This is a genomic window from Stenotrophomonas maltophilia, from assembly GCF_001676385.1.
Taxonomy (GTDB): Bacteria; Pseudomonadota; Gammaproteobacteria; order Xanthomonadales; family Xanthomonadaceae; genus Stenotrophomonas; species Stenotrophomonas maltophilia_J.
The window spans coordinates 57672-115342 of record NZ_LYVJ01000012.1 but is presented as its reverse complement, the minus strand read 5'-3'; the positions used below and the strand labels follow the sequence as shown (position 1 = coordinate 115342).

At 67.7% G+C, this 57671-nt stretch carries 48 protein-coding genes, 1 tRNA gene and 3 pseudogenes (2 of these 52 cut by a window edge); 25 read left to right on the top strand and 27 right to left on the bottom strand.

The window, feature by feature from the left end; translation table 11 throughout:
- Positions 1-2452 carry the 3' portion of an autotransporter family protein gene (locus tag A9K58_RS15760; protein ID WP_065200241.1) on the top strand. Its footprint begins 302 nt before the window's first position, so 2452 of the gene's 2754 nt are visible here — the last part of the coding sequence; its start codon lies beyond the left edge, outside the window; it ends in the stop codon at positions 2450-2452.
- Positions 2453-2494: 42 nt separating this feature from the next.
- On the opposite strand, the gene rnfB is transcribed toward A9K58_RS15760, so the two are convergent.
- The 9 genes from rnfB to A9K58_RS15715 form a co-directional block, all read right to left on the bottom strand.
- Complete coding sequence (gene rnfB, locus A9K58_RS15755) at positions 2495-2908, bottom strand: Rnf electron transport complex subunit RnfB (RefSeq protein ID WP_065200240.1); 414 nt, start codon at positions 2906-2908, stop codon at positions 2495-2497.
- Between the two features lie 25 nt (positions 2909-2933).
- Positions 2934-3524 (bottom strand): HAD family hydrolase, encoded by a 591-nt coding sequence (locus A9K58_RS15750; protein WP_065200239.1) that lies wholly within the window; start codon positions 3522-3524, stop codon positions 2934-2936.
- A 65-nt stretch (positions 3525-3589) separates the two neighbouring features.
- A complete protein-coding gene (gene metG, locus A9K58_RS15745) occupies positions 3590-5656 on the bottom strand; it encodes a methionine--tRNA ligase (RefSeq protein ID WP_065200238.1) in 2067 nt (688 codons plus the stop codon).
- 99 nt (positions 5657-5755) lie between these two features.
- Positions 5756-6199, bottom strand: a complete 444-nt coding sequence (locus tag A9K58_RS15740; protein WP_065200237.1) for a DUF2147 domain-containing protein — start codon at positions 6197-6199, stop codon at positions 5756-5758.
- Positions 6200-6633: 434 nt separating this feature from the next.
- A complete protein-coding gene (gene gloA2, locus A9K58_RS15735; RefSeq protein WP_065200236.1) occupies positions 6634-7038 on the bottom strand; it encodes an SMU1112c/YaeR family gloxylase I-like metalloprotein in 405 nt (134 codons plus the stop codon).
- Positions 7035-8105 (bottom strand): serine hydrolase domain-containing protein, encoded by a 1071-nt coding sequence (locus A9K58_RS15730; protein WP_065200235.1) that lies wholly within the window; start codon positions 8103-8105, stop codon positions 7035-7037. Before A9K58_RS15730 ends, gloA2 begins: the two co-directional genes overlap by 4 nt.
- Positions 8106-8122: 17 nt before the next feature.
- Complete coding sequence (locus tag A9K58_RS15725) at positions 8123-10063, bottom strand: DUF885 domain-containing protein (RefSeq protein WP_065200234.1); 1941 nt, start codon at positions 10061-10063, stop codon at positions 8123-8125.
- Positions 10064-10157: 94 nt separating this feature from the next.
- The gene (locus A9K58_RS15720) at positions 10158-10943 is read right to left on the bottom strand and encodes a queuosine precursor transporter (protein ID WP_065200233.1); all 786 of its coding nucleotides are present in this window, start codon (positions 10941-10943) and stop codon (positions 10158-10160) included.
- The gene (locus A9K58_RS15715) at positions 10940-11623 is read right to left on the bottom strand and encodes a DUF502 domain-containing protein (protein WP_065200232.1); all 684 of its coding nucleotides are present in this window, start codon (positions 11621-11623) and stop codon (positions 10940-10942) included. Before A9K58_RS15715 ends, A9K58_RS15720 begins: the two co-directional genes overlap by 4 nt.
- A 76-nt stretch (positions 11624-11699) precedes the next feature.
- On the opposite strand from A9K58_RS15715, the gene A9K58_RS15710 reads away from it, so the two are divergent.
- The 3 genes from A9K58_RS15710 to A9K58_RS19555 are packed head-to-tail and all read left to right on the top strand — an operon-like array spanning position 11700 to position 13812.
- A complete protein-coding gene (locus A9K58_RS15710) occupies positions 11700-13016 on the top strand; it encodes a hypothetical protein (RefSeq protein WP_065200231.1) in 1317 nt (438 codons plus the stop codon).
- Between the two features lie 38 nt (positions 13017-13054).
- Positions 13055-13306: a hypothetical protein gene (locus A9K58_RS19560; RefSeq protein ID WP_065200230.1), complete on the top strand. Its 252-nt coding sequence runs from the start codon at positions 13055-13057 to the stop codon at positions 13304-13306.
- A complete protein-coding gene (locus A9K58_RS19555; RefSeq protein WP_065200229.1) occupies positions 13306-13812 on the top strand; it encodes a hypothetical protein in 507 nt (168 codons plus the stop codon). Before A9K58_RS19560 ends, A9K58_RS19555 begins: the two co-directional genes overlap by 1 nt.
- Here the strand turns inward: A9K58_RS19555 and A9K58_RS19215 are convergent.
- The 5 genes and pseudogenes from A9K58_RS19215 to A9K58_RS15680 form a co-directional block, all read right to left on the bottom strand.
- Positions 13702-14133 (bottom strand): annotated as a pseudogene (locus A9K58_RS19215) (DUF4442 domain-containing protein); the annotation flags it as partial. The gene A9K58_RS19555 and the pseudogene A9K58_RS19215 overlap by 111 nt on opposite strands.
- 73 nt (positions 14134-14206) lie before the next feature.
- A complete protein-coding gene (locus A9K58_RS15695) occupies positions 14207-15832 on the bottom strand; it encodes a CHASE2 domain-containing protein (protein ID WP_065200228.1) in 1626 nt (541 codons plus the stop codon).
- On the bottom strand, positions 15829-17484 hold the full coding sequence (locus A9K58_RS15690; RefSeq protein ID WP_065200227.1) for a FecR family protein: 1656 nt from the start codon (positions 17482-17484) through the stop codon (positions 15829-15831). The genes A9K58_RS15695 and A9K58_RS15690 overlap by 4 nt, the downstream gene beginning before the upstream one ends.
- A 152-nt stretch (positions 17485-17636) precedes the next feature.
- Positions 17637-18493: pseudogene (gene trxA / locus A9K58_RS15685) on the bottom strand (thioredoxin).
- A gap of 144 nt (positions 18494-18637) precedes the next feature.
- On the bottom strand, positions 18638-18922 hold the full coding sequence (locus A9K58_RS15680; RefSeq protein ID WP_065200226.1) for a hypothetical protein: 285 nt from the start codon (positions 18920-18922) through the stop codon (positions 18638-18640).
- A gap of 158 nt (positions 18923-19080) precedes the next feature.
- Between A9K58_RS15680 and A9K58_RS15675 the strand changes: the two genes are divergently transcribed.
- The 8 genes and pseudogenes from A9K58_RS15675 to A9K58_RS15640 all read left to right on the top strand — a co-directional run bounded on the left by A9K58_RS15675 (position 19081) and on the right by A9K58_RS15640 (position 25965).
- Positions 19081-19680 carry a DUF998 domain-containing protein gene (locus tag A9K58_RS15675; RefSeq protein ID WP_065200225.1) on the top strand — a complete coding sequence of 200 codons (600 nt, stop codon included), beginning with the start codon at positions 19081-19083 and terminating at the stop codon, positions 19678-19680.
- 105 nt (positions 19681-19785) lie between these two features.
- Positions 19786-22427, top strand: a pseudogene (gene leuS / locus A9K58_RS15670) (leucine--tRNA ligase).
- 133 nt (positions 22428-22560) lie between these two features.
- Positions 22561-23145, top strand: a complete 585-nt coding sequence (locus A9K58_RS15665) for an LPS-assembly lipoprotein LptE (protein WP_065200224.1) — start codon at positions 22561-22563, stop codon at positions 23143-23145.
- A 12-nt stretch (positions 23146-23157) separates the two neighbouring features.
- Positions 23158-24195 (top strand): DNA polymerase III subunit delta, encoded by a 1038-nt coding sequence (gene holA, locus A9K58_RS15660; RefSeq protein WP_065200223.1) that lies wholly within the window; start codon positions 23158-23160, stop codon positions 24193-24195.
- Between the two features lie 3 nt (positions 24196-24198).
- Entirely contained in the window at positions 24199-24864 is a 666-nt protein-coding gene (nadD, locus tag A9K58_RS15655) for a nicotinate-nucleotide adenylyltransferase (protein WP_065200222.1), read from the top strand.
- Positions 24865-24920: 56 nt separating this feature from the next.
- On the top strand, positions 24921-25331 hold the full coding sequence (gene rsfS, locus A9K58_RS15650) for a ribosome silencing factor (protein WP_065200221.1): 411 nt from the start codon (positions 24921-24923) through the stop codon (positions 25329-25331).
- 64 nt (positions 25332-25395) lie between these two features.
- Positions 25396-25866: a 23S rRNA (pseudouridine(1915)-N(3))-methyltransferase RlmH gene (rlmH, locus tag A9K58_RS15645; protein WP_014647944.1), complete on the top strand. Its 471-nt coding sequence runs from the start codon at positions 25396-25398 to the stop codon at positions 25864-25866.
- A 22-nt stretch (positions 25867-25888) separates the two neighbouring features.
- Positions 25889-25965 (top strand) — tRNA-Asn (locus tag A9K58_RS15640).
- A gap of 103 nt (positions 25966-26068) precedes the next feature.
- Here A9K58_RS15640 and A9K58_RS15635 read toward each other — a convergent pair.
- The 4 genes from A9K58_RS15635 to A9K58_RS15620 form a co-directional block, all read right to left on the bottom strand.
- Complete coding sequence (locus tag A9K58_RS15635) at positions 26069-27490, bottom strand: basic amino acid/polyamine antiporter (RefSeq protein ID WP_065200220.1); 1422 nt, start codon at positions 27488-27490, stop codon at positions 26069-26071.
- A gap of 148 nt (positions 27491-27638) precedes the next feature.
- Positions 27639-30446, bottom strand: a complete 2808-nt coding sequence (locus tag A9K58_RS15630) for a TonB-dependent receptor (RefSeq protein WP_065200219.1) — start codon at positions 30444-30446, stop codon at positions 27639-27641.
- 205 nt (positions 30447-30651) lie between these two features.
- On the bottom strand, positions 30652-31302 hold the full coding sequence (locus A9K58_RS15625; protein WP_065200218.1) for an energy transducer TonB: 651 nt from the start codon (positions 31300-31302) through the stop codon (positions 30652-30654).
- A gap of 215 nt (positions 31303-31517) precedes the next feature.
- On the bottom strand, positions 31518-32252 hold the full coding sequence (locus A9K58_RS15620; protein ID WP_065200217.1) for an SIMPL domain-containing protein: 735 nt from the start codon (positions 32250-32252) through the stop codon (positions 31518-31520).
- A 132-nt stretch (positions 32253-32384) separates the two neighbouring features.
- On the opposite strand from A9K58_RS15620, the gene A9K58_RS15615 reads away from it, so the two are divergent.
- The 4 genes from A9K58_RS15615 to tldD are packed head-to-tail and all read left to right on the top strand — an operon-like array spanning position 32385 to position 39857.
- Positions 32385-32993, top strand: a complete 609-nt coding sequence (locus tag A9K58_RS15615; RefSeq protein WP_065200216.1) for a Maf family nucleotide pyrophosphatase — start codon at positions 32385-32387, stop codon at positions 32991-32993.
- A complete protein-coding gene (rng, locus tag A9K58_RS15610) occupies positions 32986-34473 on the top strand; it encodes a ribonuclease G (protein ID WP_065200215.1) in 1488 nt (495 codons plus the stop codon). The genes A9K58_RS15615 and rng overlap by 8 nt, the downstream gene beginning before the upstream one ends.
- A 30-nt stretch (positions 34474-34503) precedes the next feature.
- Positions 34504-38352 (top strand): YhdP family protein, encoded by a 3849-nt coding sequence (locus A9K58_RS15605; RefSeq protein WP_065200214.1) that lies wholly within the window; start codon positions 34504-34506, stop codon positions 38350-38352.
- Between the two features lie 59 nt (positions 38353-38411).
- On the top strand, positions 38412-39857 hold the full coding sequence (gene tldD, locus A9K58_RS15600; protein WP_065200213.1) for a metalloprotease TldD: 1446 nt from the start codon (positions 38412-38414) through the stop codon (positions 39855-39857).
- Between the two features lie 41 nt (positions 39858-39898).
- Here tldD and yjgA read toward each other — a convergent pair whose 3' ends face one another.
- Entirely contained in the window at positions 39899-40486 is a 588-nt protein-coding gene (yjgA, locus tag A9K58_RS15595) for a ribosome biogenesis factor YjgA (protein WP_065200212.1), read from the bottom strand.
- A 67-nt stretch (positions 40487-40553) separates the two neighbouring features.
- On the opposite strand from yjgA, the gene pmbA reads away from it, so the two are divergent.
- Both pmbA and A9K58_RS15585 read left to right on the top strand, forming a co-directional pair.
- Positions 40554-41921 carry a metalloprotease PmbA gene (gene pmbA / locus A9K58_RS15590; protein ID WP_065200211.1) on the top strand — a complete coding sequence of 456 codons (1368 nt, stop codon included), beginning with the start codon at positions 40554-40556 and terminating at the stop codon, positions 41919-41921.
- 87 nt (positions 41922-42008) lie between these two features.
- Positions 42009-42380 (top strand): DUF4870 domain-containing protein, encoded by a 372-nt coding sequence (locus A9K58_RS15585; RefSeq protein WP_065200210.1) that lies wholly within the window; start codon positions 42009-42011, stop codon positions 42378-42380.
- A 118-nt stretch (positions 42381-42498) separates the two neighbouring features.
- Here the strand turns inward: A9K58_RS15585 and A9K58_RS15580 are convergent, their stop codons facing one another.
- The 5 genes from A9K58_RS15580 to A9K58_RS15560 form a co-directional block, all read right to left on the bottom strand.
- On the bottom strand, positions 42499-43377 hold the full coding sequence (locus A9K58_RS15580; RefSeq protein ID WP_065200209.1) for a polyprenyl synthetase family protein: 879 nt from the start codon (positions 43375-43377) through the stop codon (positions 42499-42501).
- Positions 43367-43627 (bottom strand): exodeoxyribonuclease VII small subunit, encoded by a 261-nt coding sequence (locus A9K58_RS15575; protein WP_065200208.1) that lies wholly within the window; start codon positions 43625-43627, stop codon positions 43367-43369. The genes A9K58_RS15580 and A9K58_RS15575 overlap by 11 nt, the downstream gene beginning before the upstream one ends.
- Before the next feature lie 36 nt (positions 43628-43663).
- On the bottom strand, positions 43664-44950 hold the full coding sequence (gene tilS / locus A9K58_RS15570) for a tRNA lysidine(34) synthetase TilS (RefSeq protein WP_065200207.1): 1287 nt from the start codon (positions 44948-44950) through the stop codon (positions 43664-43666).
- Positions 44951-45723: 773 nt separating this feature from the next.
- Positions 45724-46269, bottom strand: a complete 546-nt coding sequence (locus A9K58_RS15565; protein WP_065200206.1) for a WG repeat-containing protein — start codon at positions 46267-46269, stop codon at positions 45724-45726.
- Positions 46266-47969 carry an alkaline phosphatase gene (locus A9K58_RS15560; protein WP_065200205.1) on the bottom strand — a complete coding sequence of 568 codons (1704 nt, stop codon included), beginning with the start codon at positions 47967-47969 and terminating at the stop codon, positions 46266-46268. The genes A9K58_RS15565 and A9K58_RS15560 overlap by 4 nt, the downstream gene beginning before the upstream one ends.
- A 153-nt stretch (positions 47970-48122) precedes the next feature.
- Here A9K58_RS15560 and A9K58_RS15555 point away from each other — a divergent pair, with 153 nt between their 5' ends.
- Positions 48123-49457, top strand: coding sequence for a dicarboxylate/amino acid:cation symporter (locus A9K58_RS15555; RefSeq protein WP_065200204.1), 1335 nt, complete (start codon positions 48123-48125; stop codon positions 49455-49457).
- Positions 49458-49682: 225 nt separating this feature from the next.
- On the opposite strand, the gene A9K58_RS15550 is transcribed toward A9K58_RS15555, so the two are convergent.
- Complete coding sequence (locus A9K58_RS15550) at positions 49683-50456, bottom strand: C40 family peptidase (protein WP_065200203.1); 774 nt, start codon at positions 50454-50456, stop codon at positions 49683-49685.
- A 131-nt stretch (positions 50457-50587) separates the two neighbouring features.
- The gene (locus A9K58_RS15545; protein ID WP_065200273.1) at positions 50588-51127 is read right to left on the bottom strand and encodes a C40 family peptidase; all 540 of its coding nucleotides are present in this window, start codon (positions 51125-51127) and stop codon (positions 50588-50590) included.
- A 111-nt stretch (positions 51128-51238) separates the two neighbouring features.
- Between A9K58_RS15545 and A9K58_RS15540 the strand changes: the two genes are divergently transcribed.
- The 6 genes from A9K58_RS15540 to A9K58_RS15515 all read left to right on the top strand — a co-directional run bounded on the left by A9K58_RS15540 (position 51239) and on the right by A9K58_RS15515 (position 56752).
- Positions 51239-51721: an FKBP-type peptidyl-prolyl cis-trans isomerase gene (locus A9K58_RS15540; RefSeq protein WP_065200202.1), complete on the top strand. Its 483-nt coding sequence runs from the start codon at positions 51239-51241 to the stop codon at positions 51719-51721.
- Positions 51722-51820: 99 nt separating this feature from the next.
- Entirely contained in the window at positions 51821-53065 is a 1245-nt protein-coding gene (locus A9K58_RS15535) for a DUF418 domain-containing protein (RefSeq protein WP_065200201.1), read from the top strand.
- 144 nt (positions 53066-53209) lie between these two features.
- Positions 53210-54568: a glutathione-disulfide reductase gene (gene gorA, locus A9K58_RS15530; protein WP_065200200.1), complete on the top strand. Its 1359-nt coding sequence runs from the start codon at positions 53210-53212 to the stop codon at positions 54566-54568.
- 160 nt (positions 54569-54728) lie between these two features.
- On the top strand, positions 54729-55649 hold the full coding sequence (locus A9K58_RS15525) for a DMT family transporter (protein WP_065200199.1): 921 nt from the start codon (positions 54729-54731) through the stop codon (positions 55647-55649).
- The gene (locus A9K58_RS15520; RefSeq protein ID WP_407070834.1) at positions 55556-55984 is read left to right on the top strand and encodes an MGMT family protein; all 429 of its coding nucleotides are present in this window, start codon (positions 55556-55558) and stop codon (positions 55982-55984) included. The genes A9K58_RS15525 and A9K58_RS15520 overlap by 94 nt, the downstream gene beginning before the upstream one ends.
- 93 nt (positions 55985-56077) lie before the next feature.
- The gene (locus tag A9K58_RS15515; protein ID WP_005410509.1) at positions 56078-56752 is read left to right on the top strand and encodes a rhomboid family intramembrane serine protease; all 675 of its coding nucleotides are present in this window, start codon (positions 56078-56080) and stop codon (positions 56750-56752) included.
- A gap of 50 nt (positions 56753-56802) precedes the next feature.
- Here A9K58_RS15515 and A9K58_RS15510 read toward each other — a convergent pair whose 3' ends face one another.
- A protein-coding gene (locus tag A9K58_RS15510; RefSeq protein ID WP_065200198.1) for a phytoene desaturase family protein crosses the window boundary here: on the bottom strand, positions 56803-57671 show its 3' portion. The gene runs 715 nt beyond the window's last position; the window shows 869 of its 1584 coding nt (coding positions 716-1584); the start codon falls outside the window, past its right edge; the stop codon is at positions 56803-56805.

Here is a 57671-nt window from a genome sequence, read left to right as displayed (position 1 = left end):
ATCCACCTGGACCAGCCTCGGTGGGGTGTACATCGGCGGGCAGGCGGGCAGCAGCGGAACGCTGAGGATCCTGGACGGAGGCCTGGCCCATGGCGAGTCCGCCGTGATCGGTACAGACGCCGGCAGCGTGGGCGACGTGCTGGTGTCCGGGGCCGGCTCCACCTGGAATCTCGCTGTGACGAATGCATTGCAGATCGGTGCCCTTGGCAAGGGCGCGCTGCGCATCGAGGAGGGGGGCGCCGTCCACGGCGGCCAGGCACTGATCGGGCAGGGTGCCGGCAGCGAGGGCAGCGTGACGGTATCGGGACCGGCCTCCGTCTGGGATCCGTACAACAACATCTACGTCGGCTACGAGGGCGTGGGCGACCTGAGTGTCCTGGAAGGCGCGAGCGTCGGTACCGTGGGATCGTCAGCGCCAGGCGCCGCCGCCACGGTCTACATCGGCAACCAGGCCGGTGGCGTCGGCAGGGTGACCGTTTCCAGCACGACGGCCGATGTGTCCACGCTGGCCGCAAGCGACCGCATCGAAATCGGCTCGGCAGGCACCGGAACCCTGGACGTTGCCAAGGGCGGACTGGCAATCGCCGGCAGCGATACCTGGGTCACCGTCGACAGCACGGCCACCGGCACGCTGAACCTCCTTGGCGATGCCAGCGGCCGCGGCGTGCTGGAGACCGGCTCGGTCATCAAGGGCGCCGGCGATGCCACGTTCAACCTGGATGGCGGCGTGTTGCGTGCCAGTCGTGACAAGGCCAACTTCCTGAACGGGTTTCTCGAGCAGGCGATCGGAAGCGAGGGTGCTTCATTCGATACCAACGGCCATGAAGTGGGGGTGATGTCCGCGTTCTCGGGAACGTCCCGACTCGACAAGCTCGGCGCCGGTACGCTGACGCTGTCGGGTGACAGCACCGCTTTCACGGGAACCACCAATGTCCAGGCCGGCACCCTGCAGGTGGATGGCATTCTCGGCGGGCCCATGAACGTGCTGGAGGGCGCGCGGCTGACCGGTACGGGGCGCGTCGGCTCGACGATCAACCAGGGAACCATCGCCCCCGGGCCGCGCACTGGATTTGGCACCCTGACGGTTGCGGGCAACTATGCGGCGCAGGGCGGCAACCTGGAGATCCGCACCCTGCTGGGCGGTGATGATTCGCCAACCGACAGGTTGATTGTCATCGGCGACACCTCCGGTGCCACGCCGGTTACGGTAAGGAACATGGGCGGTGCGGGCGGGTTGACCCAACGCGGCATCCAGGTCGTGCAGGTGAATGGTGTTTCGGCGGGTCAGTTCAATCTGGCCAACGGCGACTACGTCATCGAAGGGCGCCCCGCCCTGGTGGCAGGTGCCTATGGTTATGTCCTGCAGCAGGATCCGAAAGACGGCGGCTGGTACCTGCGATCATCGCTGACGAACCCTGCTGTCCCGCCAACCGAGCCAGGTTCGCCAGCAGGCGGGGGAGGGACACCGCCGGTTGAAGGAGGGGCGCCCGAGACCGAGCCCCCGTTGCTTTATCAGCCCGGCGTGCCGGTCTATGAGGCCTACGCCAACACGCTGCTCAACCTGGGGCGATTGCCGACCCTGCGCCAACGCGTGGGCAATCGCCTCTACGACCCCGCGGATACCGGCCGCAACGGAGCCTGGAGTCGCATCGAGAGCAGCTCGAGCCGGCTGGAGCCTTCCTCGTCAACCACAAGCGCCCGCCAGGACATCGATGGCTGGAAGGTGCAATTCGGTGCCGACGGTCTTCTCGCCGGCCAGGATGAGGGGAACCGCCTGGTGGGTGGCATCGCACTGAACTATGGCAAAGCCGATACGGACGTGTATTCGGTGCATGGCGACGGCAAGATCGAGACCACGAGCTATGGGCTGATGCCGACGTTGACCTGGTACGGCAGGAACGGCCTGTATATCGACGCCCAGGCCCAGGCGACCTGGTACGAGAGCAATCTGGATTCCCGCCTGGCGGGCAGGTTGAAGCGCGGCCGCCATGCAAGCAGCTATGGGCTGGGCATCGAAGCAGGCAAGGCGTTTGCACTGAACCCGCGACTGGCCCTGGTCCCACAGTCACAGGTCACGTATGTATCGACCCGCTTTGCGGGGTTCAACGACCTGTTCGGCGTGCACGTCGACAGCGACAGGGGCGACAGCCTGCTGGCCCGTGTCGGTGTTGGGCTGGACTACAGGCGCGATGGGCAGGCGGGCCGCGTGAACGGGGAGTCCAGCGTCTACGGTGTCGTCAACGTCAAGCATGAATTCCTGGACGGAACCCGGGTGCGGGTCGCCGATGTGCCGGCGTCCAGCCGCATGGAGCGGACCTGGGGCAACGTGGCCGCGGGAATCCACCATGGTTGGGCCGAGCGTTATGCGATCTACGGCCAGGTCGACGTGGATGCGGATTTCGCTGGCAGCTATATCGTCACCGCGACCGCGGGTTTCAGAATGGCGTTCTAGGACCGCGCAGCATTGTTCCGTCGCCCCGTGCCGTGCGGGTGGCTAGGCCGGCACCAGCTCGATGCAGTCGACCGGGCAGGGCGGGATGCAGAGCTCGCAGCCGGTGCACAGGTCGGCAATCACCGTGTGCATGTACTTGGCGCCGCCGACGATGGCGTCCACCGGGCAGACCTGGATGCATTTGGTGCAGCCGATGCAGTCGGCTTCCACGATCAACGCCACCTGCGGCGGCTTGTGCGCGCCGCGCGAGCGGTCGAACGGCGTCGCCGGCACGCCCAGTACCTGCGCCAGGGCACGCGCGCCCGCGTCGCCGCCCGGGGGGCAGCGGTCCACACCGGCCTCGCCGCGCGCCATCGCCTGCGCGTACGGGCGGCAGCCGTCGTAGCCGCATTGCCCGCATTGGGTCTGCGGCAGCAGGCGGTCGAGGCGTTCGGTCAGGGGCGGAATCAGGCTCATGCGTGGCGAAGGCTGCGCGTTGGTGTTACTTCAGGGGTTTGCCACGGAACCAGCGTTCGTGGGCCAGCGCCAGCATTGGCCGATCCTCGGCGCTGTCGCCGTAGGCATGGATGCGCACGTAATCCGAAAGGTCGAACCGGCGGCGGATGTGCTCGGCCTTGCGCGGGCCGCAGTCGCCGTCGGCATAGCGACCGGTCAGGCGGCCGTCGCGGCTTTCCAGCCGGTTGCAGATCAGCTGCAGGCCCAACTGTTCGCACCAGGGCTTCAGGTACAGGTCCAGCGAACCGGACACGATCACCACGGTGTGCTGTTGTGCCTTGTGCCAACGGATCTGCTCCAGCATCTCCGGGCGTACCACGTCGGGCAGGACCTCGCGCGCGAAGCCGGTGGCCAGGGTGGCGATGTCGTCGCTGTAGCGGTCGCTGAAGGTCAGGCGGGTGACGCGGGCGCGGATGCGTTCGGCCGAGATCAGCTTCAGCCTGTACGCAGCCAGCCATGGCCCAACCTTCCACCATGCCTGCGCCAGCTGTTCGGCGGTCGCTACGCGGCGCAGGAAGCGGCCATAGGTATCGCAGGTGGTCACGGTGTGGTCGAAGTCGAACAGTGCCAGTTCCATTCCGTTGCCTCTGCTTGCTTTGTCCCTGGCCGATGCCGGTGGCGGGCGCCGCCCGCTGCGCGGCCTCAGCGGACCGGCATGCCCGGCTGCGCGCCGCTGTCGGCGTCCAGCAGCGCCAGTGCGCCACCGTCGAAACCGGCCGACAGGATCATGCCTTCGCTCAGGCCGAAGCGCATCTTGCGCGGGGCCAGGTTGGCGATGAACACCACGCTGCGGCCGACCAGCTTCTCCGGCTCGCCGTAGCTGCCGCGGATGCCGGAGAAGATCTGGCGCCTGCCCAGGTCGCCAGCGTCCAGTTCGAAGCGCAGCAGCTTGTCCGAGCCTTCGACGAACTCGCACACCAGCACCTTGCCGATGCGCAGGTCAAGCTTGGCGAAGTCGTCGATGCCGATGTAGGCCGGCGCCTCGGCGCTGGCCGCAGCCGGTGCAGCTGGCTTGGCGGCTTCGGTCTTGGCAGCGGGGGCGGCAGCGGCGGCCGGCTGCAGGGTGTCCTTGGAGGCGTCGATCATGGCGTCAATCTTCTTCGGGTCGATACGGGTGAACAGCGGGGTGTAGTCGGTAATGCGGTGGCCCAGCAGCGGCCGCACCAGCTCGGTCCAGTCGTTCACCGGCGCGGCCAGGAATGCTTCCGCCTGTGCGGCGGTGGCCGGCAGTACCGGCTTCAGTGCGGTGACCAGCACGCGGAACAGGTTCAGGCCCTGGCTGCACACCGCCTGCAGCTGTGCGTCGGCGCCTTCCTGCTTGGCGATGACCCACGGCTTGACGTCGTCGATGTAGCGGTTGGCTTCGTCGGCCAGCGCCATCGTCAAGCGGATCGCTGCGGCCGGGTCGTTTCGCTCGTACGCTTCACGGATCGGCGCCAGGCCCTCGACGAAGCGCTGGTACTGCGCGGCATCGGGCAGCTGCGCCGCCAGCTGGCCGTCGAAGCGCTTGCTGATGAAGCCGGCGCAGCGGCTGGCCAGGTTGACGAACTTGCCGACCAGGTCGGCATTGACGCGGGCGATGAAGTCACCCAGGTTCAGGTCGAGATCGTCCACGCCACCGCTGGACTTGGCAGCGTAGTAGTAGCGCAGCGCTTCCGGTTCCAGGCCGGCGTCGAGGAAGGTACGGGCCATCACGAAGGTGCCGCGCGACTTGCTCATCTTGGCGCCATCCACCGTCAGGTAGCCATTGACGTGCAGGCGGGTCGGCGCGCGGTGCCCGGTACCGTGCAGCACCGCAGGCCAGAACAGGCCGTGGAAGTTGACGATGTCCTTGCCGATGAAGTGGTGCAGCTCGGTGGCGGTGCCGGCGCGCAGATGGGCTTGGAAGTCCTCGCCGAGCGTGCCGCACAGGGTCTGGAAGCTGGACAGGTAGCCGATCGGGGCGTCCAGCCAGACGTAGAAGTACTTGCCCGGCTGGCCGGGAATCTGGAATCCGAAGTACGGCGCGTCACGCGAGATGTCCCACGCGCGCAGGCCACCTTCGGCATCCAGCCATTCCATCAGTTTGGCCTTGACTCCGGGCAGGGCGACATCGCCAGCCAGCCAATCGCGCAGGAACCCCTCGAAGCGGCCGACCTCGAAGAAGAAGTGTTCCGAATCGCGGATCTCGGGCGTGGCACCGGAGATCACCGACTTCGGTTCCTTCAGGTCGGTCGGGTTGTAGGTGGCGCCGCACACTTCGCAGTTGTCGCCGTACTGGTCGGGGCTGCCGCAGTTCGGGCAGATGCCCTTGATGTAGCGGTCCGGCAGGAACATGCCCTTGGCCGGGTCGTAGAACTGTGCCACCGAGCGGCGGCTGATATGGCCGCCCGCTTCCAGCTTCAGGTAGAACTGCTCGGTCAGCGCCTTGTTGGCCGCCGAATTGGTCGAGTCGTAGTGATCGAACGCGACGCCGAAGGCGGCGAAGTCACGCTCGTGACTGGCCTGGATGTTGGCGATGAAGGTTTCCGGGGTGACCCCGGCCTTTTCCGCGGCCAGCATGATCGGCGTGCCGTGGGTGTCGTCGGCGCAGACGAACCAGGCCTTGCCGCCGCTCATTCGCCGCGCGCGCACCCAGATGTCGGCCTGGATGTAGCCGACCAGGTGGCCCAGGTGCAGCGGGCCGTTGGCGTAGGGCAGGGCGGTGGTGACGAGCGCGGTACGGGTCATGGTCGCGGGGTGGATCCAAGGGGAACCGAAGATTATCGCATGCCCGCAACGGCGTGACCCGGCCGGGGCCGGGTCACGGGGGTCAAGCCGCCGGGTCGCTTATTCGCGTTGCCAGGTCTGCGCGCGGCAGATGAAGGCGATGCAGCCGGACACGTCCAGCCGGGTGCCGCCGGGCTGCAGTTCGATCTTCGACTTGTAGGTCTTGCCGTTGGCCGGGTCGAGGATGGTGCCGCCGGACCACTTGCGTGCGCCATCGGGCTTCAGGTTCCAGAGGATGGTCATGCCCTTCACCGGCTTGTTCCGGTTGGCGCCTTCGCAGCCGTCGCAGACCGGATTCGGGCCCTTGTCCGAATGCAGGATGTCGACGACCTTGCCGGTGAGCGTGCCATCGGCGGCCTGGGTGATCTCGACGATCGACTTCACCCGGCCGGTCTTGTCGTCGATGGTCTTCCAGCGACCGGCGGCGCTGTCGGCGGCCTGCGCCGAGAGCGCGGCCAGGCACAGCGGCAGTGCCAGCAGCACGGTCTTGAAGGTCTTGCGCATGGTCCCCTCCCAGGGTTCATTCCGGCACAGCGCCGGGACAGGTCGACTGTATACCCATTCGGCGGGGTATGGGGAAGGGGGGCTTTGCAGGGCTGCGCCCTGCACCCGCAGAGGCAACCGCAACCGCAACCGCAACGGCGGGACTCCCGAGGATGGCGGGGCGGTGTGGGTGGGCAGGACACGCCGTAAACCCCCCTCCGGGGTCCGGCCCAGCCGCTGGCGGCTGTGCGTTCGGGCGCTTGCGAAGCAGTGCTTCGCAAGCAAAGCGCCCTCACCCCTGGGGGCTCGATGGCGCCATCCATGGCGCCAACGGTCCTACCCACCCACACCGCCCCACCTCTGACAGACTTCTGCGGCTGTTGGTAGGTGTTGACCTTGGTCGACACAGCAGATCCACGCCATGCGTGGATAAGACGGACGGTGGGAATGCGGGATCAACCGACTTCGTACAGCTCCAGCGGCAGGTCGTCCGGGTCGGCGAAGAAGGTAAAGCGGGCGCCGGTGTATTCGTCCACGCGGATCGGCTCGCAGGCCACGCCGTGCGCGGCCAGGCGCTGGATGAACGGCTCCAGCGTGGCGACCCGGAACGCGAGGTGGCGCAGGCCCTGCGCTTCGGGACGGCTGGGGCGCGGTGGTGGCGCGGGGAAGGAGAACAGCTCCAGCTGGCCTCCGTCGGGCAGGGCCAGGTCCAGCTTCCACGAGTCGCGCGCGGCACGATGGTTCTCGGCCAGCACCCGCAGTCCCAGGATGCGCACGTAGAAATCCTTCGAGCGCGCATAGTCGCTGCAGATCAGTGCGGCGTGGTGGAGGCCCAGCAGGGCGTCTGAATCGGGCGTCATTGCAGGGTGTCCAGCCAGCGCTGGGCGATCTTCAGCGCCAGCGGATAAGGTTCGGGATCGTTGCGGTTGGTCAGCACGATCACGGTCAGGTGTTTTTCCGGATAGCGCACGATCACGTTGCGGAAGCCGATGCTCTCGCCGCTGTGCCACTGGGCCTGGCCATTCAGGCGCCAACCGAAACCGTAGTGCGGTACGTCCGGCTCCGGGGTTGCCGTGGCCGGGCTGAACATCGCGCTGCGCGAGGCCGCCGACAGCAGGCGGTCGTCGTACAGCGCTGCATCCCAGCGGGCGAGGTCGTCCAGCGAGGAATAGATGCCGCCGTCGCCGAGCACGGCGCTGGTGGTGCTCTGGTCGGTGCGCTGCCAGTGGCCGCCGAGCCAGCTGTAGCCATAGGCGCGTGCCGCCACGTGGTCGATGCCGTCCTGGTGGGCCACAGTGTGGGCCATGCCCAGCGGGCGGAAGATGCGCTGCCGCAGGAAGGTGGCGAAACCCTGGCCGGAGGCGCGGCCCACAATCAATGCCAGCAGCGCATAGCCACTGTTGCTGTAGCGGTAGCGCGTGCCGGGCGCGAAGTCCAGGCGGTCTTCGCGTGACAGCAGGGTCAGCACATCGGCGTCATGGACCTGGCGACTGTCGGAGGGGTCCATCAGGTCTTCGTAGTCGAGCAGGCCGCTGGTGTGCGACAGCAACTGGCGGAGGGTGATGGCCGCCGCAGCCGGCGGCAGCTCCGGCAGCCACTGCCGGGCCGGCTGGTCGAGGCCAAGCCGGCCGTCCTCCACCAGGAGCAGTACCGCCGCGGCGGTGAACTGCTTGCTGACCGAGGCCAAGCGGAAATTGCTGGCCGGGGTGACGGCCGTGCCGTCTTCCATCACCGCCAAGCCATAGCCACGGCGGAATACCGGTTGCCCGTCGTGCAGCACCAGCACCGCGGCGCCGGGCACCTGGCCGTCGTAGGCCTGCATCAGCCCGTCGACGCCTGCATCCGGTGGGGTCAATACCGGTGCGGCCGGGCTAGCCAACGGCAGCAGGCCGAGTATCGCGGCGAACATGGCGACGGCGGGGCGCATGGCGGCTCCGGGTGGGATCAGGGTGAAGGCGCAGGCGTGGCGTCGCCTGGCTGCGCCATCCAGCGTTCCATCTTGCGATCCAGCACATCCAGTGGCATCGAGCCGTCCTTCAGCAGTTCGGCGTGGAAGCGGCGCAGGTCGAAGGCGGCGCCCTGGCGGGCCTTGGCCTTGTCGCGCAGGGTGACGATGGCGGTCAGGCCGGCCACGTTGGAGAGCGCCTGGCCGGGCTGGGCCATGATCCGCTCGACTTCGGCATTGGCATCTTCGCTGCCCATGTCCACGGTCTTCTGCAGGTAGGCCACGGCCTGTTGCTTGCTCCAGCCCTGCGCGTTCACGCCGGTATCGGCGACTACGCGCGCGGCGCGCAGCAGGCGCGAATACAGGTAGCCGATGCGGTCATAGGGATCGGTGTAGATGCCAAGTTCCTCGCCCAGTGTTTCGGCGTACAGGCCCCAGCCTTCGACGAAGGCGAGATCGCCACCGAGGCGGCGGAAGCGCGGCAGTTTCGCCAGCTCCTGCTGCAGGCCCAGCTGCACGTGGTGGCCGGGAACGGCCTCATGCAGGAACTGCACCGGCACGTTCCAGCGCTTGCGTGCGGGAAGGTCGCGGGTGTTCACGTACAGCACCGCGGGTTGCCCGGGCAGCGCGGGCTGGTAGGCGGCGGCAGCAGCGGTCAGTGCCCGCTCCGGTTCCACCGCGCGCAGGTCCAGCGGCGCCTTCGGCAAGGTGTCCAGTACCTGGGGCAGGCGAGCATTGACCTGCTGCTGAACCTGGCGGTAGCGGTTGAGCAGTGCCGTGGCATCGCCGTACTGGAACTGGCGGTCGTTGCGCATGCTGCGAAGCAGCTTCGATTGCGAGCCGCGCAGCTTGTTGTCCTTCATCACCGCAGCGATCTGCGCCTGCAGCTGCTCCACGCGCTGTTCGCCCAGTGCATGCAGCTGCGCAGCGGACTGGTCGCTGGCGGTAGCCTGCGTGATCAGGTTGGCGTACCAGGCCTGTCCATCGGGCAGAGCGCCCAGGCCGCTGCTGGCCCGCGTGGCCGGCAGGTATTCGGTGGCGATGAAGCCACGCAGGGCGCGGTAGGCCGGCATGATGCGCAGTTCGATCATGCGCTTGTACTCGGCACTGATGCGCGCCTTGTCCTCGGCCGCGATGGTGTTCGGCATGGTGCGGATCGGCGACCAGAAGATGCTCTCCTCGGCGCTCGGCTTGATCACCGCGTCCAGCTGCGGCAGCACTTTCTCCATCAGGTCGCGCGGCTGCACCACGCCGGCCTTCATCCCCTGGCGCATGTTGTCGATGGCCTGGTCGAACAGTTCGGGAATGCCCAGCGAACGCCGCGACCACGCATCGTAGTCCTGCACGCTGTTGAACGGCTGCGCGCCTGCACCGGAGCCGAGAATGGCGATGATGCTGCCGATGTTGTAGTACTGGCTGATCGGCATCATCCAGCTCGGATAACGCTCGGCGGCCAGGGAGGCACGCGCATCGCGCACGAAGATCTCGTAGCTGAGCAGGTCCTGGCCCTGCAGGCCATCGCTGCCGATCTTCTCCACCTTGCCCAGCCACTCGGTGGTGAAATCATGGGACTGCTGGCGCCAGGCCGCCGACAGGATGTTCGGCAACTGGTCGTTGTAGCGGGGCTCGCCCTGGAAGGTCGCCTGCAGCGGATTGAGCCGCATCGAGGCGTCCCAGTATTCGTCGTACAGGCGTTCCAGCTGGACCTGCTTGGGCACGGCGCGGGCGGGGGCGGTTGGACGTGGCGCGGCGCGCCGCGCCGAACTGCCACGGGCCGGGGCCGTGGAGCGGGCAGGCCTGGCCTTGGGCTTGGCGGCCTGCCGGGTCTGCGCGGCGGCGGGGCGGCTGGCCTTCTTCTTTGCTGCTTCGGCCGGTGGAACGGCGCTGAACAGGAAAAGCGCGGCAACGGCGACGGCCAGGGCGCGGAGGGAATGCGGCATCAGGAGCTTCCGTGGAACACAGATCGTGGAGCTTGCACGATCCGGTCACGTACGGCCAGCGGGGATACGCAGTCAGCTTCCCGCTGCTGGGTCTTCAGTCAGCCGCAGCGGTGGCCCGCAATGCGGCTGCGCGTCCGGCGCCCAGGTAGCGGGTGATTGCGCGCCGCATCAGGTACAGCAGGGGAATCAACGCAATGGCAAAGCCCATCTTGTAGGCATAGTTGACGCTGCTGACGGCCAGGAACAACGAGGTCGGCCAATGCTGAGGACCCAGCACGAAGGCGATCCAGATCACCACGAAGCTGTCCACCAGCTGCGAGACCGCGGTCGAGCCGGTCGCGCGCAGCCAGACATGGCGTTCGCCGGTCGCCCGGCGGATGCGGTGGAAGACCGCCACGTCGATCAGCTGGCCCAGCAGGAATGCCACCAGTGAACCGGCGATGGTCCACATGCCCTGGCCGAACACGGCCGCGAATGCGGCCTGGTAATCAGGTACACCGTGGCCACTCATCGATGTGACCCACCAGCTGGCCGGTGCCAGCGAGATCGCCGCGAACGCGAACAGGAAGCCGTAGCCGATCAACACCACCGCCAGCCACGAGATGAAGCGCACGCCGCGCTTGCCGAAGAACTCGTTGATGGTATCGGTCATGATGAACACCACCGGCCACAACAGGGTGCCGGCGGTGAAGCTCAACGATCCGGTCTGGCCGAACAGGTTCCAGTTCAGCGGATCGATGCCGAGCGTATCTTCCAGCGCGAAGATCTTAACCCCGATCAGCTCGGCCAGCACCGCATTGCCGCAGAAGAACGCGGCCAGCACGATGAACAGCAGGACCGCGCGGTCCTGCAAGGGGCGCTCGATCGGTGCCGGAGTCATTCGGCGCGTTCGCCGGCGCGGGTGAACGGTACGCTGGACGGCGCTACGGCACCGCCGGAAATGATGAAGCTCATGGCCTGGTCGACGGTCCAGTCGGTCGGGGTCAGCAGTTCCACCGGCACGATTTCCAGGTACCCGGAGGTCGGATTCGGCGTGGTCGGCACGTACACCGCGGCCAGCTCACGGTCGCTGCCCTGTTCCTTGATGACCCGCGTGACCAGGCCGATCGATTTCATGTCGCGGTGCGGAAAATCGATCAGCACCACGCGCTGGGTGCTGCCCGGTTCGGTCTGCAGCATGTCCAGCAGCTTCTTCGCGCTGTCGTAGATGATGCTGGCCAGGGGGATGCGCTTGATGACCGCGCCCACCCAACGCAGCAGGCGCTGCCCGAGCACGCGGCGGCTGGCCACGCCCACTGCCAGGATGACCAGCAGGGTGGCCAGCAGGGCAATGGTGTTCTGGATCCACTCGGCGCGCACCCAGCCGAGGTAGTGCGGGAAGCTGGTCGCGATCTGCTCTGAAAGAGGCACCACCAGCGGGCTGGAAATGCCTGACAGCAGCACGAACACGAACTTGACCACGACCCAGGTCAGCCAGATCGGCAGCAGGGTCAGCAGGCCGGTCAGGAACAGGCGCTGCAGGGAGGGGCGGGGGACCAGGGCGGGGGCTTCGAGCGACATGCGCGCATTGTAGCGGTCACTGCCGGTCGATTACGCTGGCGGATCGACTGCGGCAACGAGCCATGGAAGGGAAGCTGTGTTGAAGATTCTGCGCGGACTGGGCTGGACACTGGCGGGCCTGCTGGTGTTGGCCATCGTGGTGTGGTGTGCCTCGCGCCTATGGCCCGTGCCGGACTCGCGACTGCAGGCCCAGCAGCGATTGGAAGCACGCCTGCCGGTGACCGGCCACAATGGATATGCACTGTTGTGGACGCTGCCGTTCGATGACCTCGATGCCCGGCAGCGCGATCAGGCGCTGGCCCGGGATGTACAGCGCTGGGAGGCGGACCCGCGCGGCAATGGCGGCGCCCGTCCGCAACTGGCAGAGGACCACGTCGAGCTGCAATTACGGCCTTCAGCCAGTTGCGGGCCGGCCGCCAGCGGCTGCCTCGCCCAGGTCCGCGCGGACCCGCAACGCTTCGTGGAGGCCCACGCCGGGCACCAGCAGTTGCATGGGCGGGTGGATCAGCTCGCCGAAGCGGACTACTTCGCGTCGCCGTTCCAGCCGAAGGGCAAGGGCATTCTGGTCCCGTTGCCGGCCTATGGCCTGGTGATGGACGCTACCAGTGCGCGCGCGCTGGCCTACGTGCAGGGCGATATCGACGGTGCCCTGCGTGGCGCCTGCCGGGGCCTGCAGCTGGGCCGGCGGCTGGTGCCCGGCGGCAGCTATCTGGTCGAGAGCATCGTCGGTGCCAGCCTTGTGCAGGCCCATGCCCAGTTGCTGGCCGACATGCTGGTCGAATTGCCTGCCGACCATCCCCTGCCAGCGGAATGCGAACCGGCCATGGAACCGTTGAGGGCCGAGGAACAGAGCCTGTGCCGTGCCATGCAGGGCGAGTACGCGATGAGCCGGGCGGCGATCGAGTCCTCGGCGCAGGAATCTGGTGGCGTCCTGATGCTGGATCGGAACAGCACCTTGGCGCGCGTAGCCGGCAATCTTGGCTGGGCCTGCGGCGCAGCCGCCATGGCCGCGCTGGAGGCCGATCGGCCGCTGCCGGTAGAGGCGCCGCCGCGGCGGGATTTCGGTTGCCTGTCCAATGTGATGGGGTGCGTACTGACCGAGATGGCCGCGCCCGCCTATCCCGCGTATTCGTCACGGTCCCAGGACGCGGCGGCGATGCTGCGCCTGCTCGGTGCGCAGCGCTGGTTGCGGCAGCAGGCGGAAGACCCGGTTGAGGCGCTGCAGCGGTTGCCGGCGCAGTTCCGCTCGCCGGTGCGGTCGCCGCAGCTGTCCGCCGATCGGCGCCGCCTGCAGGTGCCGCGTCGTTCGCCGCCGCGTGGCAACGCTGAGAGCCCGTGGTTGTCCGTACCGCTGGTGGCTGGCGCCGGCGCAACCGCCGCTGCCCGCGACTGAGCCGTGGCTGCCAGCGCACGCTGTCCTTGTCGTGCTCGATGCTGTCTTCGCTGCGCACGCTTACCGATTCGGTCTTCCCGGAGTTGCGCATCACGGAATTCTGGTCGCAGCCGATCAGCGCAAAGGCATTTTCCTGCCAGCGGAAGGTGAAGGCGGTCGTGCCCATTGACCAGCTTGCCGCGCTGGCGAATGAAAACAGCACGACCTTCAGGGTGCTCCGCTGGATGCTGGCGCTGCCGTCTTCGAGTGGGTCGCTCATCACCGGATTGTCCTGGCGCGGGATCAACTGATGATTCTGCACTGCCCGCACATAGCCGGGCTGGCGCGACCACGCCACGGCGAGAATGCGCGGGTTGCTGTCGCACGGCGAGGGGCCGAAACCATCGTGCTCGATGACGTTGCGTGGCTCCTGCTGGCGCAGCACCAGGACCAGGTCCGCGCAGCCGTCCCGGTCGAGATCGCCTTCGGCGCTCGATTCAAGCGTCCAGCCCTGCGCAACGAAACCGGCGGCATTGGCTGCCTGTGCCGGCAGCGTCGGATACTGCACCGGCGGCAGGTCCAGGGCGCGGGCGGCCAAGGGCAGGGTGGTCGGAGTGCGACAGGAGCATACGAGCGCATGGGAGCCTCCATTGCGAAGAGGCAGAGGATGGCGCCCGCGCGCCGGATCAGCGTGCGTGTGGTTCAACCGCAGGTAGACCTGCTTGCGCACCTGGGCGACAACCTCGCCACTTTCGTCGACCACATCGTTGCTGAACCAGTGCAGCACCTTCTCACCGCTGGCTGCCTCGGCGCGTAGTTCATCCAGCAACGCCTCGTCGATGCGGAACGAGGTGCGCACGGTGCCGCGGCCGGGCTTGAGGAATTCGATCGCACCGGCCCGGTCCCAGACGTAGTAGTCGCGGCCCAGGGTGTGCAGCAGGCCGAGCATCCAGAACGGGTCGGTCATCGCGAACAGGCTGCCGCCGAAGTGGGTACCGACGTAGTTGCGGTTCCAGGGGCGCAGCCGCAGTTCGACGTCGATTTGCCGATAGTCGGGGGTAATGCGGGTGACGTGGATGCCGGTGAACAGGAAAGGCGGCCAGAGATTGATGCCGGAACGGAACAGGCGGGCGTTCATGGGGGCCGGGGACGTGGGGCAGGGCGTCCAGTCTAACCATTCGCATGCGTATGTTGAACGCCGCAGGGGGCCGTCAGCCTTCCGTGTCGATCACGTACCCATCGCGGCCATTGGCCTTGGCCCGGTACAGGGCGCTGTCGGCACCTTCGACGAAATGATGCGGATGCAGTTCACCGTCAGGTACACGCGTGAACACGCCAATGGTGAGCGTGACGCCGGCATCGCTGCCATCGCCCGGTGGCGGCAGCGCCCGCACGCAGGCGATCAGGTCCTCGATCACCCGCCGTGCGCCCTCGGCTGGCGTATCCGGCAGCACCAGCGCGAACTCGTCGCCACCGTAGCGCGCGGCCATGTCACGGGGGCGCCGCGCATGCGCACCGATCTGCTGGGCTACATCGCGCAGGACCCGATCGCCGACCTGATGGCCGTGACGGTCATTGTGGTGCTTGAAGTGGTCGACATCGATCAGCGCCAGGCTCAGCGGCTTGCCGCTGCGCCGCGCGGCATCGCACTCCTGTTGCAATGACTGTTCGAACCGCAGGCGGTTGCCGAGGCCGGTCAGGGCATCACGGTTGGCCTGCCGGTGCCAGGCCGAGATGCGCCAGATCGCCCAGGCCAGCAATACCAGCAGAATACCGAGCACGGCAGTGGCCGGCGCCCACCACAGGTCGCTGGTGCGAAGCAGTGCCCAGCTCAGTACTGGCGCCGCCGGCAACGAGCCAAGCGCCACCAGCCACGGCAGGCGCAGGCCCAGCAGGATCACGCACAGCGCAACAAGGACGCCGCTGATGGCGTGCTGCCACAGGCGTGGCAATACCTCGATCTGCTTGTGCTGCAGGAGCATCGAGGCGATGTTGGCCTGGTACTCGCTGCCGCTCATCCAGAATTCGCGGGTGGTCGGGGTCAGCAGCCTCGGTGCGATGCCGCTGGCGGTCATTCCGACCACGATACGGCGGCCACGCAGCATTGCGGTGTCCACGTGGCCATCGAGGACGTCGGCATAGGAGACCTGGGGCAGGCGTTCCGGCGGGCCGGCGTAGCGCACCCGCACATAGTCGTCGCGCCGCCATTGATAGGGGGAACTGAGCGCGGGGGCCGGGTCCGGCAGGCCGCGCACGGTCCGCGCTGGCAGGTCTGCCAGGGCAAGGCCGAGCGCCGGCCAATGCGCCTGGCCGATGCCCGCGTACAGGTACACACCGCGCGCGACGCCATCACCATCCACTTCCACGTCGGTATGGCCGATCGCGGCGGAACTGGCAGCGATCTGCGGGATCGGCAGCATTTCCTCGGCCATGCGATCGCCGGCGGCGGGCGCGGCCAGCACCGGCAGGATCACCCGGCCGTTGCGGCGGATTGCTGCGGCGAGTGCGTCATCCTGGCGGCTGTCGCGGCGGTCCGGCTCGGACAGCATCAGATCCAGTGCGACGCGTTCGGCGCCTGCATCGGTCAGGCGGTCCAGCAATCGTGCATGCACCGAACGCGGCCAGGGCCATTGACCAATGCGCTGCAGGCTGCCTTCGTCGATGGCCACGATCAGCACGCTGGGGTCGGGACGGTAGTCCCAGGCGCCGACCATCGCGTCGTAGGCCGCCTCGTCCTGGCGCCACAGCCACTGGCTCTGGCTGACAAGAAGGGTCAGCACGCCAGCCAGCAGCGCCAGCAGGATCCGCGTCGACCAGGACAGCGGCGAGCGCTTCACAGCAGCAGCCACAGCAACAGTGCGCCGCCGCCGGCGCCATAGCAGAGGCGGCAGGGGAGCGCGATCTGCTGGGCTGGCGAGAACTCGCCGGCGTGGCCGTCATCATCGATGTACTGCACGCGCACGTGCAGGGTGCCACGCCAGGGACGCTTGAAGCTGACCTGTGGCTCGGTCACGGTGCGATCGACCAGCGGGGCCTTGAAGTCGCCGCGACGGTCGACCTGCACCCGGTAACGCTGGCCCGCGCTGCCGGCCTGCCAGCGCAGGGTCAGCTCGCCACGTGCGGCTTCGGGCGGCTGCAGGGCAGGATCGATCGGCTCGTTGCTCAGCTGCAGCGCCAGCGCCTGGCCGTAACGACCCTGGCGGCCGTTGCCATCGCGCGAAGCGACCCGCCAGAAGTACTGGCCCGGCGGCAAGGGTTGCGACAGGCGCAGGTCGGTGTTCGTGCTGGACTGCTCCCGCAGCGGGTGCAGGAACGCCGGTTCGGCCGCAATCTGCAGGACGCTGCTGTGCGCCCCGGGCGCCTGGCTCCATCGGAAACGCGGACGGTCGCTGTTGATCGTCTGTCCATGCACCGGTGCAATCGTCAGGGGCGGCGCGGGCTGGTCGCTCAGCTCGAAGTCCGCACTGGCATCGAGCCCTTCCACGCCCTGCGCATCGACCGCGCGCAGCAGGACCCGCAACTGGCCCGGTGGAAGGTCGCCGATCGCCAGCCGGGTGTCGGCGGTGTTGGCGGCGAACAGCAGGATCTCCGGCGTGGCCGCCTGCACCACTTCCACGCGGTAGTGAGTGGCGCCTGCGACCGGTTCCCAGGCCAGCAGTGCGGGCAGTGGCGCCAGTCGCAGCTCGTCGCTGCGCAGCTGTGGGGCAGGCAGCAGGGCGGAGGCCGCGTCCGGTGCCGCGTCGGCGCTGCTGCTGCGGCTGGCCTGTCCGGGGCGGACCATGCGCTGGCCGTGGGTGTTGCCGACCTCGACCTTGCCCTGCAGGACTTCGGTGGCCCCGGCATGACCGGTGTCGCCGGCACTGACCCGGAACACGGTACCGCGCACGCTGCTGGTCGCGGTCGGTGCATCGATGATGTAGCGCGACGCCGGGCCCCGGGCGGGCGTGACGCGGTTGCTGGCGCGGCCCTGCTGCAGGCGCAGGCGGGTGTCGACCATGCCCGTGTGGCCGTAGCGGCTGAGCTGGTCCAGGCGCAGGCGGGAGTACTCGCGCAGCTGCAGGCGCGAGGCATCGGCGAATTCCAGCGTGACGCTGGACTCGCCTGCGGTCGCCACGGTGTCACCGATGCGCAGCTGTTCGCCGGCACGCAGCGTGCGGGTGGCGCTGCCGTCGGCTCCCGACAGTTCGACCTTGCCCCGCACCGACAGCACGCGTGCCGGCGCAGGTTCGACGCGCAGCCAGCTGATCGGGAAGCGCAGCAGCCGCCCGGGGGGCAGCTGGTAGGGGTTGTCGATGCGGTTGTGCTGCTGCAGCTGCTGCCAGCGCACCGAAGGCTTCAGGTACAGGCCGCCGAGGTCCCACAGGGTGTCGCCGGGCCGTACCCGGTAATTCCAGTCCTGGGCGCCGGCCAGGGCCGGCAGTGACAGCAGGATGCAGAGCAGGGCGGCCCTGGAATGCGTGGCGAAGGACAAGAGACGGACGAAGGTCACAGTTTGCAATCCCGGCTATGCGGGGGCGCAGCTGCAAGACCCCATGGCCCCGACCTCATCCCCCCGAACGGATCGTGGTGACCGAGCAGCCACCATCGCGCGCATTATTGCCCGCGTTCAGTGCAGGGATTCTGAACGAAGCCGGTTCCCGTTCAGAACAGCAGCGACGCCATCCTGCGGCGGTACTGGCCGACCAGGTCCTCGTCGGAGATCACATTGAAGGCGTCGATCAGGGCCTTGCGCGGCAGGCCTTCCTCGAATCCACGGTCGATCCGCAGCATTTCAAGGAACTGCGCCAACGCCGCTTCGTCCTGGCCGCCGAGCAGCAGTTGCACGCCGCGCAGGTGGCGGGCCTTGAGATCCTTGCCATCGGCAGCGATGCGTGCGTCCAGCACCTCGGCCGCGGGTGCATCCTTCAGCGCGGCAGCGAAGGCCAGGCGGGCGCGGGCGCGCACGGCGCGGTCGTCCGTCGCCAGGTTTGCCGGGAGGCCGTCGATCAGCGTACCAGCCTCTTCCACGCCGCCGATCTGCAGCAGGGCCAGGGCCAGGTCGAGCTTGAGTTCATCCTTGTCCGGCTCGGCGGCGATCTGCGCACGCAGCACGTCAACCTGCGCCTGCGGGTCCAGCGGGGCGTCATCTTCGGCAATGGCATCGCCGACATCGGCGGGCACGACGCCGTGCTGGGCGAGGAACTCACGCAGCTGGCCCTCCGGAATGGCGCCGGGGAAACCGTCCACCAACTGCCCGCCCTTGACCAGGAACACGGTCGGCACGGAACGGATCTGGAACGCCGCGGGATCTGCTGTTCCTTGTCGACATCGACCTTGGCCAGCTCGAAGGCGCCGTTGTACTCGGCGGCGAGCTTTTCCAGCATCGGGCCCAGGGTCTTGCACGGCCCGCACCAGGTCGCCCAGAAGTCGACCAGCACCGGCGTCTGCAGCGACTTCTGCAGGACTTCGGCCTCGAAGGTCGCAGTGGTGGCGTCGAATACGTAGGTGGTCTCGGTCATGGGGAGGCATCGCTTGGCATCTGGAGACCGATTCTATGGTGACGATCGATGCCGGTCTCAACCCTCGGCTGCGCCCGGCCCGGGGGCAGCCCCGAATGCGGAGAAGGCCGGCACGTGGGCCGACCCTCCCCTGATCCCGCCTTCTTACTTCACTTCTCTGCAGCGGACATGATGCACGATCCAGCGGCCGGACTTCAGTGGCAGCACCGTCGCACTGATGCGGGCCTGATACAGCTCAGCTGCGATGTCGACGTCAGGCGCTTTGATCGGGGAGCCCCCGCCGAGGTTGGTGGACATCGGCGACGGCTTGGCGCTGGGTGCGCCGATCCAGGCCGAGCAGCGGAATTCGCCCGCCTGGGCGGAAACCGCGATTCCCAATGACAGGGCAGCGGCCAGGAGGGTTTGGCAGACAATGCTGTTGCGCATCATGATGGATCCAGAAGCAAATGCGCGGCGGGTTGCCACCGATCACACTGTGATCGCGCGCGTGCGGCCGAGAAATCGGACGACTCCGAAAGATCGGCACCTTGGCGTTGCGCGTGGTGAGGGGAGACAATCCTCTCCCTTCAGGCAATACGGAACCCTTGATGACCCTGCGCCAGGTTGATCGTGGATTGGGCCCGGTGGCGGCCGTGCTGTTGATCCTGGCAGTGCTGGGCTTCGGCGCCGGCCTGGATGGATATGCACAGGTACGACACCCGGTAGCGTTGCTGGGCGCGCAGGGCGTACCGCATGCGCTGGCGTTCAACCTGCTGGGCTTCGTGCTGCCGGGACTGCTGGCCGCGGTAATGGCGGAGTGCCTGCGCCGGCGCCTGCCGGTGCAGGCGGCCTGGGCGCCGCGGGTCGGGACCCAGATGCTGCTGCTGGCCGGATTGGCCTTCGCCGCCATGGGACTGCTGCCGCTGGACGTGGAGGATCTGCACGGACCGGCCAGCCAGCTGCATGCCAGTGCCTGGATGATCTGGGTCCTGGGCTTTGTCGCCGGCACCCTGTTGCTGGGCATTCCACAGCTGCGCCACGCACAGGGGCGCGGATCGGGTCTGCTGGCCGTGGGGTGCGGCGTCCTAGCCGCGCTGGCGGCCTTTGCCCTGCAGGGTGTGCTGCCGGCACCGCTGGCACAGCGGGTGGCCTTCATCTGCTGGGCCGCTTGGCTGGCCCTGGCCATGCCATCGTCTCATGCGAGATGAGACGGCCTCCGGCCGCAGCGCGCACCTGGGCCGGGCGGGCGGGATTGGAGACGTTTGCCGCACTGCGGTACGCTGTACCGCTTTGCCGCCGCATCCGCGTGTTCCATGACCAGCGCTGAAACCAACGCCTACGACCCGCAGCAGGTTGAATCCGCCGCCCAGCAGTACTGGGACGCTACCCGGGCCTTCGAAGTCGACGAGACCTCGGACAAGCCGAAGTATTACTGCCTGTCGATGCTTCCGTACCCGTCCGGTGCGCTGCACATGGGCCACGTGCGCAACTACACCATCGGCGACGTGATCAGCCGCTACAAGCGCATGACCGGCCACAACGTGCTGCAGCCGATGGGCTGGGATGCCTTCGGCCTGCCAGCGGAAAACGCGGCGATCAAGAACAGGACCGCGCCTGCCGCGTGGACCTACAAGAACATCGACCACATGCGCAGCCAGCTGAAATCGCTGGGCTATGCCATTGACTGGTCGCGCGAGTTCGCCACCTGCCGTCCGGAGTACTACGTCCACGAGCAGCGCATGTTCACCCGCCTGATGCGCAAGGGCCTGGCCTACCGCCGCAACGCGGTGGTGAACTGGGACCCGGTCGACCAGACGGTGCTGGCCAACGAGCAGGTCATCGATGGCCGCGGCTGGCGCTCCGGCGCACTGGTGGAAAAGCGCGAGATCCCGCAGTGGTTCCTGCGCATCACCGACTACGCGCAGGAACTGCTGGACGGCCTTGACGAGCTGGACGGCTGGCCGGAATCGGTCAAGACCATGCAGCGCAACTGGATCGGCCGTTCCGAAGGCCTGGAAATCCAGTTCGACGTGCGTGACGTCGATGGCAGCGTGCTGGACCCGCTGCGGGTGTTCACCACCCGCCCGGATACCGTGATGGGCGTGACCTTCGTGTCGATCGCCGCCGAGCATCCGCTGGCGCTGCATGCGGCGAAGAGCAACCCGGCGCTGGCGGCGATGCTGGCCGACCTGAAACAGGGCGGTGTGTCCGAGGCTGAACTGGAAACCCAGGAAAAGCGCGGCATGGACACTGGCCTGCGCGCGCTGCACCCGGTCACCGGCGAGCAGGTGCCGGTGTGGGTGGCCAATTTCGTGCTGATGGGATACGGCACCGGTGCGGTGATGGCGGTACCGGGCCACGACCAGCGCGACAACGAGGTGGCCAACAAGTATGGCCTGCCGATCAAGCAGGTCATCGCCTTGAAGGACCCGCGCAATGAAGAAGAGCGCAACTGGGATGGCAGCCGCTGGCAGGACTGGTACAGCGACAAGAGCCGTGCTTTCGAACTGGTGAATTCGGCCGAGTTCGATGGCCTGGATTTCCAGGGCGCGTTCGAGGCTCTGGCCGAGCGTTTCGAGCGCAAGGCCCAGGGCCAGCGCCGCGTCAACTACCGCCTGCGCGACTGGGGCGTGAGCCGCCAGCGCTACTGGGGCTGCCCGATCCCGGTGATCTACTGCGCCAGGTGCGGCGCGGTGCCGGTGCCGGAAGAGCAGCTGCCGGTGGTACTGCCGGAGGACGTGGCGTTCTCGGGTACGGGTTCGCCGATCAAGACCGATCCGGAATGGCGCAAGACCACCTCCCGGAATGTGGCGGTGCGGCTGAGCGCGAAACCGACACCTTCGATACCTTCATGGAGTCGAGCTGGTACTACGCCCGCTACACCTCGCCGGGTGCCCGCGATGCGGTCGACAAGCGCGGCAATTACTGGCTGCCGGTGGACCAGTACATCGGCGGCATCGAGCACGCGATCCTGCACCTGATGTATTTCCGCTTCTACCACAAGCTGCTGCGCGACGCGCGGATGGTGGACAGCAACGAACCGGCGCGCAACCTGCTGTGCCAGGGCATGGTGATTGCCGAGACCTATTACCGCCCGAACCCGGATGGCTCGAAGGACTGGATCAACCCGGCCGATGTGGAAGTGCAGCGCGACGAACGCGGCCGCATCGTCGGTGCCACCCTGATCGCCGATGGGCAGCCGGTGGTGGTCGGTGGCACCGAGAAGATGTCCAAGTCGAAGAACAACGGCGTGGACCCGCAGGCCATGGTGGCCAAGTACGGTGCCGATACGGTGCGCCTGTTCTCGATGTTTGCCGCGCCGCCGGAACAGTCGCTGGAGTGGAACGAGGCCGGCGTGGACGGCATGGCGCGTTTCCTGCGCCGCCTGTGGGCCCAGGTGCAGAAGCACGCAGCCGACGGTGCCGCTCCGGCGCTGGATGTGGCGGCACTGGATGCCAACCAGAAAGCGCTGCGCCGCAAGACTCACGAGACGATCGGCAAGGTCGGCGATGACTATGGCCGCCGCCACAGCTTCAACACCGCCATCGCCGCGGTGATGGAACTGATGAACGCGCTGGCCCGGTTCGAGGATGACAGCGCGCAGGGACGTGCAGTGCGCCAGGAAGCATTGCAGGCCATCGTGCTGCTGTTGAACCCGATCACGCCGCATGCCAGCCACGCCCTGTGGCAGGTGCTGGGCCATGGGGAGACGCTGCTGGAAGACCAGCCGTTCCCGCAGGCCGATGCCAGCGCCCTGGTGCGCGACGCACTGACCCTGGCCGTGCAGGTCAACGGCAAGCTGCGCGGCACCATCGAGGTAGCGGCCGATGCGGCACGCGAGCAGATCGAGGCACTGGCTCTGGCCGAGCCCAATGCGGCCAGGTTCCTGGAGGGCCTGGCGGTGCGCAAGATCATCATCGTCCCGGGCAAGATCGTGAACATCGTCGCTGCCTGAGGTACTCCGCACCGGCCGCCGGCGGGTGGCCGGTGCCTTCCCCGTGCGGGGCGGCACCCGATGGCCCTGCATTCACGCGGCGTCGGGCACGCTGTGTGTTGCCGTGATCGCCCGGCTCCGCCAGACTGTCTCCATGACCCGAATCCTGCTTGCCCTCGTTCTTGCCCTCGGCCTTGCCGGCTGCGGTTTCCATCTGCGCAACAAGCTGATGCTGCCGACCGACACCGCCCCGGTGAAGGTGGTCTCCACCGCGCCGTACAGCGAACTGGTCAAGCTGCTCAACCGCAGCCTGTTGGCCTCCGGTGCAAGGCTGGCCGATGAGGACAGCGACGCGCCCAGCGCCCAGCTGCAGGTGCTGTCCGAGCGCTGGGGCGACCTGCCCATCGCCATCGACTCGCAGGGCCGTGCGCAGGAATACAGCCTGCGTTACGCGGTGATCTTCATCTTCCGCCGCGAGGATGGCAGCGAGCTGGTCCCGCAGCAGGTGATCGAGCTGTCGCGCGACTACGTCTCGCCGCCGACCGACGCGACCGGTACCACCACCGAGCGCGAAATCCTGGCCGATGAACTGCGGCGGGAAATGTCCGCCTCGATCATCCGCCGCATCGACAGCGTGGTCCGTGCCGAGCTCGAGAAGGGCGGCAGCCTGTCCGCACCGAAGGCCGTGCCGGTCCAAGACGCGGTACCGGCCAGGCCGGCCGCCGCCACCAAGCCCTGAGCCGCAGCGACGATGGAACTGCGCCCGGAGCAGCTGGCCAGCCAGGGGGCTGATACCGCGCTGGCGCCGGTCTACCTGATTGCCGGTCCGGAAACCCTGCGTGTGCTGGAAGCGGCCGATGCAGTACGCGCGCGGGCCCGGGCCGCAGGCATCGGCGAGCGCGAAGTATTCGACGCCGATGGGCGTGATTTCGACTGGAACCAGCTCGACGCCAGCTTCAACGCACCCAGCCTGTTCAGCGCCCGTCGCCTGGTCGAGGTACGCCTGCCCAGCGGCAAGCCGGGCAAGGATGGCGCCGAGGTGATCAGCCAGTTCTGCGCCAATCCAGCGCCGGACGTGGTGCTGATGATCACCGCCAACGAATGGAGCAAGGCCCACCAGGGCAAATGGGCCGAGGCGGTCAACCGCGCTGGCGTGCTGTCGGTGGCCTGGGCCATCAAGCCGCATGAGCTGCCGGACTGGATCGAGCGCCGCCTGCGCGGCAGGGGCCTGCGTGCCGATCCCGCTGCCGTGCAGCGGTTGGCGGAGCGGGTGGAGGGCAATCTGCTGGCCGCTGCCCAGGAAATCGACAAGCTGGCGCTGCTGGCCGATGGCCAGCCTCTGGATGTGGAACGGATGGAGTCGCTGGTGGCCGACGCCGCCCGCTACGATGTATTCCGCCTGGTGGAGGCCGTGTTCTCCGGCCAGCCGCCGGCAGTGCTGCGCATGCTGGCCGGCCTGCGCGGCGAAGGCGAGGCCGTGGCCGCGCTGATGCCGGTCGTGATCCGCGAACTGCTGGCCGGTGCCGGCCTGGCCCGGGTGCAGGCGCGCGGTGGCAACCTGTCTGCCGAAATGAAATCGCGCGGTATCTGGGAATCGAGGCAGGCGCCCTACAAGCGCGCGCTGCAGCGGCATCCGGAAGGCAAGCGCTGGGAGCGTTTCGTCGCTGAGGCGGGACTGGTCGACCGCATCGCCAAGGGGCGCGCCGACGGTGATGCCTGGCTGGCGCTGGAGCGCCTGCTGGTGGCAGTGGCCGAACCACGTGCCGTGCGCCTGCTGGCGCGGTCCTGAGCGATGAGCCTGCGGATCTATTACGGGGGCACCTTCGACCCCGTGCACCTGGGGCATCTGGCGATCGCACGCGCCGCCCGTGACGAACTGCAGGTGGCGGTGCGCATGCTGCCGGCTGCCGACCCGCCGCATCGCGCGGTGCCCGGCGCAACCGCCGAGCAACGCTGCGCGATGCTGTCGCTGGCCATTGGCGACGAACCCGGCCTGCTGCTGGATCGCCGTGAGCTCGACCGTGCTGCGCGCTTCCCCGGGCGGCCGTCCTACACCGTCGATACCCTGCGCGAGCTGCGCGGCGAGCTGGGCCCAAGCCGGCCGCTGGCATGGCTTGTGGGGGCTGACAGCCTGCTTGGCCTGCCGGGCTGGCACGAATGGGAGGCCCTGTTCGGCCTGGCCCACTTCGTGGTGGCCGAGCGGCCGGGGAGCCCGCTGCAGGCGACGGTGGGCGGCGAGCTCGGCCGAGCACTGGAAGGCCGCTGGGCAGACAGCGAGCAGGCCTTGTTCGCCAGCCCGGCGGGGCGCATCCTCCGCCTGCACCATCCGCTGCGCGAGGAATCGGCCAGTGCCGTGCGCGCCCAGATCGCAGCCGCCGGTCCGTGGCGGGCGCTGCTGCCGCCGGCCGTGGCCGACTATGTGGCCGCGCAGGGCCTGTATCGCCCGGCCACGCCGTGAATGCCGCCGGCACGCCATCCCGTATAATCGCCCCACGTTTATCGAGTCGATCCACTTTGAGCAACCAGACCCAGCCCCAGACCATCAAGGTCGATCTGCCCAGCCCGCCGCCGTCCGTGCCGGAACTGCTGGCCAGCGTCCGCCAAGCTACCGAAGACCTGAAGGCCAAGGACCCGGTCGAGATCGATGTGCGCGGCAAGTCCAGCGTTGCCGATTACCTGGTCATCGTCTCGGGTACCTCGACCCGCCACGTCAAGTCGATTGCCGATGAAGTCGTGCGATTCGCCAAGAAGATCGACGTGATGCCGCTGGGCGTGGAAGGCGAGCGCGAAGCCGAATGGGTGCTGGTCGACCTGGGCGACGTGATCGTTCACGTGATGCTGCCGCGTGTGCGTGAGTTCTACGCCCTCGAACGCCTGTGGACCGTCGGTGACCAGCCGCCGTCCAGTGACGACGAAGTGGCCTGAGCCGCACACGGCTGCATCCCCTCGACGGCGCCGATGGCGCCGTCGACGTTTTGGAGGACCCCTGATGAAAGCCCGCCTGATCGCCACCGGTGAACGCGCGCCCAGCTGGGTCGCGCAGGGCTTTGCCGAATACCAGAAGCGATTGTCGCACTGGCTGCCCTTTGAACTTGTGGAAATCGAGCCCGGCCTGCGTGGCAAGGGCCGCGATCCACGCCGCGCCACCGAAGAAGAAGGCAAGCGGGTAATTGCTGCGCTGCCGAAGAATGCCTACGTGGTGGCACTGGATGTCCCAGGCCGCCAACTCAGTTCCGAACAGCTGGCACAACGCCTGGAGCACTGGCGCGGGCAGGGCAGGGACCTGGCCTTCCTGATTGGCGGCCCGGAGGGGCATTCGCCGGAAGTATCGGCGCTGGCCGATGAGAAATGGTCGATCGGTCCGCTGACACTGCCCCACATGCTGGTGCGGCTGGTGGTGGCCGAACAGCTGTACCGGGCGGCCGCGATGATTGCCAATCACCCCTACCACCGTGCGTGAAGAGTGGTTATACTAGTCGTCTGCCCGAATAGCTCAGCCGGTTAGAGCACTTGACTGTTAATCAGGGGGTCGTTGGTTCGAGTCCAACTTCGGGCGCCACTTTGAGAAACCTGCATCGCAAGATGCAGGTTTTTTTTTGCGCCGCTTCTGTAGAGCCGAGCGCACGCTCGGCTTGGCACTGTCAGCCGAGCATGGCTCGGCCCTACAGGGCCAGTGCCCCGCGCCAGAACGCCACCAGCGTGGCGATCGCCACGATCAGGATCGCGCCGAACAGCAGTCGCTCCCAGCGCGTGAATACCTGCTCGCCGTGCTGGCGCCGCGTCAATGCAAACAGCACCACACCGGGTACGTACAGCAGTACTGACAGCAACAGGTTGTCGAGACCACCGGCATACACCAGCCACAACGCGTAGACGCTGGCCAACAGGGCAACGACGAAATCGCGCCAGCGCGCGCTGGGTTCTCCGGCGTAGGCCTGTCCGCGCCAGGCCAGCTGCACGCCGAATGCCGTGGACAGGAAGTAGGGCACCAGGCTCATCGACGCGGCCAGCAGCACAAGCCCGGTGTAACTGCCCGAACTGAACAGCACCAGCAGCAGGAACAGCTGGATCAACCCATTGCTCAGCCAGAGCGCATTGGCCGGCACGCCACGCGTGTTTTCGCGGCCGAGGAACGCAGGCATGGCGCCGTCGCCGGCAGCGGCATACAGCACTTCGGCACACAGCAGCACCCACGCCAGCAGAGCCCCCAGCACGGAGATGATCGAACCGACGATGATCACCGTCGCACCCCATTCGCCGACAATCGCGCGCAGCACGTACGCCATCGACGGATTGGAGAGTCCGGCCAGTTCGGCCTGCGGCAGCACGCCCATCGACAGCAGGCTGACCAGCACCAGCAGCAACCAGACGCCGGCGAAACCGATTACCGTGGCGCGGCCGACATCGGCGCGGCGCGCGGCGCGCCGGGAGTAGATGCTGGCGCCTTCGATGCCGATGAATACCCAGACGGTCACCAGCATCATGCCGCGCAGCTGCTGGCCGAGATCGCCCAGCGCAGGCGTGCCGAAGAACTCCGCGCGGAACACCTCCGTGCGGAAGGCGCCAGTAGCCAGGATCAGGAACAGCGCGATCGGCAGCAGCTTGGCCACCGTCACCAGGCCGTTGACGAGGGCGGCGGTGCGCAGGCCCCGCAGTACCAGAAGATGCACGGTCCACAGCAGCGCGGAGGAGGCCACGACGGCCGCAGGCGTGTTGCCTTCGCCGAAGACCGGCAGGAAGTGACCGAGGCCACTGAAAATCAGTACGAAGAAGCTGGCATTGCCGAGCACCGAGGCGACCCAGTAACCCCAGGCCGCAGAGAAACCGATGTAGTTGCCGAAGCCCTCGCGCGCGTACGCGTAGATGCCGGTATCAAGATCCGGCCGGCGGTTGGCCAGCGCCTGGAACACGAAGGCCAGCATCAGCATGCCAGCACCGCTCAGCGCCCAGCCGATCAGGGCGGCGGCCGGGCCGGCGCTGCGCGCGACGTTCTGCGGCAGCGAAAAGATGCCGGCGCCGACCATCGAGCCGACCACCAGTGCGGTCAACGCGGGCAGGCCCAGCCGTTGCGATGTCGCGGCCATGCAGATCCCCTGCGGCGCGGATGCCGCAAGCACAAGGTAGCGGCGTGCCCGTGAACGCGTACGCAAGAGCCCGCACGCAAGAACCTGCGCGCGCAAACGACGAAGGCCCGGGAGTTGCCCGGGCCTTCGACGTGATGCTGCAGCAGGATTACTTGAACGTGTACTTGGCGCCGACGGTGAAGTAGCGGCCAATCGCACCACTGAAGTGCAGCGGGTTGTAATTGACTGCACCGTAGGTGCTGGGGTCGAGCGGAGCGATGCGGTCGAACACGTTCTGCACCGAAGCGTTCAGTTCGAAGGCCTCGGTGATGTTCCAGCGACCGGACAGATCGAACGTGGTGAACGAGGAGATCTTCTCCACCGGCGTACCGTCTTCATAGAAGGCCAGGTAGTCACCGCCGCGACGGTCCTTGTTCTCCAGCTTGCTGATGTAGTTGGCCACGCCGCTGATGCTCCACGGGCCCTGCTTCCAGGTGGTGCCGAAGTTGATGCGGTCCTTCGGCGTGCCGATGCAGTTGGTCACATCGCAGTTGCCGTGGGTGCCAACATAGTCAACAGTCTCGTCGCCTTCGGTGCGCTCGAACTTGAGCACGTGGCTCCATTGCAGGTCCATCTCCAACTGGCCCGGACCGATGTCGAAGGTCTGGCGGATGTCGGTGTCGATGCCGCGGACGCGCGAGGAATTGGCATTCACGTAGGCCGTGTTGACCGCCAGGATACTGCCGGTGTTGGGCACGCCGCCGATGTTGTTCGAGTCGCGCAGGACGTTGCCGGCCAAGATCGCTGCGGTGGTGCTGCCCTGCGCGATTTCGTTGGTGCGCTTGATTTCCCACGCATCCACGGTCAGCGACGTGGTCGAGGTCGGCTGCAGGACGATACCTACCGAGTAGCTCTTGGATTCCTCCGGCTTCAGGTCCTTGTTCGGGCGGGTGATGATGGCGACCGAGCGCGCAGTGCACTCATCGGCATCGAGAGCGCAACGCACCGGGTCGCGGGCATTGGAGAAGGCGGCCAGGCCACCATCACCGTTCTCGGCCGGGTTCGGCGCGCGGAAACCTTCGGCGTAACTGGCGCGCAGTGCGATCCAGTCGGCCGGGGTCCACTTCACGCCCAGTTTCGGCGTAGCCTTGCCCTCGCCACTTTCGTACTTGTCGTAGCGCAGCGCGCCAGACAGTTCCAGCTGTTCCAGCACGGGTGCCGACAGCTCGACGTATCCGGCGTAGACGTTCTGCGTGCCGTCATAGGCCGAATAGCCAAGGCCGATGATGTCACCCTGGTCGGTGTAGGTCTGCGGAGACAGGCTGTTGCTGGTCTTGCGCCATTCGGTACCCATTGCCAGGCCCAGCGGGCCACCCTTCAGATCGGCCAGGCTGCGCGAGACGGTGAAGTCGAACATGTCCAGGCTGGACTTGGCGCGTGCGCTGATGGTCGGCGAGATGTAGTCGTACAACGCCTGCGAATTGAGATCGGCATTGTCGCCGATGCGCCACACGCCACCGGCACAGTTCGGATTGCCCAGCGCGCACCGCACAGCGCTGTAGCGAAGGAAACCGGTGCGCTTGTTGACCAGATCGGTGCCGGAATGCAGATAGGCCGTGTCGTAGTTCCAATCACCCCAATTGCCCTTGACCCCTACCAGGAAGCGGTTGAACTCGTTGGTGTTGTTGGTTACGCGCGGGCCGACGTCCCACGCCGAATAGCGCAGGCGCGAGGCCTGGCCCGGAATGGGGTTGTCCGGATGGTCCGGGCCCAGCACGGTGGCGCCGCTGCCGCTGCTCGCATTGACCGGGCCTCCGGGATAGCCCCAGCCACCGGAGACGCCGGAGGGCGTATTGCTGAAGGTGGTTTCCTTCTTCGAGTACCCGATCTCGGTGTACACCTCGCCGCCTTCACCGAAGGCGAAGCTGGCACGGCCAAACACGTTGATGTACTTCTCTTCCGGACTCAGGTCGCGGTACTTCTGCGCCGGATCCCACAGGCAGCCCTGCTGCTGGGCGGTGGCATCGCTCTGGCCTGGGATGCTCGTCAGGTTGGCACAGCCAGGCAGGGCGACCAGGAACGCCGGATGGTCATCATCCACATTGCGATCGTCGAACACCGAGCCATTGGGGCCGACGCCACCGCCGGTGCCGCCGGAAAGGAAGGCGCCGCCGAGGAACTGCGCATCAGCGGCATCGTAGCCCCAGCGGCGGATATCGCCGGTGCCGATCCACTTGCGGTTCTTGCGGTCGCTGATCTTGATCGCATCGGTCTTGCCGACGTCCAGGCTGAAGAACGCATTCCAGCCATCGCTGGCCAGGTCGCCGGTACCGGCGGTCAGGGTCGCCTTCTTCGCGTCGCCATCGCCGTCGCCGGAAATGCCGTAGGAGCCCCGCAGGATGGCGCCCTGGAAATCGCTGCGCAGGATGATGTTGACCACGCCGGCGATGGCGTCGGAGCCGTAGATCGCCGAGGCGCCGTCCTTCAGCACTTCCACGCGCTCGACGGCATCGAGCGGAATGGTGCTGAGGTCGGTGAAGACCTTCTGGCCGTCATCGGCCAGACCGTAGGTGGCCATGCGGCGGCCGTTCAACAGCACCAGCGTCGAGCCGGCACCCAGGCCACGCAGCGAGATGCCGGCGCCGCCTCCGGCGAAGCCGTTGCCGAAGGTTTTGGGAATGGAGCCTGCACCATCGGCGGTCAGGGTCTGCAGGTACTCGGCGACCGTGGTCTTGCCGGTGCGGTCGATTTCCTGGCGCGTCACCACCTGTACCGGCGAGGGCGTCTCGGTGTTGGTGCGCGGAATGTTCGAACCGGTGACGGTAATGCGGTCGAGATTGGTGGCCTGCTCCTGTGCGAGGGCGGAGGAGGAAGCCACGGCGCCAACCAGCAGCAGGCCGCTGCCGGCAAGGATATGGGTGATGGATGATGCCAGGAAGGTACGGCGGCTGGCGGGCCGTTGGATCAGGTGTTTCACAGCTTCTCTCCTAACTGGAAAACCGTAGCGTTGAGGGCTGTCTCCGGGAGGTTCCGGGACGGGTCAATCTAGGTTTCCGATGGGTGACGAAGCTGTGAAATTTTGCTTAATCGGGATTCCCGGCGCCCGGCCAGGCCCGAACCGGGTCCGTCGCCGTGCGTTCCCCCCGGCCCGGCCGGAGCCGGGCCGGGGGCGTCGCGTGGTGCTAGTCCGGCAGCGAGAACTGCACCGGCACCATGCCGATGGCCGGGACGGCCACGCCGCCGCGCTGGGCCGGTTCGAAGCGCCAGTGTCTCAGCACCTGCTGGCGCGCGGCCTGGTCCAGGCTGCGTGAGCCGCTGCTGCGCTCGATACTGACCGCGACCGGCTGGCCCAGGCTGTCCACCTCCACCCGCAGCAGGACTGTGCCCTGCTCACGGCTGCGCAGGGCCTGGACCGGATAGCCCGGCGGCGGTGCGCTGCGGTACTGCAGCTGGGCGCCGGCCAGCGGGGTGGAAGCGTCGATGCTGGGCGCGGGTTGCGGCGGGGCCGGTTCGGCGGCCGGCAGCGCGATGCCCTGGGTCTCTTCCACGGTCGCGGTAGGGGCGGGCAGCGGCGGCGCGACCGGCTGCCTCTGTGGCTTCGGTACGACCCGGGCGACCTCCCTGGGCGGTTCCAGTACCGGGGGCGGCGGCGTTGGCGGGATCTTGTCGATCAGCCTGACCGTGGTTTTGTCACGCGGGGCCTGCACCGCCTGGTAGGTCGCAGGGATGAGCAGCAACAGGAAGGCCAGCAGGTGCAGGGCGATCGCCGCACTCCAGGCGGCTACGCGGGCGGGGTCGAAATGCGGGGATGCAACGGGATACGTACGAACCATGATCCACCTCCATGCCAGTGACGAAGTCCTCAACGCACCAGGGCCCGTGGCGGGGTTGCCGCACGCGGCTGGCAGCCCATCAGTAGCGCGCCCTGTCGGCAACTGGCTAGAGGCATGGGCCTGGCCGTTGGGCTGGCCTTCATCTGGTGCGCCGGCAGGCATGAAAAAGGCGGGGCCCCAGAAGGCCCCGCCCGTGCCGGCCGCGACGGATGGCGTCAGCGACCCAGCTCGAATACCACGTCCAGGTTGACCGAGACCGTCGATTCGCCCGGAGCAACCGTCGTCGACTTGCCCATCGCCGCGTCGGCGGCCATCGCACGCATCATCGGCGCCGGGCGGAAGCCGCCGCCGGCGTTTTCGGAAATGCTGACGATGCGGCGAACCTGCAGGCCCAGCGACTTTGCATAGGTCTGGGCGCGGGCCTGGGCCTTCTTCAGCGCCGCCAGTCGGGCCTCGTCATAGACCGGCTCGGGCTGGTCGATCTCGAACTGCGGGCCATTGATCTGGTTGGCCCCCTGTGCGGCCAGCGCATCAAGCACCTTGCCGAGCCTGGCAATGTCGCGGACCTTCAGGCTGACCGTGTTGCTGGCCTGGTAGCCGGTGATCTTCGGCGCCTCGTTGTCGGCATAGCGGTACTGCGGATTGAGGCTGATGCCGCTGGTCTGCACGTCGCGCTCGGCGATGCCGGCGGCCTTGATCGCGGCCAGCACCTTGTCCATCTGCTGGGCATTCTGGCGCATGGCGCTGTTGCCATCGGCGGCCTGGGTGACGACGCCGGCCGACAGCGTGGCCACGTCCGGCACGCGGGTGGCTTCCGCATTGGCCGAGATGTTCAGCAGGGTGCCTTCGGCGGGGGCGGTGATCGACGGCGGCGGGGCGGCATGGGCGGTCATCGAGGTTCCAAGGGCGAGGGACAGGGCGAGCAGCAGCGGGGTGGCGGTCAGGCGCATGGGATCTCCTTGTTGTTGTGCCGGTGAGGGTGGTGTCGCAGCGATGAACGCGCTGTGAGTCTGCTCGGGGTTGCACGCGTTCCGGGACGGGTTGCCAGCGATTCAGGTGGCAGCCTCAGTTATGCTGTGCTGATGCTCTATCTTGCATCCCGTTCCCCCCGGCGCAACCAGCTGCTGGCCCGACTCGGGCACTCCTTCCAGGCACTGGACCTGGAGGTGCCCGAACAGCGTGCGCCCTCTGAAAGTGCCGAACAGTATGTCTGCCGGGTCGCTGCCGACAAGGCCCGTGCCGGCCTCTTCCGGGTGCTGCCCGCCGATCCGCGGGCGTGGGTGCTCGGCTCGGACACCGAAGTGGTGCTGGACGGCGAGGTGTTCGGCAAGCCGGTCGATGCCGCCGATGCGCGGGCCATGCTGGCGCGGCTGGCGGGGCGGACCCACCAGGTGATGACCGCGGTGGTAGTGGCCGGCGCGGATGGGCTGTACAGCGAACTGGTCATTTCCGAAGTGACCTTCGCGCCGATCGATGCCGCCGACATCGCCGCCTACGTCGCCACCGGCGAACCGCTGGACAAGGCGGGTGCCTATGCCATCCAGGGCGGGGCCGAGCGCTGGATCGAGCACCTTTCCGGCAGCTATTCCGGGGTAATGGGGCTGCCACTGCTGCACACCGATCGTCTGCTGGCACGTTGCGGCGTGCCGGCGCCGACTGCCAATGCCGCCAGGGAGGCTGCCGATGTCTGAGGAAATCCTGGTCAACGTGACCCCGCGCGAAACCCGGGTCGCGGTGATCGAAAACGGCATGCTGCAGGAACTGCACATCGAGCGCGGCTGGCGCCGGGGAGTGGTCGGCAACATCTACAAGGGCAAGGTGCAGCGGGTCATGCCCGGCATGCAGGCCGCCTTCGTCGAGGTCGGGCTGGAGCGCGCCGCCTTCCTGCACGCCAACGACGTGGTGCGGCCGGCGCCGGTGGCCAGCGCCGATACCGAGAACACCACCCTGCCGCCACCGGCCAGCGTGCCGATCGTGGAACTGCTGCGCGACGGCCAGGACATCGTGGTGCAGGTGGTGAAGGACCCGATCGGCACCAAGGGCGCGCGCCTGACCACGCAGATCAGCATTCCCTCGCGCTACATGGTGCTGTTGCCGCAGTCGAAAGTGGTGGGCGTGTCGGCACGCATCGAGGACGAAGCGGAGCGCGCGCGCCTGAAGGCACTGGTGACCGAACTGTCGGCACAGCACGGTGGTTACGGCTATATCGTGCGTACCAATGCGGAGGGCCAGCCGGCCGAGGCCATCGCCGAAGACATCGCCTACCTGTCGCGGGTCTGGAACGTGGTCGAGCGCCGCGGGCGCGAGGCCCCCTCGTGCAGCATCATCTACGAGGACCTGAGCCTGCCGCTGCGTTCGGTGCGCGATCTGATCCGCAAGGACGTGGACAAGGTGAAGGTGGACTCGAAGGAGACCTTCGCCCAGCTGCAGGCCTTCGTCGCCAAGTACATGCCGGTGCTGGCCGAGAAGCTGGAACTGTATTCCGGCGACCGCCCGATCTTCGACATGTTCGGCGTGGAGGACGAAATCGGTCGTGCGCTGGATAAGCAGGTGCCGCTGAAATCCGGCGGCTACCTGGTGATCGACCAGACCGAGGCGATGACCACCATCGACGTCAACACCGGTTCGTTCCTCGGCCAGCGCAACCTGGAGGAGACGGTGTTCCGCACCAACCTGGAGGCTGCGCAGGCGGTGGCGAGGCAGCTGCGGCTGCGCAACCTGGGGGGCATCATCATCATCGACTTCATCGACATGGATGATGCCGAGCATCGCCGCCAGGTGCTGCGCACGCTGGAGAAGGCGCTGGCGCGCGACCACGCCAAGACCACCGTGTACGACTTCTCCCCGCTGGGACTGGTGGAGATGACCCGCAAGCGCACCGTGGAAAGCCTGGAGCGCCAGCTGTCGGAAACCTGCCCGCAGTGCAGCGGCCGCGGCACCATCAAGACCACCGAGACGGTGACCTACGAGATCTTCCGGGAGATCACCCGCGCGGTGCGCCAGTTCGATGCGGCGCGGTTGCTGGTGATCGCCTCGACCAAGGTGGTCGCGCGCATCACCGACGAGGAGTCCTCGGCGGTTGCCGAGCTGGAGGAATTCCTCGGCAAGAGCATCCGCTTCCAGGCCGACGAGCAGTACCTGCAGGAGCAGTTCGATGTCGTTCTGCTCTGATCCTCGCCGGCCGCATGCCGGCGGTGGCCGATGAGCACGCCGTGGCGCCTGCGACTGCGAAGGATCCGCCGTCACATCATCGCCGCCTGCGCGGTGGGCCTGGTCGGGCTTGCATTGCTGGTGGGTACGTTGAGCCAGCTGCTGCCGCTGGCCGAACGCCACCCGGACAGGATTGCTGCGTGGCTGAGTGAGCGGGCCGGCCAGCCGGTGCGTTTCGATCAGCTGCAGACCGCCTGGACCCGGCGTGGCCCCCTGCTGCAGTTGCAAGGGTTGCGTATCGGGACGGGCTCCGGCCTGGCCGTTGGCGAGGCCGAGGTGCTGGTCTCGATGTATGCCGGCCTGCTGCCCGGGCGTTCGCTGACCGAGCTGCGCCTGCGCGGCCTCGCACTGGACCTCCAGCAGGGCACGGATGGCCGCTGGTCGGTGCGGGGACTGCCGCGGTCCAGTAGTACGGCGGATCCGCTGGATGCGCTGCGCCGGCTGGGTGAGCTGCAGGTGATCGGTGGCCGCCTCGGCGTGCACGCGCCAGGGCTGGGTATTGATACGACGTTGCCGCGCATCGACCTGCGCATGCGGGTCGACGGCGACCGCCTGCGGGTCGGTGTGCGTGCCTGGGCACAGACGGACGCGCTGCCATTGACCGCGGTGCTGGACCTCGACCGCCTGCGCGGCAATGGCCAGGCCTGGCTGGGGGGCGATCCGGTCGACTTCCATGCCTGGGCGCCGGTGCTGGCAGCAGGTGGCGTGCGCCTGCGCGAGGGCAGGGGCGAGCTGAACCTGTGGCTGGCCCTGCACGATTTCGTACCGGTTGCGGTGACAACCGACTCGGACCTGCGCGACGTGCGCATCGACGGCGCACCGATGCCGGACGTGGCGGCACCACAGCTGCAGCTGCAGCGGCTGCAGGCACGCCTGCGCTGGCAGCGCCAGGGCGATGGCTGGGCACTGCAGGTGGCACGCCTGCGGCTGAAGGCGGAAGAGGACGAGCAGCGGCTCGATGGCCTGCAGTTGCAGGTCGGCCGGCAACTGCGCGTGCGTTCGGGGCCGGTGCAGGCCGGCATGGCGCTGCGCGCGTTGGCGCTGAGCGATCGTCTCGCGCCCGGCCTGCGCCACTGGTTGTTCCTGTCCAGGCCGCAGCTGGATGTGCGTGATCTGCAGCTGGCCGGCGAACGCGATGGGCCGCTATGGGCCCAGGGCGAACTGCAGTCGCTGGGCTTTGCCAGCGTCGGCCATTCCCCGGGGGTACGCGGCCTGGGCGGGCGCTTCGAAGCGGATGCCGACGGCTTCAGCCTGCAGCTGGAGCCCCAGCGGCAGTTGCAGTTCGACTGGCCGACGGGCTTTGGCGTGCGCCATGACCTGCACCTGGCCGGCCAGGTGGTGGGCTGGCGCGATGAAGCCGGTGGCTGGCGCGTCGGCACGCCCGCGATGCGCGTGCAGGGCACCGACTATGCGGCCGACGTGCGCGGCGGGGTCTGGTTCCAGGGAGACGGTACCCGCCCGTGGCTGCAGCTGGCGGCCAGGCTCGACGACGTGCCGATGACCGCAGCCAAGCGTTTCTGGATCCACTCCAGGATGAGCAAGGCAGCCACCGACTGGCTGGACATGGCGCTGGCGGGCGGCCAGGTACGGGGCGGCGTCGGCCTGGTCAGTGGTGACCTGGACGACTGGCCATTCGACAACAACGATGGCCGCTTCGAGGCGACCGGGCACATCAGCAACGGCGACATCCGTTTCCAGCGTGACTGGCCGCTGATGCGCCAGGTCGATGCCGATATCGCATTCATCGGCCCCGGTTTCAGCATGCACGGACGCGGCGACCTGGCGGGCGTGGCGGTACAGACGTTCGAAGCGGGCATTCCCGACTTCGGCCGGCAGCCGCTGTACGTACGGGCCGACACCCGGAGCGAGGCCGGCAGGCTGCTGGCGATGCTGCGGCAGAGCCCGCTGCACAAGAGCTATGGCGACACCCTCGACAACCTCACTGCGGCGGGCCCGGCGCACGTGACCTTCGATCTGCTGCAGCCGATGCACCACGATGAAGGTGGCGGGCACCTGCAGGGAACGGTGGACCTGGCCGGTGTGAAGCTGGTCGACAAGCGCTTTGCACTGGCCTTCGACGACATGCGCGGGCAGGCCCGCTACAGCAACGGTGGTTTCGACGCCGAAGGCCTGTCGGTGCGCCATCTTGGGCAGGACGGGCGCTTGAGCCTGCGCGCCGGCAGCTACGTGCGTGACAGCACCCTGGCCTTCGAATCGCTGCTGTCGGCGAACCTCGATGCCGGCGTGCTGATCGACCGCGCGCCGGAGATGGCCTGGCTGAAGCCCTACATCACCGGTACGTCGCCGTGGACCATCGCAGTCAACCTGCCCAAGGTCGCGCCGGGGGCGCCTGCGCCACCGAGTGAGCTGCGCCTGGGTTCGGACCTGGTTGGAACCCGCCTGGATCTGCCGGCACCGCTGGACAAGCCGGCCGGCGAACCGCTGGCGACCACGGTGGCGGCGCAGTTGCCGATGGGCGCCGGCCGCATAGACGTGGCCTTCGGCCAGCGCCTGGCCCTGGCCGCGCGCAGCCACAACAACCAGACCGGCGTACAGGTCACGCTGGGCAGCAGCCAGGTCGACCGCGAGCCACCGCCCAGTGGACTGGCGGTCGATGGCCGCAGCCCGACCCTGGATGCGCTGGAGTGGATCAGCCTGGCGCGTGGTGGTGGCGACGATGACGCGATGCCGCTGCGCGCCGTGGATGTGCAGGTCGGAAAGCTCAAGCTGATCGGCGGTGTCTTCGAGCAGACGCGCTTGCAGCTGCGACCGGGTGCGCAGGCGCTGGACGTGCGCTTGGACGGCCCGTCGCTGGCGGGCCGCATCACCGTGCCCAATGCCGAAGGTGGCACCATCAGCGGCCAGCTTGAGCGCGTGCATTGGCAGTCGCTGCCCGCATCACCGGGGGCGCAGGCCACGCCGGCGCGGATCCAGGCCGGCGCCAACGACGTGGATCCGGCCAAGTTGCCGCCGTTCGCACTGGACATCGCAGACCTCAAGTTCGGCAAGGTCGTGCTCGGCCAGGCAGTGCTGCGCACGCGGCCGCTGGCCAATGGCCTGAACGTGGACGAGCTGCGCTTCCGTGCACCGGACCAGGAGATCGACATCAGCGGTCGCTGGCTGGGCCACACCGGAGGTGCCCGCACCGAACTGACCGCGCAGGTGCGCAGCGAAGACCTGGGCGGACTGATGCAGAACTTCGACTATGGCGGCCAGCTGCGCGGCGGCTCGGGCCAGGCGCAGTTGCAGGCATCGTGGAGTGGCGGCCCGTCGGACTTCCAGCTCGGCAACCTGCAGGGCCGCCTCGACCTGAACGCCCGCAACGGCCAACTGCTGGAACTGGAACCCGGTGCCGGTCGCGTGCTCGGCCTGCTCAGCGTCACCCAGTTGCCACGGCGCCTGATGTTCGACTTCCGCGACTTCTTCTCCAAGGGTTTCGCGTTCAACCAGATCGACGGCAGCATGCAGTTCGGCCAGGGCATGGCGCGCACCGACAAGGTGCTGATCGAAGGCCCGGCGGCCAACATCACCATCCGCGGCCAGGCCGACCTGCGCAACCAGCAGTTCGACCAGACCATCGACGTCAATCCGCGCGCGGGCAACCTGCTGACCGTGGTCGGTGCGGTGGCCGGCGGCCCGGTGGGCGCGGCGCTGGGCGCGGCCACCAATGCGGTATTGTCCAAGCCCTTGGGCGAGATTGGCGCCCGTACCTACAAGGTGACCGGTCCATGGAAGGAGCCGAAGGTGGAGGTGATCGAGCGCAGCCGCGACCGGCCACCGCCGCCCATGCCGGCGCCGGCCATCCCGCCGACCGTTACCGACCTGCCGCGCTCGCCGTGAGCGAGGCCCATCCGTTCACGGGGCTTGCCTGAGTGCCCCCGCATCCCCAGATCGAGACCATGACTGATATTGCCCTGACGCTTGCCCAAGACCGCCTGCTGCGCCCCGGTGGCCTGGATACCGCTGGCCTGGAGCGCGCCTTCGGCCAGCTGCTCGGCCCCGGTGTCGACTTCGGCGACCTTTATTTCCAGCACGCACGCCGCGAGAGCTGGAGCGTGGAAGACGGCATCGTCAAGGACGGCGCCCATTCCATCGAGCAGGGCGTGGGCGTGCGCGCGATTTCCGGAGAGAAGACCGGTTTCGCCTATTCCGACGACATCCATGCCGACGCGCTGCTGGCGGCGGCGCAGTCGGCGCGTGCGATCTCGCGCGAGGGCGGCGCGCAGTCCGGCCGTTCGCTGCTGCGCGGCAATACACGCGCGCTGTACCCTGCGCTGGACCCGATCGACGGGATCGGCAACGAGGCCAAGGTCGAGGTGCTCAAGCGCCTCGATGGTTACCTGCGCGCCGCCGACCCGCGCGTGAAGCAGGTGATGGTCAGCCTGTCCGGCGGCGTGGATACGGTACTGATCGCCCGCAGCGATGGCGTGCTCGGTGCCGATGTGCGCCCGCTGGTACGCCTGAACGTGCAGGTGATCGTCGAGCAGAACGGCCGTCGTGAGTCGGGTTATGCCGGTGGTGGTGGCCGCTATGGCTACGAGGAACTGTTCGCCGGTGGCCGCCCCGAAGCCTTCGCCCGCGAGGCTCTGCGCCAGGCGCTGGTGAATCTGGACGCAGTGCCGGCACCGGCCGGCGTGATGCCGGTGGTGCTCGGCCCCGGCTGGCCGGGCGTGCTGCTGCACGAAGCCGTGGGCCATGGCCTGGAAGGCGACTTCAACCGCAAGGGCACCAGCGTCTATGCCGGCCGCATCGGTGAACGCGTGGCGGCGCCGGGCGTGACCATCGTCGACGACGGTACGCTCGACGGGCGCCGCGGCTCGCTGAACATCGACGACGAAGGCCACCCGAGCCAGTGCACGACGTTGATCGAGGACGGCATCCTGGTCGGCTACATGCAGGACAGCCTCAATGCGCGGCTGATGGGCATGGCGCCGACCGGCAACGCGCGCCGCGAATCGTTCGCGCACCTGACCATGCCGCGCATGACCAATACCTACATGCGCGCCGGCCAGCATGACCCGCAGGACATGATCCGTTCGGTGAAGAAGGGCCTCTATGCGGTCAACTTCGGCGGGGGCCAGGTCGACATCACCAGCGGCAAGTACGTGTTCTCCGCCACCGAGGCCTACCTGATCGAGGATGGCCGCGTGACTACGCCGGTGAAGGGGGCGACGCTGATCGGCAATGGTCCGGAAACCATGCAGAAGGTGCGCATGGTCGGCAACGACCTGGCCCTGGACGAGGGCGTGGGCATCTGTGGCAAGGACGGGCAGAGCGTGCCGGTGGGTGTCGGCCAGCCGTCCCTGTTGATCGAAGGCATCACTGTCGGCGGTACCCAGGCCTGAGCCGGGCGATGGCCAGCGCCACCGCCCTGGCCGGCGGGGACTCAGTCTTCGCCGGCGTCGTCGGCCGGACGGTCGGCGTGTTCGTCGCCGGCCGCCTTCAGGCCGAGCGCGGCCGGCAGCATCAGCCCACGCAGCACCTGGTAGATCTCGCGGTAGGCGCGCGGTGGCTTGTTCTTCGCCTTCTCGGCCTGGGCGTTGCGCACCAGCGTGCGCAGTTGCTGGCGGTCGGCCTGCGGGTAGTCATCGAGCAGGGCGGCCAGCGCCTTGTCACCCTCGGCCAGCAGGCGATCGCGCCAGTCTTCCACGCGGTGCATCATCGCCACTTCGCGGCGGCCGGTCTCGCTGTTGGCATCCAGCGCATCGCGGATCGCCTCCAGCGTGGCCTCGTCCTCGCGGCGCATGTGCTTGGCCAGGAACGCCAGCTGCCGCTTGTGGGCGATATGGGCGGTGATCCGCTTGCACTCTGCGATGTGCGGCAGCAGATCTTCCGGGATCGGCAGGCGCGCCAGCTGGGCCGGGGTCAGCGACACCAGCTTTTCACCCAGGGCCAGGACTTCCAGGGCCTCGCCGCGCTTCTGCTTGCGGCTCTTGTCAAGGAATTCACCGGTTTCTTCGTCGCGTCCGCGCATCGTCCACACCTGCTTTCAAAAAAGTCGCCCGGCGTGATGCCGGGCCCAACCCGTACAGGATAAAGCATTGAACGTGATCGCCCCTGAAGTCGCCCTCGGCGACGACAGCCCGGCCCGGCTGGAACGGCTGGCCGACCTTTCCCAGCAATTGCTTGACCGCGCCCGCGCACTCGGCGCCAGCCAGGCCGAGGTGAGCTGCAGTGAGGACCGTGGCCTGGAGGTCAATGTCCGCCTCGGCGAAGTCGAGACCGTGCAGTCCACGCGTGATCGCGGCATCGCCGTCACCGTCTACTTCGGCCAGCGCAAGGGCAGTGCCAGCACTGGCGACCTGAACGAGGCCAGCCTGGCCGCGACCGTCGAACAGGCCTGCGCGATCGCCCGCCACACCGAGCACGACCCGGCGGCGGGCTTGGCCGAGGCGGCGCTGATGGCGACCGAGTTCCCGGATCTGGACGGCTGGCACCCCTGGACGTTGCATGCCGATGACGCGGTCGACCTGGCACTGGCCTGCGAAGCGGCCGGCCGCGAGGCGGATGGCCGCATCAGCAACTCCGACGGAGCTTCGGTGGGGAGTTCGCAGAGCCTGTCGGTGTACGCCAACTCGCATGGATTCATTGGCCGGGAACGCGGTACGCACCATTCGATCGGCTGCGCGCTGATCGCAGGCCAGGGAGACGGCATGCAGCGTGACGGCTGGTACACCAGCGCACTGGCCCGCGCGGACCTGGAGCAGGTGGGCCTGGTCGGACGCCGCGCCGCCGAGCGTACCGTGGCCCGCCTGCAGCCCCGCTCGCTGGCCACCGGCAGCATGCCGGTACTGTTTGCCCCGGAAGTGGCGCGCAGCCTGGTCGGCCACCTGCTGTCGGCCGTGTCCGGCGGGGCCCTCTATCGCCAGGCCAGTTTCCTGCTGGACAGCGTCGGCCAGCGCCTGTTCCCCGAGTGGATGCAGATCGAGGAACTGCCGCACCTGCGCCGCGGCCTGCGCTCGGCGGCGTTCGACGGCGATGGCGTGGCGACCCGCGCCTCGGCACTGATCCGCGATGGCGTACTGCAGCGCTACGTGCTGGGCAGTTACTCGGCGCGCAGGCTGGGCCTGCAGACCACCGCCAACGCCGGTGGCGTGCATAACCTGCAGCTGGCGGCCAATGCCGGTTCCCTGCAGGAGATTGCCCGGCAGATGGGCGACGGCCTGCTGGTGACCGAGTTGATGGGGCAGGGCGTGAACGGGGTCACCGGCGACTATTCGCGCGGCGCGGGCGGTTTCCGTGTCGAGAATGGCGAGATCCAGTACCCGGTGGATGGCATCACCATTGCCGGCAACCTGCGCGAGATGTTCGGCAGCATCGAGGCGGTCGGCAGCGACGTCGACCCCCGCTCGCACATCCGGACCGGCTCGATCCTGGTGGGGCGGATGACCATCGCCGGTAATGATTGATGGCGTTGATGGCGTAAGCTATGCGCGCCTGACGCATTCAGCCTGATGCTGGTGGGTCAAGACCACCCAATGAAAAGGAGTTTTATCGTGAGCGAATTCGATAACGTCCCACCGCCGCCGGCGACCACCGACGTGCCGTCCGACCAGCGCACCATGGCGCTGGCCGCCCACCTGCTGGGTATCTTCACCGGCTTCATCGGCGCATTGATCATCTGGCTGATCAACAAGGATGACGCAGGCAAGGCCTTCGTGACCGACCAGGCCAAGGAAGCCCTGAACTTCCAGATCACGGTCGCCATTGCGATGGTCGTGTGCATCATCCTGACCATCGTGGTCATCGGCGCGATCCTGATGCCGGTCGTCGGTCTGGTCAGCCTGGTGTTCAGCATCATCGCTGCGGTCAAGGCCAACAACGGCGAGGCCTACCGCTACCCGTTCGCGCTGCGCCTGATCAAGTAATAGCGGCCGCGTGCGGACATGAAAACGCCCGGCATTGCCGGGCGTTTCCATTTTGGCGCCTACGGTACGGCGGGCCACGCCTGGCGAGCGCGCAGCGCGGCAGCGTCACCGCCAGCGATCAGTGATTCCGCTCCACCGCCAGCGTCGCCAACGCGCGCAGTGGATCGGCCTCCTCGCCATGGCCGGCCAGGATCTCCTGCATGCGCACGGCCTGCGCGTGCAACTGTGCTTTCGCACCGTCCATGCCGAGCAGCGCGGGGAAGGTGCTCTTGTCCTGTGCCTGGTCCTTGCCGGCCGTCTTGCCCAGCTGTTCCGAACTGGCCTCGACATCGAGGATGTCATCGCGCACCTGGAAGGCCAGGCCGAGTGCATCGGCGAAGTGGTCCAGCCGGGCCAGCTGTGGTTCGTGGGCCTGCCCGCACAGCGCGCCCATGCGTACCGCCGCGCGGATCAGTGCGCCGGTCTTCAGGGCATGCATGCGCGTCAGCGCCGCCAGAGCCTGTTGCTGGCCGGTGGCGTCGATGTCCAGGGCCTGGCCGCCGCACATGCCGGAGGCACCGGACGCATGGGCCAGGGTCTGCAGGCAGGCCACGCGCAACGTGGCTGGCAGCGGCGCGTCGGCCAGCAGGCTGAAGGCCCGGGCCTGCAGTGCGTCACCGGCGAGGATCGCGGTGGCTTCGTCGAAGGCGATGTGGGTGGTGGGCTTGCCGCGGCGGAGGGCGTCGTCGTCCATGGCCGGCAGGTCGTCATGCACCAGCGAATAGGCATGGATCAGTTCCACCGCCATCGCGGCTGCGTCCAGCTGCTCCGGCTGGGCGCCGAACAGGTGGCCGCTGGCATACACCAGCAGCGGGCGCATCCGCTTGCCGCCGCCCAGCACTGAATAACGCATCGCCTGGTGGAGGCGTTGCGGTGCTTCGGCAGGCGAGGGCAGGGCCGCGTCGAGCTGGCTTTCGATCCGGTCGCGCCAGCGCGTGAACAAGGCCTCAGCCGTCATGGCCGGGGGGATCGAAGGGTTCGGCGGTGTCGGGCTGGGCCGGGTCGCTGAGCAGGCGCACGCGCAGCTCGGCCTGTTCCAGCGCCTTCTGGCACTGCCGGTACAGCCCGACGCCACGTTCATAAGCGCTGAGCGACGCTTCCAGGCTCAGCTCGCCGGTTTCCATCTGCTCCACCAGTTGTTCCAGTGATTCAAGCGACTGCTCGAACTGGGCAACCGGGGAGGCGTTTTCGGGGGACTTCTTGGCCATGCGGCAAGTGTGGACGGGCTGCAGGCGGGGGTCAATTCACCAGCCGCCCGGGCGCCACTGCAGCCGCGCGTCATGGGCCTGCAACCAGGTGTGCAGCGGCGCGGCGATGACCACGTCGGCGGCGGCCAGCAACTGCTCGCTGTCAAACAGCAGCGGCAACTGCGCGCGTCGCCAGGGGGCCAGATGTTCGCGTTGCAGGCAGTCCTTCAGCGCAGATGAATGCTGGCGCCCGGGCAGCCGGATGCGTTCACCACCTGCCCGCGCGCGGACCTGCAGCGGGTGCTCGAAGGCACGGGTGCCGAGCAGGCACAGCTGGCCCCCATCGGGCAGGGCCAGCGGCGCGCGGCCATCCCACTGGGCCTGCCAGTCTTTCGGCAGCGCCGGCAGCTGTGCAGGCAGCAGATAGGCATGGTCACGCCATTGCCGGATCGCGTGGCCGTGCCAGCGCACGCGGGCCTGGCGGTCGTTGCCGGCAGGCAGCAGTTCATCCAGCGCCTGCTGCAACACCGCGGCTGGCAGTGGTGCCGCACCGTGGCCGATCACCCAGGCCCGCAGTACGCGTGCGGTGCGGCGGAGCGGGACCTGGCGCAGCAACTGCAGCGACAGCACGCGCGGTGCCACTTCCAGGTGCGCGATCAGTTCGGCGTCTTCCTCGTCCAGCAGTGCGCGGGTCTGCCCGCAATGCAAGGCACTGCCAGCGAGGGCGGCGGCCGCATGCGGCCAGCGTTGACGCAGCAGTGGCAGCACCTGCAGGCGCAGGAAATTGCGATCGGCGTGGTCGTCGCCATTGCTGGGGTCTTCGACCCAGCGCAGGGCATGTTGGCGGGCGTAGTCGAGCAATGCACTGCGCGGGACCGCCAGCAGTGGTCGCCACAGGCGATATCCGCCAAGGTGGCTGCTGGCGGACATCGCCGCAAGGCCATCCACGCCGGAACCGCGCAGGGCACGCAGCAGGAAGGTCTCGGCCTGGTCGTCCTGGTGCTGCGCCAGCGCCAGTGTTTCGCCGTCGCGCAGCTCCGCCGCGAAGGCTGCACGTCGTGCCTGCCGCGCGGCGCCCTCGATGCCAAGGCCTGTGGTGGTTTCGATCCGCACGCGGTGCACGGCCAGTTCGATGCCCAGTGCCGCACATTGCTGCTGGCAATGCGGCACCCATTCGTCGGCGGCAGGCTGCAGGCCGTGGTGGACGTGCACCGCACGCAAGGCCGTGCCTGAAGCCTGTGCGCAGCGCCACAACCAGTGCAGCAGCACGGTCGAGTCGACTCCGCCGCTGTAGCCCACCAGCAGGGGCGCATCCAGCGGGACGAGGGCAGGGAAAGCATTCACGGCGGCAAGTATAGGGTTGCTCGGCAGGGCTGCGCCCTGCGCCCGCTACGATCAACAGCAACAGCAACAGCAACAGCAACAGCAACAGCAACAGCAACAGCAACAGCAACAGCAACAGCAACAGCAGAAGCTGGTTTTCTGAGGGTAGGCGGGGTGGGTCCGGTTGCGGGAGACGCCGTAAACCCGTCCATGGGGGCTTGGCCGCGGCATCCATGCCGCGGACACTCCCGCAACCGGACCCACCCCGCCTTCGACAGATCCCGCGATCTGCTGGAACGGCATGGGGTCAGAACCGTTTTCCTGCGGAAAACGGATCTGACCCCGACTTATTTCGATATCTGACAGATGTGTCGACCAAGGTCGACACCTACCAGGAGCAACAGCAACCGCCGTGGTTGCCGGCCGCCGCGGAAGACTTTCGGGGGTGGGGCGGTGTGGGTGGCAGGACCGTTGGCGCCATGGGCCCGAGGCATGCCTCGGGCGGGTTGGGCAGGACGCCCAACCCCGGTCTTGCCGTGTGCGCACGACAGCGCACACGAGCAAGGCGCCATCGAGCCCCCATGGGTGAGGGCGCTTTGCTTGCGAAGCACTGCTTCGCAAGCGCCCGAACGCACAGCCGCCAGCGGCTGGGCCGGACCCCGGAGGGGGGTTTACGGCGTGTCCTGCCCACCCACACCACCCCGCCATCCCACGGAATGCACGCTGTTGCTGTTGCTGTTGCTTCGGCCGTTGCCGTTGCATCGGCAGGTGCAGGGCGCAGCCCTGCCGAAACCCTACTTCACCCGGCGGCCCGAGCGATCGATGCGGAACCACTCTCCGCCTTCCATCGGCGTGTGGCCATCGGCATCGGGCGTGCCGCGATGGCAGCCGTTGCAGACCTGGGCCACGCCGTCCTGGAACGGCCAGGCGAAATCGAATGTACCGGGTACCACCTGCCGGAACTTCAGATCAAAGTAGCCCACGCGGTTGCCGACGCGGCCACGCAGCAGGCCTTCCTGGGGCGAGTCCGGGCCGTTGTCCCAGGCCAGCACTGGCAGGCTGCGGCCCTTGCGGTCGACATAGTGGAAGCCCTGGTCGGCGTACACCACGGCCAGGCCTTGCCCGTCGAAGCCCAGGTTCCTGAGCGTGCCGGGCGCGATCCTCAGCCGGTGGTCGACCACCTCGCAGCCAGCGAGTGGCGAAAGACCGTGCTCGTCGTCCAGCAGTTCGCATGACGATGCCTGCGCAAGTGCATTGGCGCCGGTCAGCGCGGCGAGCGCGAACAGCGACCGCGCAAGGCGGCCGCTGGCGGAAATGCGGCAGGCCCGCCGCCGAATCACTTGGCTTCGGCCTTCTCGAACGCAGCGGGCACGGGCAACTGCACCGGCACGCCCTTGTCGTCGCAGGTGCCGGCCTGGCACAGGCGCCCGCGCAGCGCCGGGGTGGCCTGCACGATCATGTGGTAGATCGCGTTCTGTTCCAGCGTGCCGCGGATCGCCTTGCTGCCCGGGCCGCGGGCCCAGATGCCGACATCCTCGCCACCATGGGATTCGGACTTCATCGGCACCAGCGCCTCCTGCATGTAGTCCGGGTGCTCGGTGTCCACCTCGCGCAGGTCCGGGCGGCCGTTGGCCGGCTCGAAGCTGCTTGGGTTGTGCGGGTAACGCTTCGAGCCGGCCGGCTGCTGGTTGCTGCTGCCGGTGTGGCCCGGGCCGTTGGCGTAGCTCAGCGTGGTGTACGGCTGGCCGGTACCGTCGAGTGCATAGTCCAGCTTGCCGGCACCGTCTTCGCCGCCCTTGTCCTTCACCTTGCCGAGGATCGGGTTGCCGCGCGCCGGGTAGCCGACGAAGTTCAGGGTGTGCGAGTGGTCGGCGGTGACGATGATCAGGGTGTCGTCGGCCGAGGTCAGTTCGTTGGCCACGCGCACTGCATCGGACAGGGCCACGGTTTCGGTCAGGGCACGGTAGGCGTTGCCACTGTGATTGGCGTGGTCGATGCGCGCGCCTTCAACCATCAGCACATAGCCTTCCGGGTGCCTGGACAGGTTCTTGATCGCCGCCGCGGTCAGTTCAGCCAGGCTCGGCTCGCCGCCCGGATCCTGCGGGCGCTCGTACTCGTAGCGCATGTGGTCCGGCTCGAACAGGCCGAGGATGGCTGGTGCATCGCCGGCGGCGGCCAGCTGCCTGCTGTTCCACACATAGGCGCCCTGCGGATGCGCCTGCTGCCACTCCTGCACCAGGCTGCGACCGTCCAGGCGCTGGCCGACCTTGTCGTCGTACTCGGGATCGCGTTCTTCCACGGTGGTGAATTCGCCGCGACCACCGCCCAGGGCCACCAGTGGGCCTCGACCGTAGCGGGAGGTCGACAGCAGTTGCTGGGCAATGTCCTTGCACCCGGCAGCCTTGGCGGCTTCGGTCAGGTCGGTGTCGTTTTCCCAGTTGCGCTCGGGCGAGTGGGCGTAGGTGGCGGCGGGGGTCGCATGGGTCAGGCGTGCGGTGGACACCACGCCGGTGGCCAGGCCGGCACTGTCGGCCAGCTGCAGCCAGGTCAGCAGGCCCTTGGACAGGCTGTCGGCGCAGTCGGTGCGGCTGCCGGCGCTGACGCCGATCGCGCCCATGTGGGTCTTCACGCCGGTGGTAATGGCGGTCATGGTGCCGGCCGAGTCCGGGGTCTGCGAATCGGTGTTGTAGGTCTTGCTGAACGCCGTGGCGGGGAAGCGCTCCCAGGACAGCAGGTTCTCCTCGCCCGAACCACCCTTCTTCTGGCCTTCATAGATGCGCGAGGCGGCCACGGTGGTCAGGCTCATGCCATCACCGAGGAACAGGATGACGTTCTTGGCCCTGCCGGACATCGCACCGTTGGCGGCGGCCTGTGCGGCGCCACTGCGGTACCACCACTGCGGGGTCTCGCCGGCGGGGTGGGCGACGGGGTCGACGGCGACCTTCAGGCCGGCCGGGGCGGAAGCAGGGGACGTACTGGCGCAGGCGCCGAGCAGCAGGGTGGTGGCGCAGGCGGCCAACAGGGAGACGGAACGACGCATGGACGCTGGGATCTCACGAACTGTAACGGGGCGTTCATTATGCCCGCCCGCGCAAGGCACGCCGATGACACACTGATTTGCCGGCCGGGCGGTCGTCCTATCGGCTGCGTTGGGCTATCGTGCAAGCATCCCTTTCTTCCCTCTGGATTGCCTATGAAGCTGGTCTCTGCCTGGCTGCGGATTCCATTCTGGCAGCGCGTGGTCGGTGGCTTCGTGCTTGGCGCGCTGGCGGGCTGGGCGTTCGGCCCGGCCGCGGAAACCTGGTTCGGCCCGCTCGGTGAGCTGTACGTCACGCTGATCAAGATGATCGCGGTGCCGCTGGTGTTCTTCGCGGTCATCAACGCGATTTCCTCTCTACATGGGCAGAAGTCGGTCGCTGCGCTCAGTGGCCGTACCTTCCTGTGGTTCGTGATCACCGCTGCCCTGGCGGTGTGCGTGGGCCTGGCAGTGGGCACCGTGCTGCAACCAGGTGCCGGCGGCCTGCAGTTGACGATGGCCAGCAACTACGTGCCGCGTGAAGTTCCCAGCGTGGTGCAGGTGCTGCTGGATGTCGTGCCGGCCAACGTCTTCTATGCGTTGTCCGGGATCGGCACCAAGGTCAATGCGGCGGGCGAGACGGTGCTGGCGGCAGGTCGCGGCTCGATCCTGCCGGTGATCTTCTTCGCCGGCCTGGTCGGCTTTGCCATCGTCAAGCTGGGCGAGAAGGTGACCGAGGCGCGCAAGCTGGTCGGCCAGATGAGCGACATCATGATCCAGGTGACCCGCTTCGTGCTGGAAGTCACCCCGGTCGGGACCTTTGGCCTGATTGCCGGCCTGGTCGGCAGCTATGGCTTCGAGAAGCTGCTGCCACTGGGCCATTTCGTGCTGGCCCTGTACGTAGCCTGCGCCCTGCACATCGTGGTGGTCTACAGCGCGCTGCTGCTGGCGCATGGGCTTAATCCACTGAAGTTCTTCCGAGGTGCGGCGCCGGGCATGCAGGTGGCGTTCGTCAGCTCGTCCAGCTTCGCGGCGATGCCGGTGGCGCTGCGCTCGATCACCCACAACCTGGGCGTGAACAAGGACTACGGTGCGTTCGCGGTGCCCCTGGGCGCCAGCATCAAGATGGACGGCTGCGGTGCGATCTATCCGGCGTTGTGTGCGGTGTTCATCGCGCAGTACAGCGGCGTGCCGCTGACCCCGGAACAGTACGTGGTGGTACTGATCGCTTCGGTGCTGGGCAGCTTCGGTACGGCCGGGGTGCCGGGTACGGCGGTGATCATGGCCACGGTGGTGCTGAGCGCGGCCAACCTGCCGCTGGAGACCATCGGCTACCTGTATGCCATTGATCGCATCCTGGACATGATGCGCACGATGACGAATGTGACCGGCCAGATGCTGGTGCCGGTGATCGTGGCCAAGGAAACCGGGCTGCTGGACCAGGCGGTGTATGACAACCCGTCCAGCAATGTGGGCGTGGATGACCCCGATCCGACACCACCACGCGGCTGAGGTTGCGTGGAGATGAAAGGCCCGCCCTGACCCGGCGGGCCCTTTGTTTTCCCTGGTAGGCCTGCGTCGCTCGTGGATGGAGGCAGATGCCAACCAATGGCCGGCACCGATCAGGGAGTCAGCAGGTCCGCGCTCCGTCGAGGCCCGGCCACTGGCGCAACAGAAAAGCCGCTGCAGGGCAGCGGCTTTGCTTTGCGTATCAGGCGGCGCGCAGGCGCCAGCCGGTCAGAGGTCGACCCGGCGGGCCTGCATGAACTTGTTGCCCCAGTAGCCGCTGAGCAGCGTGTCCACGCGAACATCCTTGCCGGTGCTTGGTGCATGCAGGAAGCGGCCGTCGCCGACATAGATGCCGACATGGTCGACGCGGCCCTTGCGACCGAAGAACACCAGATCACCGGCCGCCAGCGCGGCGCGGTCATTGATCAGTTCGGCATTGTCGTCGCGCGCCATCTCGCGCGAGACGCGCGGCAACTCGATGCCCAGGGCCGAGCGGAACACATAGCCGACCAGGCCACTGCAATCGAATCCGCTGTCCGGGTTGCTGCCGCCCCAACGGTACGGGGTGCCGAGCAGGGTCATCGCACGTCGCAGCAGTGACTGCACCTTGCCGTTGTCGGCGGCCGAACCGACGACGCTGCCATTGGCGGCGCTGCTGGTGTCGTAGTTGGCAAGCAGGCGACTGAGGTCGCCGGCGACCACGGCCGAACGGTCCATCAACGGAATGGTGTCATTGGCCGCCAGGTGTGGCAGCAGTGCCGCCAGCGTGGCGCTGGCGGCGGCGTCGACGCGGCTGCGCTGCGGAGCGGCAACCTCGGCCTTGGCGGCCGGTCGGGCCGCGTTCTCGGCCACCGGGGCCGAGGCCACATCGGAATGGTGTGGAGCAGTCTGGGACCAGGCCGGAAGGCTGGTCAGGCACAGTGCCAAGCCAAGCAACAGGGGGCGGGCACTACGTGAAGATACGGAAGTCTGGCCTTCGCTTTTCAGGTCGTCAGTCGTCACGCGTCGGTCACAGGAAAAAAACGATGGGGCATCATGCCCTGTAAAAGGACGGATAAGTTAAAAATTCCGTTAGGAATTCGTTAGTTGTTATGTGATGACAGTCACAGTTTTGAACATATTGCCTGTTCATTTTAGCGAAGAACACGTTTCGCGCCTGTGTAATGGTCCTTCCAGTAGGGGCCGCTGAGCGAATCCAGCCGTACGGTGCCCCCTGTGCTCGGCGCGTGCACGAAGCGTCCTTCGCCCACGTAGATGCCGACATGGGTGACGTTGCCACGGCTGCCGAAGAACACCAGGTCACCGGTGGCCAGGCGCTGCGGATCGATCTTCGGGCCCTGCACCGCAGCCAGGTCGCGCGAGGTGCGCGGCAGCTTCAGGTCCAGCATCTCACGGTAGACATAGGCGACCAGGCCGCTGCAATCGAAGCCCGAATCGGGGGTATTGCCGCCATAGCGGTAGGGGGTGCCGACCAGGCTGATGGCGCGCATCAGGACCGAATTGGCGGCCTCGGGATTGTCCGGTACGGTCTTTGGCCAGTGGGCCGATGGCGGTGGCGGAGCGGGGCGCGTGGCCTTGCCGCCTCCGCAGGCGGTCATCAGCAGGGGCAGGGCCAGCAGCAGGGCCGGGGCGAGGCACCGGCGCAGGCCGGGAGAAACTGGCGTGATGTGCATGATCTCCGGATAATGCGCCACCTTGGATTGGCCGTCATGATGGCGGCGTCCCCGCCGGGCGACAACCCGCCCCAACCCGCCTGCCTCCGGCAGATCCAGACAGAGTTGCGCATGAAGATCGAAAAAGACCGCGTTGTCCGCTTCCACTACACCGTTTCCGAAGTCGGCCAGGAGCCGATCGAGTCGTCCAAGGACCGCGGCGAGCCGTTGGCGATCCTGATCGGCCACGGCAACATCATCCCGGGCCTGGAAAACGCCATGATGGACAAGGAAGCCGGTGCGGCCTTCAGCGTCGACGTCAAGGCGGCGGACGCCTATGGCGAGCGTCGTGACGGCCTGTCCCAGCGCGTGCCGAAGAAGCACTTCGGCAACACCAGGCTGGCCCCGGGCCAGCAGGTCGTGCTGCAGACCAACTTCGGCCCGCGCGCGGTGACGGTGCAGAAGGTCGGCATGAGTGTCGTCGATGTTGACCTGAATCATCCGATGGCCGGCAAGGACCTGCATTTCGACGTCGAAATCGTCGACGTGCGCGAGGCCGGCAAGGAAGAAATCGAACACGGCCATGTCCATGGCGACGGTGGTCACCACCACTGATCGCAGCGCGATCGTGATGGATGCAACGGCCCGCTCCGGCGGGCCGTTGCGTTTCCGGAACTCGTCGCGGCCATCCACCGCCTGCGGGCCGGCGGCATAATGGTGGACCTGCCCGACGGATGCCCCGTGAACGCTGCTTCTCCCTCCCTGCAACCGGTGGCCTCCGGCGAACGCATTGCCGTGCTTGACGTGCTGCGCGGTGCCGCGCTGCTGGGCATCCTGCTGATGAACATCGAGGCCTTCAGCGGTCCGCTGGAGCTGGCCTTCACCGGCATCGATGCGCGTTGGCAGGGCATCGACTACTGGGCCGATGCGTTCGTCTACGTGTTCGTGCAGGGCAAGTTCTTCACCCTGTTCTCGCTGCTGTTCGGCGCCGGCTTCGCGGTGATGGCGCAGCGCGCCGAGGTTGCCGGCCGCGACTTCACCCCTTTCTACCTGCGCCGCAGCGCCGGGCTGCTGCTGATCGGGCTGTGCCATGCGCTGCTGGTCTGGTCGGGCGACATCCTGGTGATGTATGCGTTGGCCTCGTTGCCGCTGCTGGCCTGCCGCGAGGCGCCGCGCGGCTGGCTGCCGTGGATGGGCGTGGTCGTCTATCTGGGCGGCGTGGCGATGATGCTGCTGGTGGGCGCGATGGTGTCGATGGCCTCGGCCGAGGACGTGCAGCGGATGCTGTCCGATGCGCAGCAGAGCGTTGACCAGCAGCGCCTGGCATATGGGCACGGCAGCTGGATGCAGGCCACCGCGCAGCGCCTGCATGAATTTGCTGTATCGATGGGGGCGATGCTGATCACCGGCCCGGAAGTGCTGGGCATGTTCCTGATCGGCAGCGGTTTCACCCGCAGTGGCGCGCTGGCTTCGCCGGAGCGTTTCCCGCGCCTGTACGCAGTGCTGCGCTGGGGCGCGCTGCCCCTGGGCCTGCTGCTCACAGCGATGGCGGTGATCCGGAAGCCCTACCTGGCGCCGGGAATGTATGACCTGCAGGTGACCGCGGTGATGGCGCTGTTTTCCCTGGGTGGGCTGTTGATGTGCCTGGGCTACCTGGGCTGGATCGTGCACTGGCGCACGCGGTTGGGATGGCTGGCTCCGGCCGGGCGGATAGCGCTGACTCATTACCTTGGCCAGTCGCTGCTGTGCACCTGGCTGTTCTATCACTATGGCCTGGGGTGGTTCGAAGCGATGCCGCGCAGTGTGCAGTTGTTGTTCGCGCTGCTGGTGTTCGCCGTCCAGGTGGGCCTGTCGCACGCGTGGCTGCGGCGTTTCCGCTTCGGCCCGATGGAATGGCTGTGGCGTGCGATGACCTACCGGCAGTGGCCGCCGATGCGGCGTGGCACCGGGCCGGGATGATGCAGGGTCCGCCCGATCGTCACGCATGCACCGCAGCAGGACATGGCATGCTCGAAACCACATGACGCGGGGCGTCCGCCGGTTGTGGTTGCCGCCTGCAACCCCGGCACGCCGTCCTTTCTTTCACCGACCCGAGCGACATCCATGAGCACTGCGCCCCATGATTACGACCTGATCGTCCTTGGCGGGGGATCTGCCGGCCTGGCCGGCGCCATTCGCGCCGCCCAGTACGGCAAGCGCGTGGCGCTGCTGGAGCCCGGTGAGCTCGGCGGCACCTGCGTCAACATCGGGTGCGTGCCGAAGAAGGCGATGTGGCTGGCGGCCGACCTGCACGAGCGCATCGGCCTGGCCAGTGCGATGGGCTTTGACGTGCCGGCGCGCCCGGCGCTGTCGTGGAAGGAACTGGTGATCCATCGCCAGGCCTACATCAGCAACATCCACGCCAGTTACCACACGCGGCTGGACGAAACCGGCGTGGTGCGCATCCCGGCACGTGGCCGCCTGCTCGATGCCCACACCGTGGCCTGCAGTGACGGCGTGCGCTACAGCGCTGGGCATATCCTGATCGCTACCGGCGCGCATCCATTGCGCCCGGATATTCCGGGTGCAGAGCTGGGCCTGGTGTCCGACGATTTCTTCGATCTGCGCGCGGCGCCGGCCGAGGTCGCGATTGTCGGCGGCGGTTATATCGCCGTGGAGCTGGCCGGGCTGCTGCAGGCGCTGGGCAGCAAGGTCAGGTTGCTGGTACGTGGCCAGCGCCTGCTGGAGCGCTTCGACTACGAGCTGACCGACCAGTTGGCCGAGAATCTCAAGCAGCAGGGCGTGCGCATCCATTTCGACTATCGCCTGCGTGAACTGAAGCGTGACGGAGCGCGTGTGCGCGCATACGGCCATGACGGCCCGATCGACAGCGTGTTCGATGCGGTCTTCTTCGCCACCGGCCGTCGTGGCAACAGCCATGACCTGGGCCTGGAGGCGCTCGGCATCGGCATTGGCGAACACCGGCAGGTACAGGTGGATGAGTGGCAGACCACCTGCGTGCCGAGCGTGCACGCGGTCGGTGACATCGCCGGCAAGGTCGGTCTGACCCCGGTGGCGGTGGCCGCTTCGCGGCGGCTGATGGACCGCCTGTTCGGGGGGCGCCCGCAGTCCAAAATGGATTACGAGAACGTGGCGAGCGTGGTGTTCTCGCATCCGCCGCTGGGCGCGGTGGGCATGAGCGAGGAAGAAGCGCGCCGGCGTTTCGACCAGGTAAGCGTCTACCACAGCCGCTTCCGCCCGATGCTGCAGGCGCTGGCCAACGGCACCCAGCGCAGCCTGTTCAAGATGGTCTGCGCGGGCCCGGAAGAACGCGTGGTCGGCATCCACCTGCTCGGTGAAGCGGCCGACGAGATCCTGCAGGGCTTCGCGGTGGCGGTGAAGATGGGGGCGACCAAGGCCCAGTTCGACGCCACCGTGGCCATCCACCCGACGTCGGCCGAGGAAGTGGTACTGATGCGTTGACCCGGGCCGTTGTAGAGCCGAGCCATGCTCGGCTGCTTTTCGCCCAGGCATGGTGGAGCCGAGCGCAGGCCCGGCTCTACGGGGCAGCGGGCGCACCCATGCGACAATGACCGCCCCGCACGCTTTCCCGGGCCGCCCCGCGCGGCCCGCCGTCGTCCCGATGTCCAGTCCCACCTCCCGCATCGCTACCGCTTCCCCACGCATCGCGTTGGGCGGCATCGGCCTGGCCGCGGTCGGCGCCATCGCCGCGTCCGGCAAGGCCATCATCGTCAAGCTGGGCCTGCGCCATGGCGTCGACGCCACCACGCTGCTCGCAATGCGCATGCTGATGGCGCTGCCGCTGTTCGTGCTGATGGCGCTGTGGGCCGCGCGCCGGGCTGCGCCGCTGTCCTGGGCCGACCGCGCCCGCGTGCTGTGGCTGGGCTTCACCGGCTACTACCTGTCCAGCCTGCTCGACTTCCAAGGGCTGCAGTACATCAGCGTGACCCTGGAGCGGCTGATCCTGTATTTGAACCCGACCCTGGTGCTGCTGATCAACGTGCTGCTGGCGCGGCAGCGCCCGGGCCGCTGGCAGATCGGTGCGCTGGTGCTGAGCTATCTGGGCGTGCTGCTCGCCTTCGGCCACGACCTGCAGCGCGAAGGCGGGCAGATCATCGTCGGCAGCCTGCTGGTGCTCGGCAGTGCGCTCAGCTATGCGCTGTACCTGTTCGGCAGTGGGCAGGTGGTGGCGCGCATCGGCGCGGTGCGGCTGACCGCCTACGCCAGCTGCGTCGCCAGCGCGCTGGTGCTGCTGCATTTCGCGGTGACCCATCCGCTGCCGTTGCTGTGGCAGGCACCGGCACCGGTGCAGTGGCTGTCGCTGGTCAATGCCACCGCGTGCACGGTGCTGCCGGTGCTGGCAATCATGCTGGCGGTGCAGCGCGTGGGTTCGTCGCTGGCCGCACAGGTCGGTATGCTGGGGCCTGTTTCCACCATCGTGATGAGCCTATGGCTGCTCGACGAACCGATGGGGCCGGCGCAGGTCGCCGGCACCGTGCTGGTACTGATCGGCGTACTGCTGGTGACCCGCCTGCGGCGTTGACACCGGAACAGGCACGGGCGCGCATCCTGGCGGTGATCCGCGCGATCCCGGCCGGGCAGGTGATGGGGTACGGGCAGGTGGCGATGCGCGCCGGCCTGCCCGGGCGGGCCCGCCTGACCGCGCGCATCCTTGGCCAGAACGACGACCCGGACCTGCCCTGGCACCGCGTGCTGCGCTCGGATGGGCGCATCGCCCTGGAAGAAGGTTCGGCCGGCTGGCGCGAGCAGTCGCAGCGTCTGCGTGCCGAGGGCGTGCGGGTGGAGAACGGGCGGGTGCGGATGCCGGCCACCGATCCGGCGGCGGCGCTGGATGCGGCCGTGTGGGGGCCCGGCTGAGCATCGCTGGCGACTGAACAGGCCATGCCTGGGGCGCGCCGACATGGCATGACGCTGCGGCTATGATGGAGGCCGTTCCATGCCGGTGCTCCCATGTTCCCGCGACTGCCAACCGTTACCAAGGCCCTGCTGATCGCCAACGCGATCCTGTTCCTGCTGCAGCAGCCGTTCCTGCTCGGCATGCAGACCTTCGAGCCGTTCATGCTGCAACCGCTGCAGCAGGGTTTCGATGCGTTCTCACCGGGCGGCAACTTCCAGCCGTGGCAGCTGCTGACCTATGGCTTCCTGCACGGCAGCTTCGGCCACCTGTTCTTCAACATGCTGGCTGTTTTCATGTTCGGTGCGCCACTGGAGCAGACCTGGGGCGAGAAGCGCTTCCTGCTGTACTACCTGGTCTGCGTGGCCGGTGCCGGCGTCTGCCAGCTGCTGGTGGGAACGCTGCTGGAGAACCCGGCGACGGTACTGGGTGCCTCCGGCGGCGTGTTCGGCCTGTTGCTGGCCTACGGCATGCTGTTCCCGAACCAGCGGGTGATGCTGCTGTTCCCGCCGATCCCGATGAAGGCGCGTACTTTCGTAATCCTGTTCGGTGTGGGCGAACTGGTGCTGGGCATGACCGGCTGGCAGCCGGGCGTGGCCCACTTCGCGCACCTGGGTGGCATGCTGTTCGGCTGGCTGCTGATCCGCTACTGGCGCGGGCAGCCGCCGTTCAACAAGCGGCGTCCGCCGGGACCGCCGAAGCGCCCGAACCATCTGCGCAGCGTCAAATGATCCGAAGGATCATTTGACGCTGTGGGTGCCGACCGTTGGTCGGCACGCCTCTACAGGTCCCGCAGCACCACCTGCGCGGCATTATGCCCGGGTGCGCCGGTGACGCCGCCGCCAGGATGGGTGCCTGAGCCGCACAGGTACAGGCCGGGCAGCGCGCCGCGATAACCTGCCTGGCCGACCATCGGACGCGCCGAGAACAACTGGTTGGCGCTCAGTGCGCCGTGGAAGATGTCGCCGCCGATCAGGCCGAAGGTGCGTTCCAGATCCAGCGGTGACAGCACCTGCCGGCCAAGCACGCTGTCGGCGAATCCGGGGGCATAGCGGTCCACGGTGGCGATCATCAGATCGGCCACGGTCTGGCGGTGATCATCCCAGTGACGTCCGTCAGGCAGCACGGGTGCCACATGCTGGCAGAACAGGCTGGCCACATGCTGTCCGGGCGGGGCCAGCGAATCATCCAGCGTGCTGGGAACCAGCATCTCCACGATCGGTTCGCGTGACCAGCCGTCACGGCGCGCATCCAGCCAGGCGCGGTCCATGTAGTCCAGGCTGGGCGCGATGATGATGCCGGCGCTGAGGTGATCGCCCGGGCCGGGCAGGGCACGGAAGTCCGGCAGCCGCGACAGCGCCACGTTCATCCGGAATGTGCCAGAGCCGCAGCGCCAGTTTGCCATGCGCTCGCGTGTCGCCGCCGGTACCTGCACCGGTTCCAGCAACTGCTCATACAGCAGCTTCGGATTGACGTTGGCGATCACCGCGCGGGCGCGCAGGGTTTCGCCGTTGGCCAGCTCTACGCCCACGGCACGCCCGTGTTCGATCAGTACGCGTTGCACGCCGGCATCCACGCGCAGTTCCGCGCCCGCCCCGCGTGCGGCGGAGGCGATGGCCTGGCTGATCGCGCCCATGCCACCGATCGCAT

What these genes read in the sequence shown, in the direction of transcription:
- yjgA (WP_065200212.1), bottom strand. Translation starts at nt 40,486, where the DNA reads ATGCGCGGACGCGACGAAGAAACCGGTGAATTCCTTGACAAGAGCCGC.
- A9K58_RS15535 (WP_065200201.1), top strand. Translation starts at nt 51,821, where the DNA reads ATGGTGGACCTGCCCGACGGATGCCCCGTGAACGCTGCTTCTCCCTCC.
- A9K58_RS15525 (WP_065200199.1), top strand. Translation starts at nt 54,729, where the DNA reads ATGTCCAGTCCCACCTCCCGCATCGCTACCGCTTCCCCACGCATCGCG.
- holA (WP_065200223.1), top strand. Translation starts at nt 23,158, where the DNA reads ATGGAACTGCGCCCGGAGCAGCTGGCCAGCCAGGGGGCTGATACCGCG.
- A9K58_RS15545 (WP_065200273.1), bottom strand. Translation starts at nt 51,127, where the DNA reads ATGCACATCACGCCAGTTTCTCCCGGCCTGCGCCGGTGCCTCGCCCCG.
- gorA (WP_065200200.1), top strand. Translation starts at nt 53,210, where the DNA reads ATGAGCACTGCGCCCCATGATTACGACCTGATCGTCCTTGGCGGGGGA.
- rnfB (WP_065200240.1), bottom strand. Translation starts at nt 2,908, where the DNA reads ATGAGCCTGATTCCGCCCCTGACCGAACGCCTCGACCGCCTGCTGCCG.
- A9K58_RS15555 (WP_065200204.1), top strand. Translation starts at nt 48,123, where the DNA reads ATGAAGCTGGTCTCTGCCTGGCTGCGGATTCCATTCTGGCAGCGCGTG.
- A9K58_RS15615 (WP_065200216.1), top strand. Translation starts at nt 32,385, where the DNA reads ATGCTCTATCTTGCATCCCGTTCCCCCCGGCGCAACCAGCTGCTGGCC.
- A9K58_RS15665 (WP_065200224.1), top strand. Translation starts at nt 22,561, where the DNA reads ATGACCCGAATCCTGCTTGCCCTCGTTCTTGCCCTCGGCCTTGCCGGC.
- A9K58_RS19555 (WP_065200229.1), top strand. Translation starts at nt 13,306, where the DNA reads ATGATTCTGCACTGCCCGCACATAGCCGGGCTGGCGCGACCACGCCAC.
- nadD (WP_065200222.1), top strand. Translation starts at nt 24,199, where the DNA reads ATGAGCCTGCGGATCTATTACGGGGGCACCTTCGACCCCGTGCACCTG.
- A9K58_RS15625 (WP_065200218.1), bottom strand. Translation starts at nt 31,302, where the DNA reads ATGGTTCGTACGTATCCCGTTGCATCCCCGCATTTCGACCCCGCCCGC.
- rlmH (WP_014647944.1), top strand. Translation starts at nt 25,396, where the DNA reads ATGAAAGCCCGCCTGATCGCCACCGGTGAACGCGCGCCCAGCTGGGTC.
- A9K58_RS15540 (WP_065200202.1), top strand. Translation starts at nt 51,239, where the DNA reads ATGAAGATCGAAAAAGACCGCGTTGTCCGCTTCCACTACACCGTTTCC.
- tldD (WP_065200213.1), top strand. Translation starts at nt 38,412, where the DNA reads ATGACTGATATTGCCCTGACGCTTGCCCAAGACCGCCTGCTGCGCCCC.
- A9K58_RS15715 (WP_065200232.1), bottom strand. Translation starts at nt 11,623, where the DNA reads ATGTCGCTCGAAGCCCCCGCCCTGGTCCCCCGCCCCTCCCTGCAGCGC.
- A9K58_RS19560 (WP_065200230.1), top strand. Translation starts at nt 13,055, where the DNA reads ATGCTGTCTTCGCTGCGCACGCTTACCGATTCGGTCTTCCCGGAGTTG.
- A9K58_RS15750 (WP_065200239.1), bottom strand. Translation starts at nt 3,524, where the DNA reads ATGGAACTGGCACTGTTCGACTTCGACCACACCGTGACCACCTGCGAT.
- rng (WP_065200215.1), top strand. Translation starts at nt 32,986, where the DNA reads ATGTCTGAGGAAATCCTGGTCAACGTGACCCCGCGCGAAACCCGGGTC.
- metG (WP_065200238.1), bottom strand. Translation starts at nt 5,656, where the DNA reads ATGACCCGTACCGCGCTCGTCACCACCGCCCTGCCCTACGCCAACGGC.
- A9K58_RS15580 (WP_065200209.1), bottom strand. Translation starts at nt 43,377, where the DNA reads ATGACGGCTGAGGCCTTGTTCACGCGCTGGCGCGACCGGATCGAAAGC.
- gloA2 (WP_065200236.1), bottom strand. Translation starts at nt 7,038, where the DNA reads ATGACGCCCGATTCAGACGCCCTGCTGGGCCTCCACCACGCCGCACTG.
- A9K58_RS15520 (WP_407070834.1), top strand. Translation starts at nt 55,556, where the DNA reads ATGGCTGCTCGACGAACCGATGGGGCCGGCGCAGGTCGCCGGCACCGT.
- A9K58_RS15680 (WP_065200226.1), bottom strand. Translation starts at nt 18,922, where the DNA reads ATGATGCGCAACAGCATTGTCTGCCAAACCCTCCTGGCCGCTGCCCTG.
- A9K58_RS15675 (WP_065200225.1), top strand. Translation starts at nt 19,081, where the DNA reads ATGACCCTGCGCCAGGTTGATCGTGGATTGGGCCCGGTGGCGGCCGTG.
- A9K58_RS15725 (WP_065200234.1), bottom strand. Translation starts at nt 10,063, where the DNA reads ATGCCGCATTCCCTCCGCGCCCTGGCCGTCGCCGTTGCCGCGCTTTTC.
- A9K58_RS15560 (WP_065200205.1), bottom strand. Translation starts at nt 47,969, where the DNA reads ATGCGTCGTTCCGTCTCCCTGTTGGCCGCCTGCGCCACCACCCTGCTG.
- A9K58_RS15730 (WP_065200235.1), bottom strand. Translation starts at nt 8,105, where the DNA reads ATGCGCCCCGCCGTCGCCATGTTCGCCGCGATACTCGGCCTGCTGCCG.
- A9K58_RS15620 (WP_065200217.1), bottom strand. Translation starts at nt 32,252, where the DNA reads ATGCGCCTGACCGCCACCCCGCTGCTGCTCGCCCTGTCCCTCGCCCTT.
- A9K58_RS15720 (WP_065200233.1), bottom strand. Translation starts at nt 10,943, where the DNA reads ATGACTCCGGCACCGATCGAGCGCCCCTTGCAGGACCGCGCGGTCCTG.
- A9K58_RS15515 (WP_005410509.1), top strand. Translation starts at nt 56,078, where the DNA reads ATGTTCCCGCGACTGCCAACCGTTACCAAGGCCCTGCTGATCGCCAAC.
- A9K58_RS15740 (WP_065200237.1), bottom strand. Translation starts at nt 6,199, where the DNA reads ATGCGCAAGACCTTCAAGACCGTGCTGCTGGCACTGCCGCTGTGCCTG.
- A9K58_RS15605 (WP_065200214.1), top strand. Translation starts at nt 34,504, where the DNA reads ATGAGCACGCCGTGGCGCCTGCGACTGCGAAGGATCCGCCGTCACATC.
- A9K58_RS15635 (WP_065200220.1), bottom strand. Translation starts at nt 27,490, where the DNA reads ATGGCCGCGACATCGCAACGGCTGGGCCTGCCCGCGTTGACCGCACTG.
- A9K58_RS15575 (WP_065200208.1), bottom strand. Translation starts at nt 43,627, where the DNA reads ATGGCCAAGAAGTCCCCCGAAAACGCCTCCCCGGTTGCCCAGTTCGAG.